The organism is Trinickia sp. (genome assembly GCF_051954495.1).
Classification (GTDB): Bacteria; Pseudomonadota; Gammaproteobacteria; order Burkholderiales; family Burkholderiaceae; genus Trinickia.
In genome coordinates, this window is the sequence record NZ_JBQCHR010000035.1 from 1 (window position 1) to 47465 (window position 47465).

Annotated in this window: 45 protein-coding genes, 1 tRNA gene and 1 pseudogene; 28 read left to right on the plus strand and 19 right to left on the minus strand. The window is 62.4% G+C overall.

The window, feature by feature from the left end:
- From rsmH to lpxC, 15 genes are all read left to right on the plus strand, one after another.
- Positions 1–505 (plus strand): 16S rRNA (cytosine(1402)-N(4))-methyltransferase RsmH (rsmH, locus tag ACTHNR_RS05665; protein ID WP_440546572.1); only part of this gene is annotated, 505 nt, incomplete at its 5' end.
- Positions 502–906: a cell division protein FtsL gene (gene ftsL, locus ACTHNR_RS05670; RefSeq protein WP_440546573.1), complete on the plus strand. Its 405-nt coding sequence runs from the start codon at positions 502–504 to the stop codon at positions 904–906. The genes rsmH and ftsL, both read left to right, overlap by 4 nt.
- A complete protein-coding gene (locus tag ACTHNR_RS05675) occupies positions 903–2774 on the plus strand; it encodes a peptidoglycan D,D-transpeptidase FtsI family protein (RefSeq protein ID WP_440546574.1) in 1872 nt (623 codons plus the stop codon). The genes ftsL and ACTHNR_RS05675 overlap by 4 nt, the downstream gene beginning before the upstream one ends.
- Positions 2771–4312: a UDP-N-acetylmuramoyl-L-alanyl-D-glutamate--2,6-diaminopimelate ligase gene (locus tag ACTHNR_RS05680; protein ID WP_440546575.1), complete on the plus strand. Its 1542-nt coding sequence runs from the start codon at positions 2771–2773 to the stop codon at positions 4310–4312. The genes ACTHNR_RS05675 and ACTHNR_RS05680 overlap by 4 nt, the downstream gene beginning before the upstream one ends.
- On the plus strand, positions 4309–5766 hold the full coding sequence (locus ACTHNR_RS05685) for a UDP-N-acetylmuramoyl-tripeptide--D-alanyl-D-alanine ligase (protein ID WP_440546576.1): 1458 nt from the start codon (positions 4309–4311) through the stop codon (positions 5764–5766). Before ACTHNR_RS05680 ends, ACTHNR_RS05685 begins: the two co-directional genes overlap by 4 nt.
- 15 nt (positions 5767–5781) lie before the next feature.
- Positions 5782–6951, plus strand: a complete 1170-nt coding sequence (mraY, locus tag ACTHNR_RS05690) for a phospho-N-acetylmuramoyl-pentapeptide-transferase (RefSeq protein WP_440546577.1) — start codon at positions 5782–5784, stop codon at positions 6949–6951.
- 39 nt (positions 6952–6990) lie between these two features.
- Complete coding sequence (gene murD, locus ACTHNR_RS05695; protein ID WP_440546578.1) at positions 6991–8520, plus strand: UDP-N-acetylmuramoyl-L-alanine--D-glutamate ligase; 1530 nt, start codon at positions 6991–6993, stop codon at positions 8518–8520.
- On the plus strand, positions 8517–9806 hold the full coding sequence (gene ftsW, locus ACTHNR_RS05700) for a putative lipid II flippase FtsW (RefSeq protein WP_440546579.1): 1290 nt from the start codon (positions 8517–8519) through the stop codon (positions 9804–9806). Before murD ends, ftsW begins: the two co-directional genes overlap by 4 nt.
- Positions 9803–10909, plus strand: a complete 1107-nt coding sequence (murG, locus tag ACTHNR_RS05705; RefSeq protein WP_440546581.1) for an undecaprenyldiphospho-muramoylpentapeptide beta-N-acetylglucosaminyltransferase — start codon at positions 9803–9805, stop codon at positions 10907–10909. The genes ftsW and murG overlap by 4 nt, the downstream gene beginning before the upstream one ends.
- Positions 10906–12297 (plus strand): UDP-N-acetylmuramate--L-alanine ligase, encoded by a 1392-nt coding sequence (gene murC / locus ACTHNR_RS05710; RefSeq protein ID WP_440546582.1) that lies wholly within the window; start codon positions 10906–10908, stop codon positions 12295–12297. The genes murG and murC overlap by 4 nt, the downstream gene beginning before the upstream one ends.
- Positions 12298–12384: 87 nt before the next feature.
- The gene (locus tag ACTHNR_RS05715) at positions 12385–13329 is read left to right on the plus strand and encodes a D-alanine--D-alanine ligase (RefSeq protein ID WP_440546583.1); all 945 of its coding nucleotides are present in this window, start codon (positions 12385–12387) and stop codon (positions 13327–13329) included.
- 9 nt (positions 13330–13338) lie between these two features.
- The gene (locus ACTHNR_RS05720; protein ID WP_440546584.1) at positions 13339–14100 is read left to right on the plus strand and encodes a cell division protein FtsQ/DivIB; all 762 of its coding nucleotides are present in this window, start codon (positions 13339–13341) and stop codon (positions 14098–14100) included.
- A 27-nt stretch (positions 14101–14127) separates the two neighbouring features.
- Positions 14128–15360, plus strand: a complete 1233-nt coding sequence (gene ftsA / locus ACTHNR_RS05725) for a cell division protein FtsA (RefSeq protein WP_102643969.1) — start codon at positions 14128–14130, stop codon at positions 15358–15360.
- 149 nt (positions 15361–15509) lie between these two features.
- Positions 15510–16712, plus strand: a complete 1203-nt coding sequence (gene ftsZ / locus ACTHNR_RS05730) for a cell division protein FtsZ (protein ID WP_440546586.1) — start codon at positions 15510–15512, stop codon at positions 16710–16712.
- Between the two features lie 698 nt (positions 16713–17410).
- Positions 17411–18328 carry a UDP-3-O-acyl-N-acetylglucosamine deacetylase gene (gene lpxC, locus ACTHNR_RS05735; protein WP_440546587.1) on the plus strand — a complete coding sequence of 306 codons (918 nt, stop codon included), beginning with the start codon at positions 17411–17413 and terminating at the stop codon, positions 18326–18328.
- A gap of 69 nt (positions 18329–18397) precedes the next feature.
- Here lpxC and ACTHNR_RS05740 read toward each other — a convergent pair whose 3' ends face one another.
- Positions 18398–18883 (minus strand): DciA family protein, encoded by a 486-nt coding sequence (locus ACTHNR_RS05740; RefSeq protein ID WP_440546588.1) that lies wholly within the window; start codon positions 18881–18883, stop codon positions 18398–18400.
- A 224-nt stretch (positions 18884–19107) separates the two neighbouring features.
- Between ACTHNR_RS05740 and secA the strand changes: the two genes are divergently transcribed.
- The 4 genes from secA (at position 19108) to ACTHNR_RS05760 (ending at position 24586) form a co-directional block, all read left to right on the plus strand.
- Entirely contained in the window at positions 19108–21933 is a 2826-nt protein-coding gene (gene secA / locus ACTHNR_RS05745; RefSeq protein WP_440546589.1) for a preprotein translocase subunit SecA, read from the plus strand.
- Positions 21934–21947: 14 nt separating this feature from the next.
- Positions 21948–23189 carry a bifunctional glutamate N-acetyltransferase/amino-acid acetyltransferase ArgJ gene (gene argJ, locus ACTHNR_RS05750; RefSeq protein ID WP_440546590.1) on the plus strand — a complete coding sequence of 414 codons (1242 nt, stop codon included), beginning with the start codon at positions 21948–21950 and terminating at the stop codon, positions 23187–23189.
- Positions 23190–23267: 78 nt separating this feature from the next.
- Positions 23268–24137, plus strand: a complete 870-nt coding sequence (locus ACTHNR_RS05755; RefSeq protein ID WP_440546591.1) for an ATP-binding protein — start codon at positions 23268–23270, stop codon at positions 24135–24137.
- Positions 24134–24586, plus strand: coding sequence for an NUDIX domain-containing protein (locus ACTHNR_RS05760; RefSeq protein WP_440546592.1), 453 nt, complete (start codon positions 24134–24136; stop codon positions 24584–24586). Before ACTHNR_RS05755 ends, ACTHNR_RS05760 begins: the two co-directional genes overlap by 4 nt.
- Positions 24587–24674: 88 nt before the next feature.
- Here the strand turns inward: ACTHNR_RS05760 and yacG are convergent, their stop codons facing one another.
- From yacG to ACTHNR_RS05795, 7 genes are all read right to left on the minus strand, one after another.
- Positions 24675–24866 carry a DNA gyrase inhibitor YacG gene (gene yacG / locus ACTHNR_RS05765; protein ID WP_325338602.1) on the minus strand — a complete coding sequence of 64 codons (192 nt, stop codon included), beginning with the start codon at positions 24864–24866 and terminating at the stop codon, positions 24675–24677.
- Positions 24867–24963: 97 nt separating this feature from the next.
- Positions 24964–25719 carry a cell division protein ZapD gene (gene zapD, locus ACTHNR_RS05770; protein ID WP_102609571.1) on the minus strand — a complete coding sequence of 252 codons (756 nt, stop codon included), beginning with the start codon at positions 25717–25719 and terminating at the stop codon, positions 24964–24966.
- A 194-nt stretch (positions 25720–25913) separates the two neighbouring features.
- Complete coding sequence (gene coaE / locus ACTHNR_RS05775) at positions 25914–26525, minus strand: dephospho-CoA kinase (RefSeq protein WP_440546593.1); 612 nt, start codon at positions 26523–26525, stop codon at positions 25914–25916.
- 4 nt (positions 26526–26529) lie between these two features.
- The gene (locus tag ACTHNR_RS05780) at positions 26530–27480 is read right to left on the minus strand and encodes a prepilin peptidase (protein ID WP_440546594.1); all 951 of its coding nucleotides are present in this window, start codon (positions 27478–27480) and stop codon (positions 26530–26532) included.
- A 1-nt stretch (position 27481) separates the two neighbouring features.
- Positions 27482–28528 (minus strand): type II secretion system F family protein, encoded by a 1047-nt coding sequence (locus tag ACTHNR_RS05785; protein ID WP_440546595.1) that lies wholly within the window; start codon positions 28526–28528, stop codon positions 27482–27484.
- Positions 28525–29742, minus strand: coding sequence for a GspE/PulE family protein (locus ACTHNR_RS05790; protein WP_440546596.1), 1218 nt, complete (start codon positions 29740–29742; stop codon positions 28525–28527). The genes ACTHNR_RS05785 and ACTHNR_RS05790 overlap by 4 nt, the downstream gene beginning before the upstream one ends.
- 107 nt (positions 29743–29849) lie before the next feature.
- On the minus strand, positions 29850–31148 hold the full coding sequence (locus ACTHNR_RS05795) for an HlyC/CorC family transporter (protein WP_440546597.1): 1299 nt from the start codon (positions 31146–31148) through the stop codon (positions 29850–29852).
- On the opposite strand from ACTHNR_RS05795, the gene ACTHNR_RS05800 reads away from it, so the two are divergent.
- The 3 genes from ACTHNR_RS05800 to ACTHNR_RS05810 all read left to right on the plus strand — a co-directional run bounded on the left by ACTHNR_RS05800 (position 31060) and on the right by ACTHNR_RS05810 (position 32140).
- Positions 31060–31305 carry a hypothetical protein gene (locus ACTHNR_RS05800; protein WP_440546616.1) on the plus strand — a complete coding sequence of 82 codons (246 nt, stop codon included), beginning with the start codon at positions 31060–31062 and terminating at the stop codon, positions 31303–31305. The genes ACTHNR_RS05795 and ACTHNR_RS05800 overlap by 89 nt on opposite strands.
- A gap of 122 nt (positions 31306–31427) precedes the next feature.
- A complete protein-coding gene (locus tag ACTHNR_RS05805; RefSeq protein WP_440546598.1) occupies positions 31428–31814 on the plus strand; it encodes a DUF1778 domain-containing protein in 387 nt (128 codons plus the stop codon).
- A 47-nt stretch (positions 31815–31861) separates the two neighbouring features.
- A complete protein-coding gene (locus ACTHNR_RS05810; RefSeq protein WP_440546599.1) occupies positions 31862–32140 on the plus strand; it encodes a hypothetical protein in 279 nt (92 codons plus the stop codon).
- A 252-nt stretch (positions 32141–32392) separates the two neighbouring features.
- On the opposite strand, the gene ACTHNR_RS05815 is transcribed toward ACTHNR_RS05810, so the two are convergent.
- Positions 32393–33259, minus strand: a complete 867-nt coding sequence (locus tag ACTHNR_RS05815; RefSeq protein ID WP_440546600.1) for a hypothetical protein — start codon at positions 33257–33259, stop codon at positions 32393–32395.
- A gap of 1082 nt (positions 33260–34341) precedes the next feature.
- On the opposite strand from ACTHNR_RS05815, the gene ACTHNR_RS05820 reads away from it, so the two are divergent.
- The 4 genes and pseudogenes from ACTHNR_RS05820 to ACTHNR_RS05835 all read left to right on the plus strand — a co-directional run.
- A complete protein-coding gene (locus ACTHNR_RS05820; RefSeq protein ID WP_440546601.1) occupies positions 34342–35823 on the plus strand; it encodes an amidase family protein in 1482 nt (493 codons plus the stop codon).
- A gap of 60 nt (positions 35824–35883) precedes the next feature.
- Complete coding sequence (locus ACTHNR_RS05825; protein ID WP_440546602.1) at positions 35884–36375, plus strand: DUF302 domain-containing protein; 492 nt, start codon at positions 35884–35886, stop codon at positions 36373–36375.
- A 73-nt stretch (positions 36376–36448) separates the two neighbouring features.
- Entirely contained in the window at positions 36449–37021 is a 573-nt protein-coding gene (locus ACTHNR_RS05830) for a TetR/AcrR family transcriptional regulator (protein WP_427480456.1), read from the plus strand.
- Positions 37022–37130: 109 nt separating this feature from the next.
- A pseudogene (locus ACTHNR_RS05835) lies at positions 37131–37296 on the plus strand (disulfide bond formation protein B); the annotation flags it as partial.
- 492 nt (positions 37297–37788) lie between these two features.
- Here the strand turns inward: ACTHNR_RS05835 and ACTHNR_RS05840 are convergent.
- From ACTHNR_RS05840 to ACTHNR_RS05870, 7 genes are all read right to left on the minus strand, one after another.
- Entirely contained in the window at positions 37789–38811 is a 1023-nt protein-coding gene (locus tag ACTHNR_RS05840) for an RES family NAD+ phosphorylase (RefSeq protein WP_440546604.1), read from the minus strand.
- Between the two features lie 5 nt (positions 38812–38816).
- Complete coding sequence (locus tag ACTHNR_RS05845) at positions 38817–39752, minus strand: sce7725 family protein (protein ID WP_440546605.1); 936 nt, start codon at positions 39750–39752, stop codon at positions 38817–38819.
- A gap of 7 nt (positions 39753–39759) precedes the next feature.
- The gene (locus tag ACTHNR_RS05850; RefSeq protein ID WP_440546606.1) at positions 39760–40650 is read right to left on the minus strand and encodes a sce7726 family protein; all 891 of its coding nucleotides are present in this window, start codon (positions 40648–40650) and stop codon (positions 39760–39762) included.
- A gap of 44 nt (positions 40651–40694) precedes the next feature.
- Entirely contained in the window at positions 40695–41264 is a 570-nt protein-coding gene (locus ACTHNR_RS05855) for a recombinase family protein (RefSeq protein WP_440546607.1), read from the minus strand.
- A 410-nt stretch (positions 41265–41674) separates the two neighbouring features.
- On the minus strand, positions 41675–41986 hold the full coding sequence (locus tag ACTHNR_RS05860) for a helix-turn-helix domain-containing protein (RefSeq protein WP_440546609.1): 312 nt from the start codon (positions 41984–41986) through the stop codon (positions 41675–41677).
- Positions 41987–42119: 133 nt separating this feature from the next.
- Positions 42120–42296: a hypothetical protein gene (locus tag ACTHNR_RS05865; protein WP_440546610.1), complete on the minus strand. Its 177-nt coding sequence runs from the start codon at positions 42294–42296 to the stop codon at positions 42120–42122.
- 47 nt (positions 42297–42343) lie between these two features.
- Positions 42344–42727 (minus strand): hypothetical protein, encoded by a 384-nt coding sequence (locus ACTHNR_RS05870; protein ID WP_440546611.1) that lies wholly within the window; start codon positions 42725–42727, stop codon positions 42344–42346.
- Between the two features lie 334 nt (positions 42728–43061).
- On the opposite strand from ACTHNR_RS05870, the gene ACTHNR_RS05875 reads away from it, so the two are divergent.
- Positions 43062–43877, plus strand: a complete 816-nt coding sequence (locus ACTHNR_RS05875) for a hypothetical protein (protein WP_440546612.1) — start codon at positions 43062–43064, stop codon at positions 43875–43877.
- Positions 43878–44066: 189 nt separating this feature from the next.
- On the opposite strand, the gene ACTHNR_RS05880 is transcribed toward ACTHNR_RS05875, so the two are convergent.
- The 3 genes from ACTHNR_RS05880 to ACTHNR_RS05890 form a co-directional block, all read right to left on the minus strand.
- Positions 44067–45767, minus strand: coding sequence for a DUF6538 domain-containing protein (locus ACTHNR_RS05880; protein ID WP_440546613.1), 1701 nt, complete (start codon positions 45765–45767; stop codon positions 44067–44069).
- A 130-nt stretch (positions 45768–45897) separates the two neighbouring features.
- Positions 45898–45974 (minus strand) — tRNA-Pro (locus tag ACTHNR_RS05885).
- 39 nt (positions 45975–46013) lie between these two features.
- Positions 46014–47006 carry a polyprenyl synthetase family protein gene (locus ACTHNR_RS05890; RefSeq protein ID WP_440546614.1) on the minus strand — a complete coding sequence of 331 codons (993 nt, stop codon included), beginning with the start codon at positions 47004–47006 and terminating at the stop codon, positions 46014–46016.
- Between the two features lie 320 nt (positions 47007–47326).
- On the opposite strand from ACTHNR_RS05890, the gene ACTHNR_RS05895 reads away from it, so the two are divergent.
- Positions 47327–47465, plus strand: a 139-nt coding sequence (locus tag ACTHNR_RS05895) for a bL21 family ribosomal protein (protein ID WP_440546615.1), incomplete at its 3' end; no start/stop codon positions are given.

Consider the following 47465-nt stretch of genomic DNA (forward strand, 5'->3'; position numbering starts at 1 on the left):
ACTGACGGAGGTCATTCGAGATTATGGGGAAGAACGGTTTGCTGTTCAGATTGCAAAGGCGCTTGTTGCTCGCCGGGCAGAGTCCGACCGTCTTGGGCCTCTCTCAAGCACGGGCGAGCTTGCCGAAATCGTGGCTCGCGCAGTCAAGACCCGTGAGAAGGGCAAGGATCCGGCCACCCGCACCTTTCAGGCTATACGGATTCACGTCAATCAAGAGCTTGCGGAGCTGCAAGTCGTTTTAGAGGCGGCATTGTCGTCGTTGGAGCAAGGGGGGCGGCTGGTGGTCATCAGCTTTCATTCGCTCGAGGATCGAATCGTGAAGCGATTCATGCAGAAGCACGCGAGTGCGCCTGCGGTGGATCGTCGCTTGCCGATTCGCGCCGTCGATCTACCCGCCGCGCCCATGAAGATCATCGGGCGATTCTTCGCCGGCGCCGCCGAGGTCGAGGCCAATCCGCGCGCTCGCTCGGCGGTCATGCGCGTCGCGGAGCGCGTCGCGCCATGAACCGCCTGAACATCTTCCTGGTGATCGTCGTTCTCGGTTGCGCGCTTTCCGTCGTCAATGCCACGAATCAGCAACGACAGCTGTTCGTGCAGCTCGAGCGCGCGCAATCGGAAGAGCGCCAACTGCAGCAGGATTACGCGCAACTGCAGTATCAGCAAAGTGCGCTCTCCAAGACTTCCCGCATCGAGCAGCTCGCCACCGATACGCTCAAAATGCAGCCCGCGTCGACGGGCGAAACGCAGTTCTTGACACTGGCTCCGGGGGCGAGCGTCGCCGAGAATGCGCCGATCCCCACTATGCCGGCAAGCGCGCCGGCCGCTGTCGTTCGCGCGGGCAAAAACGCGGCGCACACGGCGGCCAAACCCGCTAGCCGCTCCGCCAATCGCGGAGGCGCACGATGAAGCAAGCGCCGAAAAACAAGAGCGTGACGTTCTCGTCGAGCCCGGTGTTGTCCGTGCGATTGCCGATGTGGCGCTCGAAATTCGTCGTGTTCCTGCTGTTCATGGCGTTCGTGGCGCTCGCCGGGCGTGCGTTTTGGATCCAGGGCCCCGGCAACGCCTTCTATCAGAAGCAAGGCGAAAGCCGCTACGAGCGCACGATCGAGTTGCCCGCCACGCGAGGCAAGGTGCTCGATCGCAACGGCCTGGTTCTGGCGACGAGCCTGCCGGTGCGCGCCATCTGGGCCATTCCCGAATCGGTGCCCGAGGATGTCGATCCGGCGAAGATCGCCTCGCTCGGCAAGCTGCTCGGTATGACGCAAAAGGAACTGCACCTGAAGCTTTCCGGAGACAAGACGTTCGTCTATGTGAAGCGCCAAGTGCCGATCGACGTCGCCGAGAAAGTGGCTGCGCTCAACATCCCCGGCATTTACCAGCGCGAGGAATACAAGCGCTTCTACCCGGAAGGCGAAATCACCGCGCATCTGGTGGGTTTCACCAACATCGAGGACGAGGGGCAGGAAGGCGTCGAACTCAGCGACCAGAAAATCCTCTCGGGCACGCCCGGCATGCGCCGGGTGATCAAGGACCGCATGGGGCGCATCATCGAGGATGTGGACGAGCAGGTCGTCCCCCACAATGGCAAGGACGTCGAGCTCTCGATCGACAGTAAGATTCAATACATCGCCTATTCGAACCTGAAGGCCGCCGTCGAAAAGTCGAAGGCCAAGGCCGGCGCGGCGATGGTCGTCGACGTGCGCACCGGCAACGTCCTGGCCCTCGTCAATTATCCGACGTACAACCCGAACGATCGCTCGCACCTGACGGGCGAGCAATTGCGCAACCGCATCCTGACGGACGTCTTCGAGCCAGGCTCGATCATGAAGCCGTTCACGGTGTCGCTCGCGCTCGACCTGCATCGCGTCACGCCCAATACGCTGGTCGATACGGGCAATGGACATTTCACGCTCGACGGCGCGACGATCACCGACGACAGCGGATTCGGCGTGCTCACCGTCGGCGGCGTGATTCAAAAGTCGAGCAATATCGGCGCGACGAAGATCGCGATGACGCTCAAGCCGGAAGAGATGTGGAATATGTATACGAGCATCGGGCTCGGGCAGGCGCCGAAAGTAGGTTTCCCCGGTGCGGCCGCGGGCCGGCTGCGGCCCTGGAAGAGTTGGCGCCGCATCGAGCAGGCGACGATGTCGTACGGTTACGGTTTGTCCGTCTCGCTGTTCCAGCTCGCGCGCGCGTATACGGCCATCGCGCATGACGGCCAGCTGATGCCCGTCTCGATCTTCAAAACCGACTCGAGTCAGCCGGTGACGGGCCCGCAGATCTTCTCGCCCACGACGGCTCGCGAAGTGCGCACGATGCTCGAATCGGTCGTGTCGTCGGCCGGTACGTCGCCCGAGGCGGCCGTTCCGGGCTATCGCGTCGGCGGCAAGAGCGGCACGGCGTACAAGCACTCGGGACGCGGCTACGATCATTCGAAGTATCGCGCGTCGTTCGTCGGCATGGCGCCGATGCCGAACCCGCGCATCGTCGTCGCCGTGTCGATCGACGAGCCGACCGTCGGCAGCCACTTCGGCGGATATGTGTCAGGCCCGGTGTTCTCGGGCATCGTCGGCGATACGCTGCGCTCGCTCAACGTGCCGCCCGATATGCCGGTCAAACAACTCGTCGTGTCCGACGACACAGCGAAGGCGGCAAACGTGGCCGCCGCGGCAACGCCGTCGGGCGAGAAGACGCGCACCCCCTCGTCCTCGACCGTCCAAAAGATCGCCGTCTCGGCCAACGCGCGCGCGCGTGCGGGGGTGGTCCGATGAACATGCCGAACTACGACGACGCGATGCGCAAGCAAGTGGCCGAGGCGCTGGATTGGTTACGCCGCCAAGCGGCGCCCGGCGCGCACCTGCATAGCGATTCGCGCACGCTTGCGGCCGGCGACGTGTATTTGGCGTATGCCGTCGACGGCGCGGATAACCGTGCGTACATGGCCGCTGCCATCGAGCGCGGTGCGAGTGCGGTGCTCTATCAGCCCGAGGGTTTGACGGGCAGCGTCGACGCCGCTTGCTCGCTGGCCGTGCCGGGGCTCGATCAGCTTGCGGGCGAAATCGCCAGCGGCTGGTACGGCAATCCGAGCGAAACGATGTGCACGATCGGCGTAACGGGCACGAACGGGAAGACGTCCTGCTCGCAATGGTTGGCCGCGGCGCTGACGGCACTCGGGCAGCCGTGCGCGGTGATCGGCACGCTCGGCACGGGAATGTGGGGTCATCTGGTTCACACGGGTTTCACGACGCCCGACGCGCCCCAAACCCAGCGCTCGCTTGCGCAGCTGGCAAACGCCGGCGCGCGCGCCGTTGCAATGGAGGTTTCTTCTCACGCCCTGCATCAAGGGCGCGTGAACGGGACGGCGTTCGATATCGCCGTATTTACGAATCTCACTCAAGATCACCTGGACTATCACCGGACATTCGAGGCGTACGAGGCCGCGAAAGCCAAGCTGTTCGATTGGCCGACGCTCAAAGCGGCCGTCATCAACCGAGACGACGCGGCCGGCCGGCGACTGATCGCGCGCACGCAGCCACGTCTGCCGACGATCGCGTACGGTATCGGCGCCGCCGGCAATGCGCCGAGCGCCCATGCGGCGCTTGTCGCGACGAACGTGCGGGCGACGGCGACGGGGACTGCGTTCCACTTGTCCTCCGATTGGGGCGTCGTCGACGTCGAAGTCGGCACGCTCGGAGAATTCAATGTCAGCAACCTGCTCGGCGTGCTCGGCGCGTTGCTCGCGGCCGATGTCCCATTGACCGATGCGCTCGCGCAGCTCGCGAAGCTCGAGCCGGTCAGCGGCCGAATGCAGCGGCTCGGGGGGCGCTTGGCGAGCGACGAGCCCCTCGTCGTCGTCGACTACGCCCACACGCCCGATGCGCTCGAGAAGACCCTGTCGGCGCTGCGCCCGATCGCGCAAGCGCGCGGCGGCCAGCTCGTCTGCATGTTCGGGTGCGGCGGCGATCGCGATGCAACCAAACGTCCACTCATGGGCGAGATCGCCGAGCGGCTGGCCGACGCCGTCGTCGTCACGAGCGATAACCCGCGCAGCGAAGAGCCGCGCGCGATCATCGAGCAGATCGCCGCCGGCATGACCCACCCCGAGAAGGCGCGTCGTATCGAGGATCGCGCGAATGCGATCTTGCAGGCGGTGCGCGGCGCGGCCCGCGAAGACGTCGTCGTGCTGGCCGGCAAAGGGCACGAGGCCACACAGGAAATCATGGGTAAAAAGCGCGTGTTCTCCGATCAAGATCACGCTCGCCTCGCGCTAGCCGCGCGGGCGACGCACCCGCGTGGAGGCGAGCAATGACGCCGCTCTCGCTCGCCCAAGCCGCTAACACGATTGCCGGCGCCGCCGTGCGCGGCGAGTCCGCCGTCACATTCGAGCGCATCAGCACCGATAGCCGCACGGCAGGCCCGGGCGACTTGTTCGTCGCGCTCAAAGGCGATCGTTTCGATGCGCACGACTTCCTTGCCGATGTCGCCGCTCGCGGTGTAAGCGCCGTGATGGCCAGCCGGTTGCCTGACGGTTGGGCCGTGCCCGCGCTCGTCGTACGCGACACGCGAGAAGGGCTGGGCGCGCTCGCCCGGGGTTGGCGTCGCCGTTTCGAGATTCCGGTCGTCGCCGTCACGGGCAGCAATGGGAAGACGACGGTCAAGGAGATGATCGCGACGATTTTCGCGCAAGCGGTCGGTGAATCGGCGAGGCTCTCGACGGCCGGCAACTTCAACAACGACGTCGGACTGCCGCTGACACTGCTGCGCTTGAACGAAACGCATCGGCTCGCCGTCGTCGAACTCGGCATGAACCATCCGGGCGAAACGGACGTTCTCGCGAAAATCGCCTTGCCGACGATCGCGCTCGTCAACAACGCGCAGCGCGAGCACCAAGAGTTCATGGCGACCGTCGAAGCGGTCGCGCTGGAACATGCGAGCGTGATTCATGCGCTGCCGGCCGACGGCGTCGCGGTGTTTCCCGCGGACGACCCGTTCGCCGGCATCTGGCGCACGGCGGCGACAGGGAACCGCATCGTCGATTTCGCACTCGAAGACGCTTCGCTCGCGGGCAAGACGATGAGCGCGGCCGTGACCGGTGCGCTCGAAGGCAACCGTTTGCGCGCTCGCACGAGCGCCGGTGAATTCGAAGCGACGCTGCAAGTGCTCGGCGAACACAACGCCCGCAACGCGCTGGCCGCAACGGCCGCGGCCATCGCCGCGAACGTGCCGCTCGATGCGATCGTGCGCGGTTTGGAAGCGTTCTCTCCGGTGAAAGGACGGTTGCAAACGAAGCGAGCGTCCGTCGGCGGGCTTGCGGGCGCGACCGTTATAGACGACACGTATAACGCGAACCCGGATTCGATGCGCGCGGCGATCGACGTGCTTGCCGCCCGCGGCGCTCCCCGCGTACTCGTGATGGGCGATATGGGCGAAGTGGGCGACAACGGCCCCGAATTCCATCGCGAAGTCGGCGCTTACGCGCGCGAACGCGGGATCGACGCGCTTCTTGCGCTCGGCGATGCGACGCGGGACTCGTGCACCGCATTCGACGCGTTCGCGGCCCCCGGAGGCCATGCGAACGTCGCCGTCGCACGCCATTTCGACGATGTTTCGACGCTGGTCGCGCATCTGCTGCAAGCGAGTTACGGATCGAGCGCGACGCTGCTCGTGAAAGGCTCGCGTTTCATGCGAATGGAGCGCGTCGTCGACGCGTTGACCGTTTCGCAACCACCCCACGTGCCGGGCGGCTCGCCCGACACGCATTGAAAGAGAAGGACGAGCATGCTGCTGGTGCTGGCGCAATGGCTGCAGAACGACGCAAGCTTTTTGCGTGTATTCAGCTATCTGACGTTTCGCGCGGTGATGGCCACCATCACCGCGCTCGTGATCGGGCTCGTTTGCGGGCCGTGGGTGATTCGCAAGCTGACCCAGATGAAGGTCGGCCAAGCCGTGCGCACCGACGGGCCGAAGACGCACCTCGTCAAATCGGGCACGCCGACGATGGGCGGCGTGCTGATCCTCATCGGCATCGCCGTGTCGACGCTGCTGTGGGCCGATCTGACGAATCGCTTTATTTGGATCGTCATGCTCGTGACGTTCGGCTTCGGCGTGATCGGTTGGGTCGACGACTACCGCAAGGTGGTCTACAAGGATCCGCGCGGCATGTCGTCGCGAGAAAAGTATTTTTGGCAGTCGGTCATCGGCCTTTTCGCGGCGGTGTACCTCGCCTTCAGCGTGTCCGAGGCGAGCAACGTGCGCGTCTTCGACCTGTTCATGGCTTGGGTGCGCAGCGGGCTGTCGATGGGACTGCCGGCGCGTGCCGACTTGATGTTGCCGTTCCTGAAGTCGATCAGCTATCCGCTGGGCGTGTGGGGCTTCATCGCGCTGACCTACTTCGTCATCGTCGGCGCGAGCAATGCCGTGAACCTGACCGACGGTCTCGACGGCCTCGTGATCATGCCCGTCGTGCTCGTGGGCGCGTCGCTCGGTGTGTTCGCCTATGTCATGGGCAGTTCGGTGTATTCGAAGTATCTGTTGTTCCCGCATATTCCGGGGGCGGGCGAGTTGCTGATTTTCTGCTCGGCCATGGGCGGGGCGGGACTCGCGTTCCTCTGGTACAACACGCATCCGGCGCAGGTGTTCATGGGCGATGTCGGCGCGCTGGCGCTCGGCGGGGCGTTAGGCACGATCGCCGTCATCGTCCGGCAAGAGATCGTGCTGTTCATCATGGGTGGGATTTTCGTGGCCGAAACGCTTTCGGTCATGTTGCAGGTCGTCTGGTTCAAGTACACCAAGCGGCGCTACGGCGAAGGGCGGCGAATCTTCAAGATGGCCCCGCTGCATCATCACTTCGAGCTTTCCGGATGGAAGGAAACTCAAGTGGTCGTGCGCTTTTGGATCATTACGTTGATGCTCTGTCTGTTCGGGCTGTCGACGTTGAAGTTGCGCTGATGCGCAAGGCAAATACAAGGGAATAAGGGAAAGCAAGCGATGTTCGGCGAGACGTTCGTGGATCGGCAAAAGCCGATGGTGCTCGTGCTGGGGCTCGGTGAGTCGGGCCTTGCGATGGCGCGCTGGTGTGCGCGCCAGGGGTGCCGCTTGCGCGTTGCCGATACGCGCGAGGCGCCGCCGAATCTGCCCGCGGTGGCCGCGCACGGCATCGACGCCGAGTTCGTCGGCGGCGCCTTCTCGCCCGCGCTGCTCGACGGCGGCATCGAACTCGTTGCGCTGAGCCCGGGCCTTTCGCCGCTCGCGCAAGACCTCGTGCCGCTGCTCGCGAGCGCCCAAGAACGAGGCATTCCCGTATGGGGGGAGGTCGAATTCTTCGCGCAGGCGCTCGCGCATCTCGGAGAGAGCGGCTACGCACCGAAAGTGATTGCGATCACGGGCACCAACGGCAAGACCACGACGACGAGCATGACGGGTCAACTGTGCGAGCGGGCCGGCAAGAAAGTCGCCGTCGCGGGGAACATCAGCCCGACAATGCTCGATCGTCTCATGGACGCGATCGACGCCACGGCGCTGCCCGACATTTGGGTGCTCGAACTCTCGAGCTTCCAGCTGGAAACGGCGCGCACGTTCGCGCCCGACGCCGCGACCGTGCTCAACATCACGCAAGATCACCTCGACTGGCACGGCGGCCTCGACGCGTACGCCGCGGCGAAAGGGCGAATTTTCGGACCGGGCACGGTGCGCGTGCTCAATCGCGACGACGCGCGCACGATGGCCCTCGCGCCGAAAGCCGATGTGCCCGGCGAAGCGCCGCCGGCCTACGTGACCTTCGGCATGAACGAGCCGACCCGGTTGGGCGATTACGGGCTCGCCCGCGAAAACGGCATCAACTGGCTCGTCCAGGCACGCGAGCGTGAGCCGTCCGATGAAACGACGAGCCCGCGCCGTCGCCGGCAAGAAGCGGCCGCGCCGGTCGACCTGGCGCTGACTCGCCTGATGCCCGCCGATGCGCTGCGCATCCGCGGTCTGCACAACGCATCCAATGCGCTGGCGGCCTTCGCGCTCGCGCGAGCGATCGGGTTGCCGGCGGCGCCGTTGCTGCACGGCTTGCGCGACTATCGCGGCGAGCCGCACCGCGTCGAGCTCATCGCATCGATCGACGGCATCGACTACGTCGACGACAGCAAGGGGACGAACGTCGGTGCAACCGTCGCGGCGCTCGACGGGCTTGCTCAGCGCGTCGTGCTGATCGCGGGTGGCGACGGCAAGGGACAGGATTTTTCGCCGCTTGCGCGGCCCGCGGGACGCTGGTGCCGCGCCGTGATGCTGATTGGACGCGACGCGCCGCTGATCCGCGAGGCGCTCGCCGAGACCGGCGTCCCGCTCGTCGATCATCCGACACTTGAAGCGGCGACGCGCGCTGCCTCCGCCCTCGCCCAGCCGGGCGACGCCGTGTTGCTCTCGCCGGCCTGCGCCAGCCTCGACATGTTCGACAACTACGCGCATCGCGCGGCCGTGTTCCGTAGCGCCGTCGAAGACATCGCGGCCGAGAAGGGGACGATGCTATGAGTTGGACCGACCGTCTGGGCTCCCGACTGATGCCGCAACGCGAATCGTCGGCAGGCCGAAAGGCGTCGAAAACCGCCGGCGCGGCTTCGACCGGCGCCGGTGTGGGCGGGCTCGCAAGCGCCGTCAGCGGCCTGCGGCCTATGCGCTCGCGCATGCTCGACTACGATCACTCGCTGCTTTGGGTCGTGATCGCGTTGCTCGGGCTCGGTGTCGTCATGGTCTATTCGGCGTCGATCGCCATGCCGGACTCGCCGAAATACGCGGCGTACCACACGTACGCGTTCCTGCTGCGCCACGTTATTTCGCTCGCCGTCGCGATGGTGGCGGCCATCATCACGTTCAAGATTCCCATCTCGGTTTGGGACAAGTACGCGCCCAAGCTCTTCCTGCTCGCTCTCGCCGCACTCGTGGTCGTGCTGATTCCTCATATCGGCAAGGGCGTGAACGGCGCACGCCGCTGGATCCCGCTCGGTCTCATGAACATGCAGCCGTCGGAAATCATGAAGCTCGCCGTCACGATCTACGCGGCGAACTACACCGTGCGCAAGCAAGAGCACATGCATAGTTTCGGCAAGGGGTTTTTGCCGATGGGGTTCGCGGTCGGCGTCGTCGGGGCGCTGCTGCTGCTCGAGCCCGATATGGGCGCGTTCATGGTCGTCGCGGCCATCGCGATGGGCGTGCTCTTTCTGGGCGGCGTCAACGGCAAGCTGTTCGGCGGCCTAGTCGCGACTGCCGTAGGCACGTTCACCCTGCTCGTTTGGGCGTCGCCTTGGCGGCGCGAGCGCATTTTCGCCTATCTGGACCCGTGGGACGATCGCTATGCGCAGGGCAAGGCTTACCAGCTCACCCACTCGCTGATCGCTTTCGGGCGCGGCGAGTGGTTTGGCGTGGGGCTTGGGGGCAGCGTCGAAAAGCTCAATTACCTGCCCGAGGCCCATACCGACTTCATCCTTGCCGTCATCGGCGAGGAATTCGGTTTCGTGGGCGTGCTCATCGTCATCCTGCTGTTCTACTGGATCGTGCGCCGCTCGTTCGAAATCGGCCGCCAGGCGCTTGCACTCGATCGGACGTTCGCGGGTTTGATGGCCAAAGGCATCGGCCTGTGGTTCGGCGCGCAAACCTTCATCAACATGGGCGTGAACCTCGGCCTGCTGCCGACGAAAGGCTTGACGCTGCCGCTCGTCAGCTATGGCGGCTCGGGCATCGTGCTCAACTGCGTCGCACTCGCCGTGCTGATGCGCGTGGACTACGAGAATCGCGTGTTGATGCGGGGAGGGAAGATATGAGCACGACCCCCCAGCGCACGCTGATGGTCATGGCCGGCGGCACCGGAGGGCATGTCTTTCCGGGGCTCGCGGTCGCGCATCGCATGCGCGCATGGGGCTGGCGCGTCGTATGGCTCGGCAATCCGTCCGGCATGGAGGCCTCGCTCGTGCCGAAGCACGGTGTGCCGATCGAGTTCGTCCGGTTCGGGGGGCTGCGCGGAAAAGGACTGAAGACGAAGCTCGCGCTTCCTCTCAATTTGCTGCGCGCGTGTCTGGAAAGCCTGCGCGTGCTGCGGCGCGTAAAGCCGGACGTGGTGTTGGGGATGGGCGGCTACATCACGTTTCCGGCCGGCGTCGTCACGGCGCTGAGCGGGCGCCCGCTCGTGCTGCACGAACAAAATTCCATCGCGGGATTGGCCAACAAAGTGCTCGCCAAGCTTGCGCGGCGCGTGCTGGTCGCGTTTCCCGACACCCTGCCGGGCGCCGAATGGACCGGCAATCCGCTGCGCGACGAAATCTGTCACGCGGCCGAGCCGAAGGTGCGCTATTCGAGCCGCACGGGAGCGCTGCGCGTGCTCGTCGTCGGCGGCAGCTTGGGCGCCGCGGCGCTGAACGAGTGCGTGCCGCGCGCCCTCGCGCTGCTTGCGCCGAACGAGCGACCGCACGTGATACACCAGGCTGGCGCGAAGCACATCGACGCACTGCGCGCGAATTACGCCCAAGCAGGGTTCGAGCCGGGCGAAGCGCTGCGGCTCGTGCCTTTCATCGACGACATGGCGGCGGCCTATGGCGAAGCCGATCTCGTGATCTGCCGCTCGGGGGCGATGACGGTGGCCGAAGTGGCGGCGGTCGGCGTTGCTGCGCTATTCGTGCCGTTCCCGTACGCCGTCGACGATCATCAAACCACCAACGCCGAGTTCCTGGCTGCGCAGAACGCCGCCGTACTCGTGCAGCAGCGCGACTTGTCGCCGGAAAACCTCGCTGACTGGCTGCGTACGCAGACGCGCGAAACGCTCGCCGACATGGCCGAGCGCGCGCGGCTGCTCGCCAAGCCGGAAGCCACCGATCGCGTCGCGCAAGTATGGGCGGCCGTGGCGCTCGCGCGCCCGGGAGGAAAGCAATGAAACATATCGTCAAACACGTTCACTTCGTCGGCGTCGGCGGCGCCGGCATGAGCGGCATCGCCGAGGTGCTCGTCACGCTTGGCTACCGCGTGAGCGGCTCCGACCTCTCGCGCAGCGCATCCACCGATCGGCTCGCCTCGCTCGGCGCGCACATTTCGATCGGGCACGATGCGGCCAACATCGAAGGCGCCGATGCCGTCGTCGTCTCGACAGCCGTGCGCAGCGACAATCCGGAAGTGCTGGCCGCGCGCCGCAAGCGCGTACCGATCGTGCCGCGCGCGGTGATGCTGGCCGAGCTCATGCGCTTGAAGCAAGGCATCGCAATCGCCGGCACGCACGGCAAGACCACGACGACGAGCCTCGTTGCGAGCGTGCTCGCGGCCGGCGGCCTCGATCCGACCTTCGTCATCGGCGGACGTCTGACGAGCGCGGGAGCCAACGCGCGCCTGGGCACCGGCGATTTCATCGTCGCGGAAGCCGACGAATCGGATGCCTCGTTCCTGAATTTGCTGCCCGTGATCGAAGTCGTCACGAACATCGACGAAGATCACATGGACACTTACGGGCACGACTTCGCGCGCCTGAAGCAGGCGTTCATCGAGTTCACGCACCGGCTGCCCTTTTACGGCATCGCCGTGCTTTGCGTCGATTGCGCAAACGTGCGCGAGATCTTGCCGTTCGTCTCGAAGCCCGTGATTCGCTATGGATTCGCCCCCGATGCTCAGGTGCGGGCCGTCAATGTGTTCGCGCGCGAGGGGAAGATGCATTTCACGGCGTTGCGCGAGGGCGCGGCGCCGATCGACATCGTGCTGAACATGCCGGGCACGCATAACGTCCAGAACGCGCTGGCGGCGATCGCGATCGCGACCGAACTCGAGATTGCCGATGCCGACATCCAGCGCGCGCTGGCCGAGTTCACGGGCGTGGGCCGGCGTTTTCAACGCTATGGCGAGATGCGCGTGGCGAGCGGCGGCGCCTACACGCTGATCGACGACTACGGCCACCACCCCGTCGAAATGGCGGCGACGATCGCCGCCGCGCGCGGCGCATTTCCGGGCAAGCGCCTGGTGCTCGCGTTCCAGCCGCATCGCTACACGCGCACGCGCGACTGCTTCGAAGATTTCGTCGGCGTGCTCTCGAGCGTCGACGCGCTCGTGTTGACGGAGATCTACGCGGCCGGCGAAGCGCCGATCGTCGCGGCCAACGGGCAGGCGCTCGCGCGGGCCATCCGCGCCGCGGGCAAGGTGGACCCTGCGTTCGTCGAGACGGTCGACGAAGTGCCGCAGGCGTTGTCGGCGCTCGTGCGCGACGGCGACGTGGTGATCACGATGGGCGCGGGCTCGATCGGCGCGGTGCCGGGTCGCCTCGCTCAAGAATTGAAGGTATGAAATGAAACACACGCAACGTTCGCTAGCGTTCGCCTCCCTCCGAGAAGACGCGAGTCTGCCTCGGCAGCATGTCGTCGGGAGCCTGAAATGAGCGGTGAAATCGATCCGAAACGCTTCGGCAAGGTCGCCGTCCTGCTCGGCGGAGAATCGGCCGAACGCGAGGTGTCGCTCAAGTCGGGCGCGTTGGTGTTGAAGGCGCTTCGCGACGCCGGCGTCGACGCGCATGCGTTCGATCCGGCCGAGCGGCCGCTTTCCGCGCTCAAGGACGAAGGCTTCGTGCGCGCATTCAACGCGCTGCACGGCGGCTATGGCGAGAACGGCCAAATTCAGGGCGCGCTCGATTTCTACGGCATTCGCTATACGGGCAGCGGCGTGCTCGGCTCGGCGCTCGGCCTCGACAAATTCCGCTCGAAGCTCGTCTGGCAGCAGCTCGGCGTGCCGACGCCGCCGTTCGAAGCCGTGCTGCGCGGCGACGACTACGCCGCACGTTCGGCGGAAATCGTCGCGAAACTCGGTCTGCCGCTATTCGTGAAGCCCGCGAGCGAAGGCTCGAGCGTGGCCGTCATCAAGGTCAAGAGCGCCGACGCACTGCCGGCCGCACTCGAAGAAGCCGCCAAATTCGACAAGATCGTCATCGTCGAAAAGAGCATCGAGGGCGGGGGCGAGTACACGGCCTGCATCGCGGGCGAGCTGGACTTGCCGATCATCCGCATCGTGCCGAAGGGCGAGTTCTACGACTACCACGCGAAATACATCGCCGAAGACACCGAGTACCTGATTCCCTGCGGCTTGCCGGCCGATGAAGAAGCGCGGCTGAAGGCGCTCTCGCGCCGTGCGTTCGACGTGCTTGGCTGCACCGACTGGGGGCGGGCCGATTTCATGTTGGATGCGAGCGGCAACGCCTACTTCCTCGAAGTGAACACGGCGCCCGGCATGACCGATCACTCGCTGCCGCCGAAGGCCGCGCGCGCGGTGGGCATCGCCTATCAGGAACTCGTCGTCGGCGTGCTGGCGCTGACGCTTACGGATTGACGACACGCCATGTGGAACAACGTACGCCAACTGAACCTTGCCGCCAACGCGCTTTACGCGCTGTTGGCGCTCGCGTTGTTGGCTGCGGGCGGGTACTGGTTGACGCAGCGTCCGGCGTTCGCCTTGCGCGCGATCGCGATCGGCGGCGACACCGAGCACATCAACGCACCCACCGTGCGCGCGAGCGTCGTCGGCCACTTGAAGGGCAACTTTTTTACGGTCGATCTGGACAGCGCGCGGCAGGCGTTCGAGCAAATGCCATGGGTGCGGCGCGCGAGCGTGCGCCGGGTGTGGCCGAATGCGCTTGCCGTCACGCTCGAGGAGTACCGGCCGCTCGGCACCTGGGGCAGCGATCAACTCGTCAGCGTCGACGGAGAACTCTTCACGGCGAATCAAGGCGAGCTCGACGAAGACCTCCCAGCGTTCGACGGGCCGAACGGAACGGAGAAGGAAGTCGTCGCACGCTACTTCGATTTCAGGAAATGGCTTGCGCCGCTCGGCGCGGCGCCGGATGAGGTCACGCTGTCGCCGCGCTATGCGTGGACGGTGAAACTGTCGAACGGCACGCAGATCGAATACGGCCGCGAACGCAATCCGCAAACGCTCGCCGAGCGCAGCCAGCGGCTGACGGCGGCATGGAAGGCGGTGACGGCGCGCTGGGGCGACGACATCGAATACGCCGATTTGCGCTACCCGAACGGCTTCGCGATTCGCGCGGCGGGGATGCGCTTCATCGGTAACGCGACCGCGGGCAAACCCGCGGCGAAGTAACAAGACAACACACGCAATGAGCACGCTATGAGTAAAGACTACAAGGATCTGCTGGTTGCTCTGGACATCGGCACGGCCAAGGTCGTGGCGGTCGTCGCCGAGTTGCGCGGCGAGGGCCACTACGAGGTGATCGGGCTTGGGCAAAGCGAATCGAAGGGTCTGAAAAAAGGCGTCGTGGTGAACATCGAGGCCACGGTGCAGTCCATTCAGCGGGCGCTCGAAGAAGCCGAACTGATGGCCGACTGCAAGATCACCAACGTATTTACGGGGATCGCCGGCAGCCACATCCGCAGCTTCAATTCGAGCGGGATGGTCGCCATCAAGGACAAGGAAGTGACGCAGGCCGACGTTGCGCGCGTGATCGAGACAGCGAAGGCGATCAACATTCCGACCGATCAACAGGTGCTGCATATCCTCACGCAGGAATTCATCATCGACGGACAGGAAGATGTTCGCGAGCCGATCGGCATGAGCGGCATCCGTCTCGAGGTGAAGGTGCACATCGTGACGGGCGCCGTGTCGGCCGCGCAAAACATCGTCAAGTGCGTGCGCCGCTGCGGGTTGGAGGTGAACGATTTGATCCTCCAGCCGCTGGCGTCGTCGCTTGCGGTGCTCACCGAGGACGAGAAGGAACTGGGCGTCGTGCTGGTCGACATCGGCGGCGGGACGACGGACATCGCGATTTTCAGCGAGGGCGCGATTCGTCACACGGCCGTGATTCCGATCGCGGGCGATCAGATCACGAGCGACATCGCGATGGCGCTGCGCACGCCCACGCCGGATGCCGAGGACATCAAGGTGAGCTACGGCATCGCGAAACAGGCGCTCGCCGATCCCGACGAAATGATCGAAGTGCCGGGCCTTGGCGAGCGCGGGCCGCGCACGCTGTCGCGTCAAGCGCTCGCGGCCGTCATCGAGCCGCGCGTTGAAGAACTGTTCTCGCTCGTGCATCAAGTCGTCCGCGAATCGGGTTATGAGGAACTCTTGAGCTCCGGCATCGTTCTGACGGGCGGTGCTTCGATGATGCCGGGCATGGTCGAGCTCGGCGAAGACATTTTCTTGAAGCCGGTGCGCATCGGCGTGCCGGAATACGCGGGAGGCCTAGCCGATGTCGTGCGCAATCCGCGCTATTCGACGGCGATGGGGCTGCTCGTCGAAGGGTCGTCGCAGCGCATGCGCGGCCGCAAGGTCGCCGTGCAGGCGGGTTCGATGGGGCAGGTCTTCTCGCGCATGAAGGACTGGTTCTTAGGCAATTTTTGATTTTGAGTAAGCCGGGGCGCGCATCGATGAGATGCGCATTCGGCAGGCGGTGAAAGCGCGGGTGTCGGCGGCTCGCGCGCGACGAAGGGTTGCCCGGCCCTTCGCCGAATAACGCCGATGAGCGGGATTTTTTTCTTTGCGGAGGCAATATGGAATTCCAGATGTTGGAAACGGAAACCAACGGCACCATCATCAAGGTGGTGGGCGTTGGCGGTGCAGGCGGCAATGCCGTCGCGCACATGATCAGCAAAGGGGTGCAGGGCGTCGATTTCGTCGTCATGAACACCGATGCGCAGGCGCTCTCGCGTTCGCGCGCGCCGAACGTGATTCAGCTCGGCAGCACCGGGCTCGGCGCGGGCGCGAAGCCCGAGATGGGACGTGCGGCGGCCGAAGAAGCGCGCGAGCGGATCGCCGATGCATTGCGTGGCGCGCACATGGTCTTCATCACGGCCGGCATGGGCGGCGGCACGGGCACGGGCGCGGCGCCGGTGGTCGCGCAAATCGCCAAGGAGATGGGCATTCTGACCGTGGGCGTCGTGAGCAAGCCTTTCGAATTCGAAGGCGGCAAGCGCATGCGCGTGGCTGAAGCTGGTTCGCAGCAACTGGAGGATCACGTCGACTCGCTGATCGTCGTTCTGAACGACAAGCTGTTCGAGGTGATGGGCGATGACGCCGAGATGGATAAGTGCTTCCAGTGCGCGGACGATGTGCTCAACAACGCGGTTGCCGGCATCGCCGAAATCATCAACGTCGACGGTCTGGTGAACGTCGACTTCGAAGACGTGAAGACGGTGATGGGCGAGCAGGGCAAGGCGATGATGGGCACGGCCACCGTGGCCGGCGTCGATCGCGCCCGCCTCGCGGCCGAACAAGCCGTGGCGAGCCCGCTGCTGGAAGGCGTCGATTTGTCGGGTGCGCGCGGCGTGCTCGTGAACATCACGTCGAGCCGTTCGCTGCGTTTGTCGGAAACGCGCGAAGTGATGAACACGATCAAGAGCTACGCGGCGGAAGACGCCACGGTGATCTTCGGCGCGGTCTACGACGATGCGATGGGCGACGCGCTGCGCGTGACGGTCGTCGCAACGGGCCTCGGCCGCACCGCTGCCGGCGTGGCGAAGAAGCAGCAACCGGCGCCGATGACGCTGCTGCGCACGGGCACGGACAACCAGCCGGTCATGCAGCACGGCTATGCGCCGGCCTCGCAAGCGAACACGGCCGATTACGGCGCGTTCGACACCCCGGCCGTCTGGCGCAATTCGCGCGAGACGGCTGCGTCGCACGTTCAGGCGCTGCAGGAAAAGGGCGTCGATACGTACGACATTCCGGCGTTCCTGCGCAAGCAGGCCGACTGAGTGCGGTGAATTTCGTCGCGCGCGTGCACGAGCCTCACCGCGCCGCGCCGGCGAAGGACGGCAACATGAACGGCAACGGCGTCAGACGGCTTCGTTCTGTCGGACGAGCGGTCGCAGCCGGTTCCCGCGGCGCGCAGGCTGGGCGCGTGGATCGGCTGTCGGCGCGTCCCAGACCGGGCGGCGCGGCGCGTGCGAGGGCGGCAGCACGCGTGCACGCGATCGCGTTGGTCTGCGACAGGCGAATTTGGCAGCGAGCGAGCCGATAAGCGCCATGCGGGGCGTTCGATCGGGCCGATCGGCAACTGCGCATCGGCACTGATTTTCGAACGCGGCGGCGCGCTGGCAAACGATCTCCGGGGCATCGCGGGCAAGATGCCGCGGGGGAAGGCGACGCTCGAAAACCGGGCAAGCGATATGCGTCGCTTGCGGGTGAGCTGTTGCGACGCGGCGGCGCTCGCGCAATCGAGCGAAGCGGCGTTGCGTGCCGGCAACGTGGGCGCGCGTGTCTTTTGTGACCGTCCGTTACGGCCGGCGGCTTGGAATGCCTCCGTTCCAAGCCGCCGGCCTCGCTTCATCATTTGCGGTAATTGGAGGAAACAGATTGATACGTCCGCTGAAACGACCGGTTTCGTCGGATGGAGTATAATGCGGGCTATGAACTGAAAAAGGCCGATTGAGAAAAGCAATCGAACGGAACCATGTTGAAGCAACGCACCATTAAATCGATCGTTAAAACCGTCGGTATCGGCTTGCACTCCGGGCGCAAGGTCGAACTGACGTTGCGCCCCGCTGCCGCGAATACCGGCATCGTGTTTTCGCGCGTCGATTTGGCGACGCCCGTGGACATTCCGGCTTCGGCGCTGTCGATCGGCGACACGCGGCTTGCTTCCGTGCTGCAAAAGGATGGCGCGCGGGTGTCGACGGTCGAGCATTTGATGTCGGCCTGCGCCGGATTGGGGATCGATAACTTGTACGTCGACGTGACGGCAGAGGAAATCCCGATCATGGACGGCAGCGCGGCATCGTTCGTGTTTCTGATGCAATCGGCCGGCATCGAAGAGCAAAACGCGCTCAAGAAATTCATCAAAGTGAAGAAGCCGGTGGAAGTGCGCGACGGCGATAAATTCGCCCGCCTCGATCCGTATTTCGGTTTCAAGCTGAAATTCACGATCGATTTTAGCCATCCGGCCGTCGACAAGACCGGCCAGGCGCTGGAAGTCGATTTCGCAACGACGTCCTACGTGCGGGAAATCGCCCGCGCGCGCACGTTCGGTTTCGCGCATGAGGTCGAGATGATGCGTGAGCTGGGATTGGCGCGCGGCGGCAGCATGGACAACGCGATCGTGCTCGACGAATACCGCATTCTGAACAACGACGGCCTGCGCTACGACGACGAATTCGTGAAGCACAAGATGCTCGATGCGATCGGCGATCTCTACGTGGTCGGGCACCCGCTGCTCGCCTCGTACACGGCATACAAGTCGGGGCATGGTCTGAACAATGCGCTGCTGCGCGAGTTGCTCGCGCACGAGGACGCGTACGACGTGGTGACGTTCGACGAGATCGAGCACGCGCCGCGCGGTTTCGGCTACGACGCGCAGACGGCTTTCGCCTGACCGGCCGATCGCGCGCCCATCGTTTGGGCGCGGTTGGCGACTATCGACAGTGAGCGGCCTTCGGGCCGCTCATTCTTTTTCGTCGACCGGTTTTCCGTGCCGTGCCGCCATCCGCGCCAAGGCCGCTTGAAGCGGCGAGGGGGACAAGGAGCGGCTCAGCGCTTGCAGGGCCGCCGCGCCGGTCGGCGTCATGCGGGCCTGCTTTGGTGCGGGCGGCTCCTCGAGCGCGCGCGGCCGCACCTTGATCGCTAGCGTTCGGACCGCCCAGCCGCGCTGCTGCAGCTCCGAGAGCAGACGGGGCTCCAGATGCCGCAGCCGGGCCGCGAGCGCGCTATGTGCCGCGAACAGCGTCAGCGTGCCGTCCTTGATGAAGCCCGGCTCGACGTTCGTCGCCAGATAGCCGGGCAGAAGCTGCGCCAAATCGCCCTCGAGCGCGGCGATCTGCTCGACGCCGGCCCGAAGGGCGGCGAAAGCGTCGGTACGGCCGAGCACCTCCGACACGGCTTGGGGCCGGCGTGGGGCGGCGAACTTCGAAAAAGACGAAAAGCGGCTCATGGCGCGATTGTACCCGGCGTAGTACCCGGCGTGCGCCGGTGCGGCTGCCGCCGGGGGCTGCGCGGCCAGGCTGCCGACACGGGACTTTAAGGCTCGCGTGCTAAAATGCGCGATTCGAATTCACACATGGAATAAGCCGCCGAGGCCCTCCGAACCCGGGCATCCGCCGTGGCCGAACAGGCCGCACGGGCGCCCGACCGAAGCCGCGACGCATACTCGACCCGATGACCACCGGTTTTCTACAAAAGATCTTTGGCAGCCGCAATCAGCGTCTCGTCAAGCAGTATCAAAAGACCGTCGCGGTGATCAATGCGCTCGAGCCGCAAATCGAGCAATTGACGGACGACCAACTGCGCGCGAAAACGGACGAATTCCGCCAGCGCGTAGCCAGCGGGGAATCGCTCGACAAGCTGCTGCCCGAAGCATTCGCCGTTTGCCGCGAGGCGAGCCGCCGTGTGCTCAAGATGCGCCACTTCGACGTCCAGCTGATCGGCGGGATGGTGCTGCACTACGGCAAGATCGCGGAAATGCGCACCGGTGAGGGCAAGACGCTCGTCGCGACGCTCGCGGCCTACCTGAACGCGTTGTCGGGGCGCGGCGTTCACGTCGTGACGGTGAACGACTACCTCGCCCAGCGCGACGCCGAATGGATGGGGCGGCTCTATAACTTCCTGGGCTTGTCGGTCGGCATCAATCTGTCTCAGATGGATCACGAGTCGAAGCAGCAGGCGTATTCGGCCGATATCACATACGGTACGAACAACGAGTTCGGCTTCGATTACCTGCGCGACAACATGGTCTACGAGACCGGCGCGCGCGTGCAGCGTTCGTTGAATTTCGCCGTCGTCGACGAAGTCGATTCGATCCTCATCGACGAAGCGCGTACCCCGCTCATCATCTCGGGTCAGGCCGAAGATCACACCGAACTCTACGTCCGCATGAACGCACTGCCGCCGCTGCTCGAGCGGCAGATCGGCGAAGAGCGCGCGGACGGCACCGGCGTCGAAAAGCCGGGCGATTACACGCTCGACGAAAAGGCGCGCCAGGTGTTCCTCACCGAATCGGGCCACGAGAAGGCCGAGCGGCTGCTTGCCGAGTGGGGCCTCATCGCCGAGGGCGAAAGCCTGTACGCGCCGCAGAACATCACGTTGATGCACCACGTGTATGCCGCGCTGCGGGCGCACACGCTGTTTTTCCGCGATCAGCACTACGTCGTGCAAAACGGCGAAGTCGTCATCGTCGACGAATTCACGGGCCGCCTCATGGCTGGCCGACGCTGGTCCGACGGTCTGCATCAGGCCGTCGAGGCGAAGGAACATGCCAAGATTCAGAGCGAGAATCAAACGCTCGCCTCGATCACGTTCCAGAACTACTTCCGGATGTACGCGAAGCTGTCCGGCATGACGGGCACGGCGGATACCGAAGCGTACGAATTCAACGAAATCTACGGTCTCGAAACGGTCGTCATTCCGACGAACCGCCCGCCGAAGCGGATCGACAAGCAAGACCAGATCTACAAGACGGCGAAGGAGCGTTACGACGCGGTCATCCGCGACATTCGCGAATGCTACGAGCGCGGCCAGCCCGTGCTCGTCGGGACGACGTCGATCGAAAACTCCGAACTGCTTTCGAATCTGCTGACCCAGGCCGGCCTGCCGCACGAGGTGCTTAACGCGAAGCAGCACGCGCGCGAAGCAGGGATCGTCGCCGAGGCCGGGCGGCCCAAGCGCATCACGATCGCAACGAACATGGCCGGCCGGGGCACCGACATCGTACTCGGCGGCAATGCCGAAAAGCAGGCTTCGCTGCTCGAGCTCGACGAATCCATCTCGGCCGAAGACAAGGCGCGCCGCATTCAAGCGCTGCATGACGAATGGCAGACGCTGCACGATCAGGTGAAGGCCGCCGGCGGGTTGCATATCATCGGCACCGAGCGCCACGAATCGCGTCGTATCGACAACCAGCTGCGCGGCCGTGCGGGCCGCCAAGGCGATCCGGGCTCGTCGCGCTTTTATCTGTCGCTGGAAGATCCGCTGCTGCGTATCTTTGCGGGCGACCGGGTGCGCGCGATCATGGATCGCCTGCGCATGCCCGAGGGTGAGGCCATCGAAGCGGGCATCGTCACGCGGTCGATCGAATCGGCTCAGCGCAAGGTCGAGGCACGCAACTTCGATATCCGTAAGCAACTGCTCGAATACGACGACGTCGCCAACGATCAGCGCAAGGTGATCTACCAGCAGCGCAACGACTTGCTCGAAGCGCAAGACATCACCGAGACGATCACGGCGATGCGCCACGCGGTCATCAGTGACGTCGTGCACGAATTCATCCCCGCCGGCAGCATCGAGGAGCAATGGAACGCGCCGGAACTCGAGGAAGCGCTGCGCAAGGATTGGCAGCTCGATCTCGCCGTTCAGGAAATGATCAACGAGTCGCAGTCCCTCGATTCAGACGATATTCTCGAGGCCGTGCTCGGCGCGGCGGACGAAGCGTACGAAGCGAAGGTTGCCCTCGTGGGCCGCGAGTCCTTCAGCGCGTTCGAGCGTTCGGTGATGCTGCAGACGCTCGATCGGTGCTGGCGCGAGCATCTCGCCGCGCTCGATCACTTGCGTCAGGGGATTCACCTGCGCGGCTACGCGCAGCAAAATCCGAAGCAAGAGTACAAGCGCGAGGCGTTCGAACTGTTCGAGACGCTGCTCAACATCGTGAAGACGGAAGTGACGCGCATCGTCATGAACGTGCAGATTCAGTCGCCGGAACAACTGGAAGAGGCGGCCGAACAGTACGAGGAGCAAGGCAGTCACCTTGAAAACGTCGAATTCCGTCACGCCGAATTCGCCGAGGCCGCCGCTGCGGCGGCGCCGGCGGCGGTGATGGCGGCCGAAGCGACCGCCGATATGGTGGGCCAAGCGATGAGCCATGGTTCGCATGGCAATGCGGCCACGGTCGTTTCGGCGTCCGCGGGCGGCATGCCGAAGGTCGGCCGCAACGACCCCTGCCCGTGCGGCAGCGGCAAGAAGTACAAACAATGTCACGGTAAGCTGGCTTAAACGGATTCGCGACCATGGCCGTCAATTTCCCTTCGATCGATCCCTCGCAACTTCATCCCGTCGCCGGCGTGGCGCTGGGCTATGCCGAGGCGAACATTCGCAAGCCGAACCGCAAGGACGTGCTCGTCATCTCGCTCGACGAGGGCGCGACGGTGGCCGGCGTATTTACGTCGAACCGCTTTTGCGCGGCTCCTGTCACGGTTTGCCGAGCACACCTTTCGCAAGTGCGTGAAGGCGGCAAGGGCATCCGTGCACTCGTCGTGAACACGGGTAATGCGAACGCCGGGACCGGCGAGCCGGGCCTTGCTCACGCGCGCGAGACGTGTGTCGAACTCGCCCGTTTGGCGGGCATTGCTCCGGAGCAGGTCCTGCCGTTTTCGACCGGCGTGATTCTCGAGCCGCTGCCGATCGATCGGCTCACGGCGGGGCTGCCGGCGGCCCTCGAAAGTCGCGCGGCCGCGCACTGGTACGAGGCCGCCCAGGCGATCATGACGACCGATACGTTGCCGAAGGCGGCGTCCGCGCAGGTGACGATCGAAGGCCACACGGTCACGCTGACGGGTATCAGCAAGGGCGCGGGCATGATCAAGCCGAACATGGCCACCATGCTGGGCTTTCTCGCGCTCGACGCTGCCGTCGAGCAGAGCGTGCTGGACACGCTCGTCAAGGATGTCGCCGATCGCTCGTTCAACTGCATCACGATCGACGGCGATACTTCGACGAACGACTCGTTCATCCTGATGGCAACGGGCAAGTCGAGCTTGCCTGCGATTACGTCGACCGCAGGCCCTGCCTATGCGGCGCTTCGCGATGCCGTGGTGCGTCTTGCGCAAACGCTCGCTCAATTGATCGTGCGGGACGGAGAAGGCGCGACGAAGTTCATGACGGTGCAGGTCGAGGGTGGGGCGAGCGAAGCGGAGTGCCGTCGGATCGCCTATGCGATCGGCCATTCACCGCTGGTGAAGACCGCCTTCTATGCGTCGGACCCGAATCTCGGCCGGATCTTGGCGGCGATCGGGTATGCCGGCGTGGACGATCTCGACGTATCGACGATCGATCTTTACCTCGGGGACGTTCATGTCGCGACCGCGGGCGGTCGCCATCCGCAATACCGCGAAGAGGACGGTCAGCGCGTGATGAAGGAAAGCGAGATACTCATCCGCGTGCTATTGGGCCGCGGGTCGGCGCAGGCCACGATTTGGACTTGCGATCTATCGCACGACTACGTCTCGATCAACGCCGACTACCGTTCTTGACGTTCGGCTGCCCGGCCGCACGGTCACGCACCTCGCATTTTCACTGCGCCGCCCTCTGCGGCGCTCGCCCTACCGCTCATGGACAAACTCGAACAGTTTTTGATCCGCGCCGAGTCGCTGCTCGGCCGTCTCGAGGCTATGCTGCCTCCAGCGGCGCCCAGCATCGATTGGTCGGCCTCCGTGGCATTTCGCTGGCGCAAGCGTCAAGGTCGCGGCTATCTGCAGCCGGTGCCCGCGGTGTCGTCCATCACTTTGGCGGACTTGCGGAACATCGATCGCCAAAAGAGCTTGATCGAACAAAATACGCGCCAGTTCGTCGGCAAGCAGCCCGCGAACAACGTGCTGCTCACAGGCGCACGAGGCACGGGCAAGTCCTCGTTGATCAAGGCGTGCCTGAACGCCTACGCGAAGGATGGGTTGCGTCTGATCGAAGTCGACAAGGACGACCTGCATGATCTCGGCGACATCACGGAGCTCATCGCGCCGCGGCCCGAGCGGTTCATCGTCTTTTGCGACGACCTGTCGTTCGAGGAAGGCGAATCGGGCTACAAAGCCTTGAAAGTGGCGCTCGACGGATCGATCTCGGCGCAATCCGACAACGTGCTGATCTACGCAACGTCGAACCGGCGCCACCTGTTGCCAGAGTACATGAGCGACAACGAAACGTACAAGCATACGTCCGACGGCGAAATTCACCCCGGCGAAGTCGTCGAGGAAAAAATCTCGTTGTCCGAGCGCTTCGGGCTGTGGGTGAGCTTTTATCCGTTCAAGCAGGACGACTACTTATCGATCGTCGGCCACTGGCTGCGGCATTTCGGCTGCAGCGACGACGACGTCGAGAACGCACGCGGCGACGCGCTCGTTTGGGCACTGGAGCGCGGATCGCGCTCGGGCCGCGTGGCTTGGCAGTTCGCTCGCGACTGGTCGGGGCGAAGGGCGCAAGCATGAGCCAGCCGCATGATGCGACGATAGTCGAGCGTTCGCCGTCGGGACGTCCTGTGACGGCTGTCGCGGTGGGCGTGCTCGTCCAGCCGGACGGCCGCTACCTGCTTGCGCAGCGGCCCGCGGGTAAGCCGTACGAAGGGTACTGGGAATTTCCGGGGGGGAAGCTCGAGCCGGGCGAAACGGTCGAGGCAGCGCTCGCCCGAGAATTGCACGAGGAACTCGGCATCGTCGTGACGGCATGCCATCAATGGCACACGTTGGAGCACGACTATCCGCATGCCTACGTGCGGTTGCATTTCTGCAAGGTGACGGGTTGGACGGGCGAACCGCATGGCCGTGAAGGCCAAGCCTTCAGCTGGCAGCGGCTACCTGTCGACGTGGCGCCGTTGCTGCCCGCGGCCATTCCCGTGCTGGAATTGCTTGCGGCCGACGAGCGAAACACGGGCCGCTGAGCGGCAGCGACGGCAGGGGCGACCGACACCGCCGTGAGTGGGGCGTGCATTCGACGTGAATCCGACGCTACGGACCGAGATTCGCCCCTCAATTCAAATCGCCGTGCTTGTCCTCGTCCGAAGGCGGTTCCTCGTCGGTGCCGCCGATCCGATACTTTTCATTGGCCCATGCGCCGAGGTCGATCTGCTTGCACCGTTCCGAGCAGAACGGGCGAAAGCGGTTCTCGGGCGTCCAGCGCACGTCTTTCCCGCAAGTCGGGCATTTGACAACGGTAACCATACTGTCGATCGATTGTCTTGAAGCCGGCCCAGGCGGCTCCGGCGAGGCGCCGAGCCGGTGGCGAACGTTCATGCGCCGGTCTGAGCCGAACGCCGTGTCACAGGCTGCAAAGCGTTAATTGGAACGGTACGTCGACGTCGACGGCCCGCGGGCGCAGATCGCCGTCTTGCACCGTGAAACGTACCCAGAGCATGTACTTGTTCGCGCTCGCCTCGGGAATCACGCGCAGCTCGGGCGAGATCCGCACCTGCATCAGCTGATAGGTGCGGCCCGACAGCATTTGCTGGTAGCTGCCTTGCATCGCCATCACCTTCGATGCTTGGCCCGATTCGCGAGCGAGCCTCAGCACGATCGATGCGGCGTCGCGCAGCGGCAGCAGCGGCGTGATCCACTTGGCGATGTCCTGCCGGCGTTGATCCGGATGCAATTGCTGCCAGGCATAGTACGAGGGCAGGTCGAATTCGCAGGTACCGCCGGGGATGATCGCGCGGCTGCGAATGCTCGCGAGCCACTCGTTGTCCGAGAGATGCTGACCCGTCTTGCCTTGCATTTGGGCCAGCCCCGCCAGCGTTTGCTCGATTTCGCCGAGCACGGCTTCCAGGGCATTTTGCTCGATGCCCGGATTGCCGCGGAACGGCGCGAGCGTTTGGCGCTGCCGCTCGAGCTCCTTCATCAGATCCGACTTCAGATCGGCGCGGCCGGTGACTTCCGCGATTTCGAACAGCGTCGTCAGCGCGACGTGATGCTCTCTCGCGTCGTCTTGATTCAAAAAGAACGTGAAGCGCTCGAACAAATCTTCGAGGCGCAGCAGCGTGCGAATTCGCTCGTTGAACGGATACTCGTAAAGAATCAAGCGCACTCGCCCCTGGCGTTGTCGGTGATGGGATTGCAGGACATTCTAATGCTGTGGATTGCCCCCCGCAATCGATGAATCGGGCACTTTTTACTGCATTTTGACGAAAGCGAGCGTTTGCGGAAGGTATACGCGCGACTTAGCCGACACTTTCGGCAACTGGGTATTCGGTACGCTTTCACGCGGGCTCGCATTCAGCGCGATGCCGCGCGAGCGAGCCCGACATAACGCCGGTGCAAACGCCGTACCTCCGAGGACAACTGCTCCATCGGCGTGGCGTCGTTGACGACGACATCGTCCGCGGCCGCGAGCCGCGCTTCGCGTGTCGCCTGCCGCGCGATGATCGCGAGCACTTGTTCTCGCGAAAACGCGTTGCGTCGCATGACGCGTGCGATTTGCGTCTCGATGCCGCAGTCGACGACCAGGACGCGATCGACGCGAGTCTTCCACGCACCCGATTCGACGAGCAAAGGTACGACGATGACGACGTAGGGGCCGGTAGCCGCCTCGCGTTCGCGTTCCGTTTCGGCGCGGATGAGCGGGTGCGTGATGGCCTCGAGTTTCGCTTTCGCCTCGTTGTCCGAAAACACGAGTGCGCGCATCTTGGCGCGATCGAGCGAGCCGTCGGGCGCGACGAACGTCGCACCGAATGCGTGCACGATGAGCGGCATGGCGGCGCCGCCCGGCGCAGTGATTCGATGCGCGATGACATCGGTGTCGACGACGGCGACGCCGTGCTTTGCGAAAAGGTCGGCGACAGTCGTCTTGCCGCTGCCTATGCCGCCTGTGAGCCCCACGGCGAACATGTCGTCAGCTCCCCAGCCAATGAAAGATCGGTGTGCCGGCGAACAGCGTCACGAGGCCGCCGAGCGCGAGAAACGGACCGAACGGCAGCGGTTCTTCGAACCGAAGCCGCCCTGACCACATCGCGACGAGGCCCGCCACCGCGCCGGTGACCGCCGCGATCAACACGATCTGCGGCAATGCCGCCCATCCGAGCCAAGCGCCCAGCGCCGCGAGCAGTTTGAAGTCGCCGTAGCCCATGCCCTCGATGCCGCGCGCGAACCGGAACAGCCAGTAGATGCACCATAGAAAGACGTAGCCGGCGATGGCGCCCGCCACGGCCGCCCGCAGGCTCGCGAACGTATCGCCGAAGTTGACGATAAGGCCGGCCCAAAGCAGCGGCAGCGTCAGCGAATCCGGCAGCAGGCGCGTCTCGGCATCGATGGCGCTCATGGCGATCAAAGCCGCCGTGAGCCCGAAAGCGGCGAAGCCTGTGCCTGTCGGACCGAAAGCCGCCAGCGCCCCAGCCGCCGCGGCGGCGCCTGCGATCTCCACGAGCGGATAGCGTGCGCCGATCGGCGCGTGGCACGCCGAGCAACGCCCGCGCAGCAACACGTAGCTGAGCAAGGGGATATTTTCGTGGGCGCGCAGGACGTGACCGCAGTGCGGACAGGCGCTGCGCGGTACACAGAGGTTGTAGCGCGACGGAAGCGTGTCCCCGTTGGCCGCGACGCCGGTCGCTTCGCTGATCTCGAGGCGCCACGCGCGTTCCAGCATGACGGGCAGCCGGTGCGCCACGACGTTCAGGAAGCTGCCGACGACAAGCCCGAATACGATGGCGAACGCGAACTGCCAGACGGGCGGCAGCGTGCCGAAGGCAGCCCCGATACCGATGGTAAGGCGCGAGAAGGGATCGCTGACGAACGAAGCGTACACGGATGGGGTCGTGATCATGGCCGAATGGCGAATGGGGGGCATGCTACACCACGTTGCCCAATTCAATGACGGGCAAATAGAGCGCGACGACGAGCGCGCCGACTGCAAGCCCGAGAACGATGACGATGAGCGGCTCGGCGCACGCGGAGGCGAGGGCGAGTTTTTCGTCGACCTCGCGTTCGGCCAGCGCCGCGCAATCGAGCAGCATGGTGTCGAGCGTGCCCGTTTCCTCGGCCACCGCCAGGGGCTCGACGAGGGCCTCGGGGAAGCAGCCGATGGCGCGCAGCGCTTGCGCCAACCGTTGGCCGCGCCGCAGGCGTGCTTGGATATGGAAGTTCGCTGCGTCGAACGCGGCATTGCCCGTGACGTGCGAGAGCGCGTTGAGCGCATCGGCGAGCGGTGTGCCCGCGGCGAGCAGTGTGCCGAGGGAGCGCGACCAGCGCGCCGCGGCCACGGCTCGCGCGAGCGGGCCTATGACCGGCGCGGCCAGCAGCAACCGGTCGCGGGCCGCCCTGCACGCCGGCACGTGGCGAACGAGGCGCGCGCCCGCGAGCGCCGATGCGCCGCAGACGGCCAAGCAAAGTGGCCCCCAGCGACGGACGGCGTTCGATGACGCCATCACTGCGCGCGTTGGGGCGGGCAGCGCGGCGCCGAAGCTGTCGAAAACGTGTTCGAACGTGGGCACCACAAGCGCCAGCAACGCGGCCGTCACGGCGGCCGACAGCAACAGCACGGCGCACGGATAGGCGAGTGCGGCACGGAGTTTCGCGCGCTGGGCCGCCGCGCGCTCGCGGTGCTCGGCCAGCCGAGCCAGCACGTGCGCCAGGGTGCCCGAGGCTTCGCCGATCATCGTCAGCTCGCGGTAGAGCCGGTCGAACTGACTCGGATAGGCGCTGAGCGCTTGCGCGAACCGCTCACCGCTCGATACGCGGCGAGCCAGCCCGCCCGCCACGCTCGATAGCGCGCCGCGACTCGACGTGCGGCTCAATAGCTCGAGCGCCTGCACCAGCGGCAAACCCGCGCTCAGCAGGCTTGCCATCTGCCGCGTCAACGCCGTGACCTCACGCGCACTCGTCTTTTTGAAAATCATGCCGTATCCGTGACCGCCACCGCCTCGACAAGGCTCGTGACCCCTTCGATGACGCGGGCGAGCGCCGCCTGGCGCAAACACCCGCTCCCGTCGGCCTTTGCTTGCCGCGCGATGGTTTGGGTGTTCGCGCCGGCGCTCACGAGATCGCAGAGGGCGCGCGACGCCGGCATGATTTGGTGTAGGCCGATGCGCCCGCGGTAACCCGTGCCATGGCAAGCCGCGCAGCCGCGCGGCCCATACGGCGCCCAGGCGGCAGACGGTTCGCGGGTGAGCCCGGCGGCAACGAGGGCCGCGCGCGGAACGGGCGCCGGCGCACGGCAATGCGCACACAGACGTCGCGCGAGCCGCTGCGCCGTGACGAGCTTGAGCGTCTCGGCCAGGGTGTACGGGGCGACGCCCAGATCGAGCAGGCGGCCGATGGCGCCGGGCGCGTCGTTCGTATGCAGCGTCGCCAGGACGAGATGCCCGGTTTGCGCGGCTTTGAGCGCGACGTCGGCCGTCTCGGCGTCGCGAATCTCACCGACCATGATGACGTCCGGATCTTGCCGAAGCAGGGCTCGCAATGCCGCGGCGAACGTGAGCCCGGTCTTCTCGCGCACACTGACTTGGTTGACGCCGCCAAGCTCGATCTCGACCGGATCCTCGACGGTGCACACGTTGCGCGAGCGGTGGTTGAGCAACTGCAAGAACGCGTACAGCGAGAGCGTCTTGCCGCTGCCGGTGGGGCCTGTGACAAGGATGAGCCCGTGCGGCGCGCGGATAGCCTTTTCGATACGGGGCCGTTGCCATGCGTCGAAGCCGAGCGCCTCGAGCGACAAATCGGTGGGGAGCGCTTCGAGGCGGCGCAGCGCGAGCTTTTCGCCGTGCACGGTCGGCAACGTGCTCACGCGATAGTCTTCGATTTTGCCCGGCGCGACGGCGAGCCGCAGCCGACCGTCCTGCGGAATCCGCCGCTCGGCGATGTCCAGACGCGCGAGCACCTTCACACGCGTCACGAACGCGTCGCGCAGGTGGCCAGGCGGCTCCGGCAGCTCGTGCAGCACGCCGTCGACGCGCAACCGGATGCGCCAGCCGGCCTCGCCGGGTTCGACGTGAATATCCGAGGCCCCGCGCCGAACCGCGTGTTCGAGCGTGTGCGCGAAAAGGTGAGCTGCGGGCCCTTCATCGGCGACGCCGAACTCGGCGTGCGGGTAAAGCGATAAGGAGGTGGACATCGAAGCGCGGCATGCCGCCGCCGTCAAGTGCGAAGCGGCGATGATCGCCCGCGCGGACGGTTCGGCGCCACTAGGCCGAACGGTCGGCGCGGCCCGATGTGCCGCCGCTACGATTGCGACGCTTTAGCGACGGCGGCGCGCGCACGCGGCTTGAACACTTTGACCGTGCGCACCGCTTGATCGTCGCTCTGCAGCACTTCGAGCTGCACGTCGCCGATTTGCAGACACACGTCGCCCTCGGGAATTTCCTCGAGCGTTTCGAGAATCAGCCCGTTCAGCGTTTTGGGGCCGTCGGTGGGAAGGGTCAACTGCAGCCAGCGGTTCAATTCGCGCAGGGGCATGCTGCCCGCGACGATGCAATCGCCGTTTTCCGTCCAACCGGTGCGCGTGGCGGCGCTGCGCGGGATCGACGTGGTGAACTCGCCGATCAGCTCCTCGATGATGTCCTCCGGCGTCACGAGGCCCTCCAGCTCGCCGTATTCGTTGACGACGAGCGCCGAGCGGTGGCGCGTCTCCTGAAAGTACTGCAACTGCTGAAACACGGGCGTGCCGGATGGGACGAAGTAGGGCTCGGTCAACAGCTCGCGCAGCGTTTCGCGCGTGAGTTCCTGGTTGTGCAGAGCGGCCAGCGTCTTGCGCACGTGCAGCACGCCGAGCACCTGATCGATATCGCCCTGATAGACGATCAGCTTATTGTGATAGCAGGTTTCCAGCTGATGCAGGATTTCCTCGAAGGGGGCATCGAAATCGAGCGATTCGATGCGACGGCGCGGGATCATCACATCATCGACCGAAATGTTTTCGAGATCGAAGAGGTTGAGCAGGATGCTGCGGTGCTTGGTCGGCATGAAGCTACCCGATTCGAGCACGATCGCGCGCAACTCTTCCGTGCTGAGCCGATGCTCCCGGCCGCCCTTAGTGTTGATGTGCAGCGCAAGCAGGATCGTGTTCGAAAAAAGGTTCACGAACCAGACCACGGGCTTGAGTGCGCGCATGAGCGGCCCGATGATCACGCTGGCGGGCAACGCGATTTTCTCGGGATATGTCGCGCCGACGATTTTCGGCGTGATTTCGGCAAAGACGATGATCAGAAAGGCGACGATCCCGGTGGCGATCGACAGCACGAGGTTGTCGCGGCCGAACGTATGCAGCGCGATGGACGTCGTCAGCACGGGGATGATCGTGTTCAGCAGGTTGTTGCCGATGAGCACCACGCCGAGCAGTTGATCGGGCCGTGCCAGCAGGCTTTGCGTGCTTTTCGCGCCGAATGCGCCTTTGCCGGCGAGATATTTCAGGCGATGGCGATTGAGCGCCATCATGGCCGTTTCCGAAATCGAGAAGAAGCCGGAGCAGAGCAGCAGGAGGAAGACGGCGCCGATTTGCGCCCACAAGGGAAGTTGTTCCACGCGTTATGCCGATGCGGCGATGAAAGGGGATGGCAAGAATATAGCAGAGCGGTTCAATCGCTCTGGGGCGGGCAAAAATGCCGCGGGGCAGGCGCGCGGTTTTTCGATGAGCGAGGTGCAGAGCGCCGCCTGGGCCTTCGGCCTTTCTTTAGTCTGATTTTTTGCTTCATTTGTGAATGCGCCGCCGGTTTCCGCTAAGGTGCGGCTCGGCGCTCGCAACTATGCTTGGAAGCAGGATATGCGGATTCAGTAGGCGAGCCCGATTTCCGTGGAGCCACCATGAGCGTATCGACACTGTGGGTACAGGAGCGGATATTCGACTGCATGTCGAAAGACCGCTCGCCCCCCTCGAAGAAATTGCAGCCTGCGCTTGATGCAACCGAGCGCGCCCGGTCTGTTTCAGAAACCAAAGACAGCATCAATCTGCGCATCGACACACGTTCTCGCGAACTGATCGACGAAGCCGCGGCCGTCCTCGGCAAGACTCGAACGGAGTTCATGCTCGAGTGCGCGCGGCAGCAGGCGATCGACGTTCTGCTCGATCAGCGTCTTTTCATGCTCGATGCCGATCGCTTCGATGCGTTTGTCCGCGTGATAGATGACCCGCCTGCGCCAGGGCCAAAGCTGCGCTCGTTATTGCGCCGAGTTCCCGCATGGGAGAAGTAGCCGGCGCGCCCCCGCGCGCATCGACTCGGCTCTCGGCGCCTGTCCCGTTGTCGGGCGACCATGATGTGTCGGCGTTCGACTGCGGTGAGCCGATGCTCAATCATTGGCTGCGGCACCGCGCCGCAAAGAATGAAAGTCGGTTTTCCCGCACTTACGTGGTCGGTGAAGGACGTCGCGTGGTGGGCTATTACTGCATCGCGGCTGGTGGCGTTGAGCGAGCGGCGGCGCCGGCAGCGATGCGGCGCAACGCGCCCAATGCGATCCCGGTTTCCGTGATCGGTCGTCTTGCTGTCACTCGCGAGCATGCGGGAGTCGACTTGCGCTGAACGTATGCGAGACGCCGCAAATCGAACCAAAGCCCAAAAACAAAAAACCGCCCAGCAAGCTGGACGGTTTCGGTCTTGATTCGCACGGAAGCGAAGCTCAAGGAAATTCTGGTCGGGGTGAGAGGATTCGAACCTCTCTGTATCGACCATGGAATAAGGCTTTCCGGGCACTTCGTCAATGTCAAACGCGCGTCGAATTGACAAGGTAACTGGCCGTCAGCTTACCACGGAAGGCGCCGGTTTTCCTCCAGGTTAGTCGAGAAGTTGGTACGAGATTTTGCCACCGATGTCGCGCGGGATTTTCCAGCCGCTTGGCCGGGAAACCCAGCGGCCTGCTTCATTTTTTACCGGTTGCCGGGTCTCCAGACCCGGCGCAAACGCTGCCTGATAGCGTTTGAGGATGCCTTGGCTGGTACTTGCGATGATCAACCTTGTGAACAGCGGCGCGTGGCCCGTTTGGGCTTCGTCCATATACAGCTGCATGGTGGAGTCGTCGACGAACTTGAGCAGGTCATGGCCATGCTTTTCGGTCAACTCGACCTCAACCCCTGTGACTTCTCCACTTGGCAGGTGCCACAGCACGTCGGGGCGTTTCTCGTTTTTCTCCGATTTTTCGTTGAATTCGGCCTCGGTCTGGAAGTCGATAATCTCGCCGTTTGAGACGGCGTTCAGTGTCATCAACTGGGCATAAAAATAATGCCTCAGATGGAGCAGATTTATGCTGCTAAAGCTGCCCTTGTACTTGACCAAGTTGGTGGCTTTTTCCACTGCAAAACTGAGGCCCAGGTCGGTCAGGGTAAGTATCTTTTTGGGCCGGTTTTTGGTGCCGTCCCAGCCCGTTTCTGTGGTCTTCAGAAGGCCCTTTTTCACCAGGTTTGTGGACGTGTTTCTATTCGCCGCGCCGCACCACAAATCAATAATTCCTGGCGTCGACCAGCCCCATCTGTACACCCAATTTAAAGCTTTTTCCTCTTTGATTCTTCCGCGAGCACGCATATTGCCCCCGGTCGTTTCAACGATTTCCGCCAGCCGAGCCCGCGCGGCCTGAGTCTGCTCTCGGCGCTCTTTGTCTTTTGCCATGGCCTCGCGAAACGCGGCCTGTCTGTCGATATTATCCATACGCGTTATGTGCTCGATCTTGTGTGAAGCATGTACTGGATCATACACAATAATACAGACAATACTGCGGGGCCGATGCCGGCCCCTGCGCCCTCCGGGAATCGACCACAAAGGCGCCTTCGGCGTCCGGCCCGAGAGGGCCGGATACCCGTTTCTGGCGGGGTGGACGCCCGCCTCGAATACCGGCAGGTGGCGTCACAGCCGCGCTCGTTGGCGCGGCTTCCAGCGGTCCGCTTCGCGACCCTCGGGGGAGCGCCGGTCAAAGCCCGGCTACCTGCTTGTTTTTGAGGTCTGGACGACCTCACCGGTACCCACAAGTGGGCACCTAAAACAAGCAGGTAGCCGGGCTTCGCCCAGCGCTCGGGCTCCGCCCCCACCAGACTGCCGGCCGCTAGGGCGGCCTCTGGGCGCTGGGGCGCCCAGCGTCTGGCGGCTCCCCCATCTGCCCGCGAGGCGGGCAGAGCTTCGGGCCGCCTGGCCCTGCGCCCCGCTTCGCGGGTCCCCGGTAAACCACCGGTATGCAAACGTGTACCGAAGAGATAGCGCAATCGAGTCGTCGGCACGAGCGCACGGTTTGTTCTTGCTTTGAATCGTACGTCCCTGTGTTTGCTCGTCCAGAATGGCAACGATTTAGGGCGGTCGTGCGGCCGTCTCTCTTGGCCGGCTACCGCCTGACAGGCTTCGCATTAAGATGGTATCGAAGTAGGGTGACCGGCTGAGTGCGACCCGAAGCCGCCGTACAGTCTATCGGTCGGTAATGGCTCCTTTCGGTGCACAAAGCGTCACTGGATCTGGCGTCGCTGTGCCGTTCATTCCCGGTTGGCTTCCGTGTGGGGCCACGGCCTGTCAAAGCTACTGCGCGCGGAGCAGTTGATCAGTTGAGAACCGCATATCCGCTGATCCTACTTCAACACGGCCACCGCCCAACCCTCCTCCATTCCTGCGTGCTGCGACTTGGCGCCCCGCAAGAACTTGCGTGGGGCAAGCCGACACTTGCGACCATCGCTCCGTTGAATTATGATCGTAATGTACAATTACGATTGTAATTCAATACCGACCGGGGCCTAAAAACTTCGGAGGCGGTGGATACCCTGAAAAGTGAGGATGCGATGCAGGAAACTATCGAAGCAAACAAAGAGACCCCGACGAAGACACTTGCATCGCTGGGCGTCGCAGCAGCAGCCGAGGCCATTCGCAAGGGCGAAATCTCGTCGGAGTCGTATGCGAGCGCACTCTTGCAGCAGGCTCGTGACCATGTCGACCTAAACTCCTTCATCACTATTGACGATGGGACCGTGCTGGAGGCTGCAAGGAACGCTGACAAAGCAATCGCCTCCGGATCGACCGCGCCGCTTCTTGGTGTGCCGATTGCGATCAAAGATAGTTACCTTACCAAGGGGCTTCGTACAACCATTGGTCTATCTGCGCTGGGTAGTTTTGTGCCCGAGCACGATGCCGACGCCGTACAGGCTATCAAAGACGGTGGCGGTATCGTCTTCGGAAAAAACAATCTAGTCGAAATGTCTTTTGGCTTGACCGGTCACAATCAAGCCTACGGCCAAGCGAAGAACCCTCACAACACAAGTCATGTCTCTGGTGGCTCCTCTGGCGGAGGCGGCGCCTCAGTTGCCGCTTGCCTCGTGCCGGCGTCCTTAGGCGGTGACACGATCGGGTCGATCCGTGTTCCCGCATCGCTTTGTGGAGTCGTCGGATTCAAGCCCACGACCGGCCGTTGGCCGCGCAGTGGTGTGGCTCCAATCTCCCACACTCTTGATACCACCGGGGTGTTCGCCCGGAGCGTCGACGATTGCATCTTGATAGATCGCGTGGTGACGCGAGACGAAACGCCTGACAACAATGCGCATGCGGGCCTGAAGGGCATTACCCTGGCCTATGCCCCGCGTCAGTATCTGGAGCTGGTTGCGCCTGAGGTCGCCACGCAGTTCGAGCGAACCCTCCGTCAACTTCGCGATGCTGGTGCGAAGGTGATGGAAGTTGACCTCGGGCAAGATTTCACGGGCCGCGCTTTAAGCGCAACGTGGAACATCTTCTTTCGCGAGACGAAAGCAGCGGTCGAAGGTTTCATTAGGCAAAACAATGTGCCCATCTCGTTCGATGAGATCGTAGATAGCCTCAAGCCCGGACTCAAGGATGTATGGACCCGACTTGTACTGCCTACCGGTCAAGGCTATATCTCGGACGAGGTCTACCACCGTGCGCTGGGAGCCGAACGAAAGGAAATCAAGCGTCGGTACGCCGAAGCTTTTCTGAGTACTGGCGCGGAGGCACTGCTGTTGCCAACTACGCCGTCCACTGCACCGATGATCGGGCAAGAAGACAGAATCATACTGGGTGGCCAAGAGACGAGCCAACTCGTCCTCGCAAATAACACAATCCCCGCCAGTGCCGCAGGTCTTCCGGGTATCAGCCTCCCGATCGGGTTGTCCGACAAGGGCTTGCCGGTCGGACTAGAGATGGACGGTCCCTTCGGCCGAGACAGAGCGCTTCTCTATGTCGCCCGCCGCGTGGAAAACGTCCTAGGTACGTTGCAAGCAACGGTCTGATCAGCCTGAAAAGCCCTCGCTGCACAGACTTCATTGGTTGCACTACTTTGAGGAATTGAAATGTCCCAGCCTGATTATTTGTCGGAAACGATTTCCGTTGAGCATGTCACGATCCGTTCGCATCATTCATTCGCCTCCGTGAAGGCGAAGCTGGAAACATTGGTAAGTCGTATAGATGATGGGATTTTCACGTTGCTGCGTTACGGCGAAACTGCCCGTGCGCTGAAAGAACTGGAGGCACTGCCCACCCTGTCGGTCTTTGGTTTTCGAGACCACGGGGCGTTGCTCGGAATCATAGGTCCGCGTCGGCACGCAATCCAATACGACATCGGCAATCCGCTCACAGCATCTAAAATGACGCGACATAAAATCGCTGCGGGGCTGTACGCCCCCATTCGTGTGCTTCTTAGTGAGGATGCGGATGGCGCTGTGTCTATCGAGTACGATCGTCCCGTGTCAACGTTTGGACAGTTCAATAGCCCGGACATCGATACGGTTGCCCAGCAACTAGACAAGGACCTTCGCGCGGTACTCGAAGAAGCAGCGTCGTGATCTAACACAGGGCGCAGAAGCAGGTATCCAGACCGTTCTGCGCCCGCCTTAAACTGATTTGGTAAAACTACTCATGCGTTTCGAAAAAGGCCACAAGGAAAACACGCGCAGACGCATCATAGACGTCGCTGCGAAGCGTTTCCGACGGGACGGCATTTCGGCGTCAGGGCTGGCCGGGATCATGTCAGAGTGTGGGCTGACCAACGGTGCGTTCTATCCCCACTTCGACTCAAAGGAAACCTTGGTCAAGGAGGCGCTTTCGAGTGCATTGCACGAACAGTATTGTGCATTGACCAACGATCAGACAGGGGCGCGCACTATCGAAGAGGCTATTCGACGTTACCTCAACACATCTCACCTCTCCGGGGGCGCTGACGGCTGTCCTTCCGCGGCGTTGCTGCCGGAGATCGGCCGCCAGTCCGACTCCACAAGAAAGATGTATGAGGCAGCCTATCTCTCTTATGGCGAGGGTCTGGCAGCGCTGCTTCCCGACCCTGGGTCGGCCAAAGCCCGACGGCAGGCGGCCGCGATTTTCGGCCTGATGGTCGGTACGATGCAAATCGCTCGGGCTGTGTCAGATCCAGAACTTGCAGAAGAAATATTAGAGGGCGGTGTGCAGGCAGCGCTGACGTTATCGCATGGATGACATGATGTCAGGCAGCAAAAATTGTAGCCATCCACTGAACAACCGCCCCGACCGCGACACGACGCCAGAAGATGAACGCCTCCTGCAACGCGAGCGAAGGCTTCTGGCGATGCTTGGCCTCATGTGCCTTGGGCTCCTTGGCGGTGCGCTGGATCTACAGTTCTGACCCCTGCCCGCTGTGCATCATGCGGCGGTACTTCTTTCTGCTTGTGGCCTCCTTCGCATTTGTCGGCGCTGGCCTCAATCGCTGGCGCGGCATTGCGGTGGTTCATTTAACCTTGAACTAGGGCCATCGACGCAAGATAGATCGGTATGATCGAACGGCGGTTCACGAAGGCGAAGCGGTCGCACGAGCGTCCGGGAGACGGCTACGTCAACGTCCCTTCGTGGCCGACTGTACGCATTCGTCGCTTGTCCCAATCCGGGCCGACAGGCGAACGAATGCACCAAACCGACCCTTTGCGGCCTCTCGACATTCTCCAATTCAGACGTTCGCCAACGAATCAAGCCGATGTCATGGCGTCGTCACCAGAAGCAGCATCGCCTGCGCCGTTCATAGTCGCGTCGATCCAAGCTTTGGGGATTTCTCGCCCCCACGCAGCATAAATCGGAGCAAAAGCAATTTGCGCCTCATCCGAAAACCTCTCTGTATCCCCGAGGTTCACGCTGTCACCCTCGCGCGTAATCAGCGCATTCAGTGAAACTGGAACTCCGGTTTGGGTTACGAGGATAACCAGCGTCAACCATGTGCTTATGCGCAGAGATTCTCAGGCGGTGGCCACTTGGACCGACACCTTGGTCACGTTGTAGAGCGCCACGCTCCCACCAACCGCCTTTGCTGGATTGAACAACGCGAGATTGATGCCGTCGCTAACGGAACTGCGATAAACGACGCCGTCAAAGCCGCTCTTCTTAATGAATTCGCAAAGATACTGGCTTGGAATATAGTCGATCGCCGCCCCCGCCGGCTGAACCGGTCGCGTCAACTCCTCACCTAGACGTTCAAGAAAAGGTAAGTCGGCACGCAGCTGGCCGATCTCGCTCGCGTCCGTAAGGATGAAAGGTGACACGAGCTTACGCGGATTGCGCAAGTCCACAGCCTTGATCTCGGGGACTATGAAATCCGCGACACAAGCAGACTCGCCAGTATGGGGCCTTATCTCGGCAACAGCCGTATCCGGAAGCGATCCCAGATAAAGGTAAGGAATACCCGCCGGATTGGCCCTGCCATGTGACGAGCGCCGCTTCGGCGGTGCGCCCATCTCCTCGACCGGGAAAACCCGATCCTCGCTACGAATTCGCGCGCGATACCACTGTTGGGGCAATTTCGGTGCAAGGAGCATGTCAAGCAGTTGGCGGAGACGATCTAGGTCGATGGCGACATCGAGAAACCAGCGATTTGCATACATCATCTCGTCGCGCAGTTTGTCCCACTGCGCAAGGCCTTCGCTGATATAGCTTGCCGACGGGGCAAAGCTGTTCCGGACGATCTCTCCGTCATCGAGAATCTCACCGAGAAGCTCTTTAGCGTGGGCAATGTCCATGCGTTGATGGCTGAAGAGCTGCCAGTCATCCTTCATCCATTCGACCAGCGACTTCCCTTCCGCACTCGGCTCATAGACATTCACTAGAAGCTCGAAATAGTTGGCGAGCTTGCTTGGCTCAACGAGCTGGGTATCCGTGGTCCCGCAAAAATCGCATGTCCCATGACCAGGATCGAGCGAAGGGAAAAGCTGATCGCGCAGGGCGCGATCATCAAAGCATTCCGGGCAGCAAAAACGCGTTGCCATGTAGCTCAGCTAAGATAGTCGGCAAGCGTCTCGATGTGATGTTTCATCGAAAGCTTTTTGACGTAGCCAAGACCCGGGAAATGACCCTTAGCGTGAAACTCACGGAACTCCTTAATCGCATCAGTCTCAAGAATATGCGAGGTTCCGCTGTCCAACTTCGCTATCAACTTGGCCAACGCCTGGGCGAATTTGCCAGCGGGGTCAGTCGGCGTGTCCTTCGTGTCCGAGACGAAGTGATAGATGTACATGACATCGTCCTTGTCAGGATCTATGAAGGTCAGGTGGATTGCTACGGCATAGGCCGGACCGCCACCCTCGCTGTAGACGTCGCCGACGATCAGGAAATCGCCAAAACCCGTCATGCCGAGATCGCCGTAGGTAACATGGAGATCGGAGAACTCCTCCATCGCCGGATAATCGGCATTGCGCAGCCGCTTAAATCCGTCACGCACGAGAATGCGTGTGCTCTGATCGAAATGTTTCCGATAGAGCAGCTTGGCATGGTCTTCGATGAAGACGTTGGTGAGACCGGGCATGTCGACTTCCAACTTGGCCGCCAACGCCTTGGGCTCAGTGAAGCCCGCATGGATTAGAACAGGATGATGAGCAGCGTGTTGACCATAGCAGGCCATCACTTCGTCGACCGTCGTGTCGCTACGCAACAGGATGCCAGCGGAGATCTTGTCCACGCCCTTAAAGTCTTCTTGTAGGAGGCCAGTGATGCTCGCCCCGTCTTCCTGATGGTCGCCGTGATAGGGGTTCACGATAACAATTGCGTGTCCGCCTGCGTCGCATACCGTACTCAAGGTCTTCTTAAGGCCACCGAGCGACTCGCGTACCGGCTCAATCACAGGTATGAAGTTCTTTTGAGCGAGCAACTTCGCCATCTCGCGGATCGTGATGAGTTCAAATTGTTTTCCGCGGAAATAGGGATGGTACATACGTCGATCAGCTCCAAGTCGTGGCCGCGCGCAGCGGAGTCGCTATAGCATCAATCAGTCTCGAATGATCAGAACGGCGCACCGATACCGATAACGCCGCAGCCTGCAAGGACCTAGGCAAACGATCGACAAGGCCGCCGAGCGGCGCAAGATCACGCGTCCGCTTAAGCGTCCGTACCATCTCTACATGTAGCGCAACAGGGTCGAGCTTGGCGAAGAGGTCACGCACCGCGGCATGCTTCTGCGTATTGGGAAGCTCAGGTACTGTCACGCCCATCGCCTGCAAGATTGCGATCCCTTCGGCCATGCGCAGAGATTCGAACACAGTCACAGGACAAATCCGCGCCGGACAGTCTACCGCTTCGCGCACCGGCGTAATCTGATAGCGCTTGGAAAGGCACATCACCCCCACATCGTCGGGAATCGTGTCTAGAACGCCTTCGATATGGCCTTCGCTCGCGATCACATTTACTTTGGCGAAAACTCGCTTGTAGTTCTCGATCTGATTAGCAAGCCGCGCAAGCGAATCCCGCTCCGACTTGATCTCATAGACGGTCGCAGTGCCATTCAAGATGACGAGGTCAGCCTTGCAGCTTCCGACACGAAACTCATTGAGCATTGAGGCAGTACGGAGCGAGTGTGTTCCCATCAACACTTTCTGACTGATCGCTGCTCGATAGATGTATTCGTCACGGTGCCCCGCGATTTTCAAAATATCGAACGCGGAATCGAAGGTGTCGCCAACAGTCGCGTACGGGCCAACGTGCTCGATCAGATCGGTTTGCTCCAACAGTCGACGGAACAATCCGGATCGGCCTTTCGTCGCCATTTCACGGAAAACCGCGGCGGAAAACAGCCGAGTCAAGGCAGAAAGTTGCGCTGTGCTGTGGATTTTCATTCCCCCACCTGAGCCGGGCGTTTCTTTGTGGGCATCCTGTGTCTTCATTGCCTTGGCGCTACGACACCGACGTGCTTATACAAGGTTGTTCGAGACACGCCATAACGACGAGCGACATCGGCTACCTGAATACTTGGATCGCGCAACAGCGCCTTGATTTCACGCACCTGCTGCTCGTCCAGTTTCGGCTTCCTGCCTCCGGACCGGCCTCTCGCACGAGCAGCCGCTAGTCCGGCCTGCGTGCGCTCCCGGATCAAGCCACGCTCGAACTCAGCCAGCGCCGAGAACACGTGGAAAACCAACCTGCCCGCCGCGCTGCTTGTCTCGATTTTCTCCGTCAAGCTCTCAAAGCCCACACCTTGCCGCTCAAGATCGGCGACGATCTGTACCAAGTCGGGCAAACTGCGGCCAAGTCGATCTAGCCGCCAGACGACAAGCGTATCCCCAGCCCGCAGCGCCTTTCGGCATTGCTCTAACTCCGGACGGGTCGCACTTTTACCGCTGGCTGCTTCCTCGTAGATCGTCGCGCACCCAGCCTGCATGAGGGCATCGCGCTGCAAATCTACGTGCTGGTCACCGGTCGATACGCGGGCGTACCCAATGCGTTGATTCATTGACGCGATCAGGACACTGAAAAGTTGACGCGTATATTAACACTCATCAACGGCTTCGGCGCCCCCAAAAGGACACTATGGGTGTTCAGAAAACCACCGTTTGACGGACACTGCGAGAAACTCGGGGGACTGGCCCACTATATTGCCGTAAGGTCCGATTCGGGATTCGCGTCGTCGAACACCTTTCTCTCGGCAGAAGGGCATTCACTTCTTAGGCATCGATCGAATTCATCGGCTTGGCGACCCCCGCGACACTGCTTTCCGCTGAGCACAGACGCCTGAGTGTCCAACCTGCAATTTTCGACCGTCGCACGATGGCCGGTTCTGAGAGATCTGGCAGTCCTGCCATTCCCGTAGAATTGTTGCGCCGCACAATAGCGAACCGACCGCGAAATGCAGATATCCATAATCTACAATTCGCGAGCAATAGTCAGCAATATCGATCGTGCTTTCGTAGTGGCCTGCCCATAAAGCAAAATCAATTCGGCAAGCTGATCGTCCTCAGCATAGAAGTAGGCGGTGGGCACTGATAGAGCGACGGCAAGCTGACAGGCAAACACATAGTCCACCTTGTGGAGACCCAGTTCGTAGCGATTGATGCGGGTGCTAGCGACCGAGGGATCGAGGCCGGCGACGATGCCGAGCTTTTTCTGCGACAGGCCCGCGCGCAGGCGGGCTTCCTTGAGCCTGCCTCCGAAAACGGTACGTCCTGCTGCGGCCATTGCGTAACCCTGTGAGCGGAGTTACGAATGTCGTAGCTAAGTGTCCTTTTGCATACTGCAAATATCGTAGCGTTTTAGGGGCTGGTGGCCGTAAAATTGGCGCAAACTGGCACATGCGCGTCTGAAATTCGCTTCAGCGCTGATCGTCGGTGGTCGAGCGGGAACTGGTGGTCCCTGGTTCGCGCAGGTTGCCGCCACTTAGATGATCCATCTCGCGACGGATGGCCTTAATGGCACCGACCAACGGTGCAAAAAACAGCTTTGGGCTTTCCTTCGCTGCCTCGACGATTTCTCGCATGAGGGCATTCATGGCTGATCCTTTTTTGGTGAGAGGCGGTCCACATCGTGTCGCAAGCGTCATGAGTCGTCATGGTGAAGATTTCCCGGAATCCATGAATACGTTGGATTGTCATGATCTTTATATAAATCCAATATTTCGTCGTCATCCCACCTGCTGAAGTGATCATATTGCCAGCTTGGCTGTTGCCCGACTGATCGCTCTCCGTCAAAGAACTGGGCGAGGAAAGACAGCATGGGCGCAATCATCAGGCCTACGACGGGCGCGGCTATCGCCTGCACGAAGCGGTCAGCGATAGCGGGGTTGATGTGGAAATGCGTCCAGACAACATCAAGAAAAACCTCGATCAGAACCGCTGCTGCAAACGTCAGCAGGCCCACCAGCGCACGCGCCATGAATGGAGCCTGGGTCAATCGGCCATAGGAAAGTATCAGCGACTTCATATTGTTCCTCGCATGCTTTGGGTCTCTGGGTCGTCTTGCGGGAAGCTGGCTTGTCACAGACATCGACTGATCTGGACGGTGTCCACAGGCATCGCCGTGCCGCCGGTTGACAAGCTACGAATATCGTAGCAATCTATCTTAATAAGAGCTACAAATAACGGAATTTTCCGATGAGAATTTGCACCGGAAGAACTAGACAGCACCTCGGGGCTAAACAAATTGAGAAGTCAAAGTCGAAATACTTCGCCGTGACGCACTGCTCACGCGCCTGAACTGAATCGCGCGTCAGACTCAAGCTCCCTATCCATTTGTTGTCATCCATGCCGCGGACAGGATGCTGTCCGCCGCTGCGCATCGTTTTTTATTTCGGGGATCAACAATGAAGAAGCTTCTGCTTGCCGCGTCGCTCACGGGCGTCATTGCGCTGTCGGGCTGCGCAGTCAATACGACACCTCTCACTCGGGAACAAGTCGCCGCGAAGGTCGCGGTCAAGACGGGGTATCCCGGCTGCTACGGCTGCAACATGGTTCGGAAGTATGCGGCACCACGGTTTTACCGACAGCAGTTCATCAATGAACCGGATTTCCACGGCTGGCTCGATCTGAATCTACAATTGGTCTCGACGAACTACAACACGGCCGGGCATGCACAGGCATACCGGATCGTCGCTGGCGTGATCGTGAACGGTGGTTTCGTGAATGCATGGCGCACGAACCATCCGGAGGAGCGCTGCCCGACCGACAACGAGGTCGAGCACGGCTATCACGGCTTCCATGCGGGCCAGGGCATTGAGTTCTGGCTGGTGACGGACGATGGCACCTACGAGTCGCTAGACCACGTGTCCGACATGAACGGTGAAACGATCAAAAACCTAGAATGCTTCAACAGCACCGGTAGCGGGGCCTCGTGGACCCAGATGATTGCCTTGCCCGTTCAGGAGGTCGAGGCAGCCTATAGCCAGAATCGCCCGATCCGGATTTTCGCCGGCCGTGCGCTGACGAAATACGAATCGACGAGCGACGGCTACAAGCCGGTGACGGTCGGGCAGGAGGTCCGCAAAGGTTTGATATTCGAATTCAGCCCGGATTACGTGGGCGGTTTCGTCGACGGCCTGAAGCGCCTTGGCGCCGACACGGCTGTCGCTCGTTAAGACGGATTCGTCCGGTTTTTACAACCATTAAATGATGCCGGGTTCGGCCAACGCAGCGTGGCCGAACCATTTTTTCAGGGATGGCGATGCGAGCCGGCGTGTTGAGTGCCGCCGTATCGGCCGGGCCTGATGCGCACTGACACACGCCGACGCGGGCGCTTACGTGGTAAAGGGGTGCTTAGGCATGGGTTAAGGTCGAGGTGTTGCCGTGATCCTGGGCCATTCAAGACTGTCTAGTGCCTCGCGCATGGTCTTGGGGCTTGCTGCCTTGGTGTAGTCCACTCGACCGCTAGAGCCGTGCGCGGCGTGGCCCGTGATTGAGTCAGCCGTTTCGGTGCCGATTCCCTTATCGGCCAGCGCCCCGCGTATCCAATGACGAAATTTGTGCGATCCGTGAAGGCGACCAGTCGGCAACCCGAGGGAGCGCCTAAGCTCTAGGAACCATCTGCCCAAGGTGTCACCCTGTGCGGTTGCTCGGCCGCTCAATGACGGGAACGCACCGCCCGCACTACCCGCGATCCTCTCATGCCACGCGGAGAACCATGGGTCCGCGAGCAGGTGAGAAGCTAGCGCGACGATACGCTCCGATTCGTCGGTCTTGACAGTCCCGGCCTCAGCGGTGATACGAACGGTTTTGATACCGTGGCGAGTTTGGAAGTCCTCGCGACGCAATTGCGCTATCTCACCTATGCGAGCCCCGGTATGCAGAAGCAGCAGCACGGCAGCTCGACCATCTTCGGGGGTTACATTTTCCCAGTGGTGCACCTGCTCCATCCGGTCGGAGAACAGAGGCGCTCCGAACAATAGCTCCAGTTCGTTATCGGTCCATCCTTCGCGTTTCTTCGCGCCCTTGGTCTTATCGAACGAAACCGTGAACTGGTTGCGGTCGAGGATGCCATCCTTTACGGCGGTGTTCACTAAAGCATTGACAGCGGTGTAATGATTGTGAGCCGTCTTGGCCCCAAAGCCCCGCGCCTTGCTGTCTAACAGGAACTTGACGAAGGCTGCTCCGGTCGCTCGCGTCAGATCGCTCAAGGGGACTGTGCCGCACGCTTCCTCGAATAACTCTAGCGCCTTCCGGGTGCGCTTTACAGGGTTGTCTGTCTCGGCATACCCGTTCCACTGCTGCCAGGACGGCACCATGTCCCAAACGGTTTTGGGTGCTTCCCGAGTCTTCTTTGCGGGCTCGTCGTCGGGAGTGAGCCCCTTGGGGATAACGGGGGCAGGCGGCGTATCTACGGGTTCACCATGGCTTCTTTGTGCCACTGCATCCATGGCCCTAACCAAAGTCCGCGTGATGCGCTGAAGTGCCAGCCGACCGTCGGTCGTGTCCCATTCCACGCGAATAGACAGAGGGTCACAAACGAAGTCTACGTACTCACGGGTGGCCGAGAAGTCTCCCCGAGCTAATGCTGCCTTCCAAGCCCAGGCCTGTTCCTGGTCAAACCGTTGCGCTGCTACAGCCTGCTCTTGGGTCAGGAAGTCCCCCGTTTGATCCCATGTCGCCACAGCGGTATTAGAGCGTTGGCCTCTGTAGGCGCCAACCAATAGCGGAGTGACACGGGTTTGTTCATCCAGCGCCAAGACCAGGTTTTGTACGGCCTGGGCGATATAAGCCTCTAGCTCTTCTGACAGCGGGACGAATGGCGCGGGGCGCGTACTGTCCTCCAGCGCCTGAAACCGGACTCGGTGTTCGGCTATCAGCCGGTGTGCGATTGTGATCGCTTCAGCGCGGTTGCGAGTCTTGAGGCTGGCTCTATAAGCATCGGTCGCCAGCTTGCCGCTACGCGTGCGAGGAAACAGGTGTCGAAGATGCTTGGGGATGCCGATACGGAGTTGATAGATACCGCTTTGGGGATGCGGTTCTAGTCCAGGAGGCAGCGTCGTCATGTCGTCCATCCGCACATTTTGACACGCGAATTGACAAGGTAGATTGACGATGCCGGAAAAGACAAAGGCCCGTAAGTCCTTGACCGGCTTGGTTTCCCAATTCAATCAGTGACTTACGAGCCTTAAAATCTGGTCGGGGTGAGAGGATTCGAACCTCCGGCCTCTACGTCCCGAACGTAGCGCTCTACCAGGCTAAGCTACACCCCGAATTCTACTGCTTAGACTCTTACGGCGTTTCAGTCTCGTTCAAGACTGGCGGGCCGTCGAGTAAAAACATAATTCTAGCAGGCTTTCTTTGTAAATGGAATCGGGAAACGAAGAAATTGCCTGGGCCGCCGCGTTGGCTTCGCGTTTGGCGCACTCGAGCGTGTGGTCGAGCGCGCCTGAGCGTGTGATGGCCTCGAAGATCGTATCGAAACGGTCGGTGCCGCCCTGTTCGATCGCCTCGCGGGCGAGCGCCGATTGTTCCGGCGTGCCACGCTCGATGAGATAAATGAGCGGCAGCGTCGGCTTGCCTTCGCGCAAGTCGTCGCCGGCGTTCTTGCCCATCGATTCGGCCGTTCCCGTGTAGTCGAGCCAGTCGTCCATGATCTGGAACGCCGTGCCGATCCGGCGGCCGAACTCCGCGGCGGCGGCTTCCGTCGGCGCGTCGGCGCCCGAGATCACGGCGCCGAGCTGCGCGGCCGCCTCGAACAGCTTCGCCGTCTTGTAACGGATCACCTGCATGTAGCGCGCTTCATCGACGTCGGCATCGTGCATGTTCAACAGCTGCAGCACCTCGCCCTCGGAGATGATGTTCGTCGCTTCCGCCAGAATTTCCATGACGCGCATCTTGCCGATGCCGACCATCATTTGAAACGAACGCGAGTAGAGAAAATCGCCCACCAGCACGCTTGCCGCGTTGCCGAACAGTGCATTAGCCGTCTGACGGCCGCGGCGCAGGTCGGACTCGTCCACGACGTCGTCGTGCAGCAGCGTGGCGGTATGGATGAATTCGACGATCGCCGCGAGTTCGTGCCGATGCCCGGTCGTATCGCCGAGCGCCCCGGCGACGAGCAGCAGCAGCGCGGGACGCAACCGCTTTCCGCCGGCGCCGATGATGTATTCCGAGATCTGGTTGATGAGCATCACCTCGGAGGCCAAACGTTGCCGAATGACGCGATTGACCTGCTCCATGTCCTCCGAGATCGGGGCGAGCAGGTTGGCGGCGCTGGGGGGGGAGGTGGCGGTCGACGACATGATCAAAAAAATGTGTGGTGCCGCGGATTATAAAGGGTTATGCGGCGGTCCGAGGGGGCCGGCGGCGGCTGGATTTCGCGCGGCGCGAGCGCGCGTCGCCCGGCGGGCCGCACCAGCCTTTGACCGCGGGCCTAACTCTATGTATAATCACGCGTTTTCGCGCACGGTGCGTGGAAAGAAGCAGTAGGCCGGTTTGACGAAGCAGTCTGAGAAGCAGCAGTACAGGCAGCAGTCTTAGACGCAGTCGAAGAGCCGGCTGGCTATGAGCAGGTTTGAAAAAGGCGTCCGCGCAAGCGGCGCACACAGAGTGAGGTTCTCCAATGTACGCGGTCATAAAAACCGGCGGCAAGCAGTATAAGGTTGCTGTCGGCGAAAAATTGAAAGTAGAACAGATACCGGCAGACATTGACGCTGAAATCACGCTCGACCAGGTTCTCGCGGTAGGCGAAGGCGAATCGA

What these genes read in the sequence shown, in the direction of transcription:
- ftsL (WP_440546573.1), top strand. Translation starts at nt 502, where the DNA reads ATGAACCGCCTGAACATCTTCCTGGTGATCGTCGTTCTCGGTTGCGCG.
- ACTHNR_RS05675 (WP_440546574.1), top strand. Translation starts at nt 903, where the DNA reads ATGAAGCAAGCGCCGAAAAACAAGAGCGTGACGTTCTCGTCGAGCCCG.
- ACTHNR_RS05680 (WP_440546575.1), top strand. Translation starts at nt 2,771, where the DNA reads ATGAACATGCCGAACTACGACGACGCGATGCGCAAGCAAGTGGCCGAG.
- ACTHNR_RS05685 (WP_440546576.1), top strand. Translation starts at nt 4,309, where the DNA reads ATGACGCCGCTCTCGCTCGCCCAAGCCGCTAACACGATTGCCGGCGCC.
- mraY (WP_440546577.1), top strand. Translation starts at nt 5,782, where the DNA reads ATGCTGCTGGTGCTGGCGCAATGGCTGCAGAACGACGCAAGCTTTTTG.
- murD (WP_440546578.1), top strand. Translation starts at nt 6,991, where the DNA reads ATGTTCGGCGAGACGTTCGTGGATCGGCAAAAGCCGATGGTGCTCGTG.
- ftsW (WP_440546579.1), top strand. Translation starts at nt 8,517, where the DNA reads ATGAGTTGGACCGACCGTCTGGGCTCCCGACTGATGCCGCAACGCGAA.
- murG (WP_440546581.1), top strand. Translation starts at nt 9,803, where the DNA reads ATGAGCACGACCCCCCAGCGCACGCTGATGGTCATGGCCGGCGGCACC.
- murC (WP_440546582.1), top strand. Translation starts at nt 10,906, where the DNA reads ATGAAACATATCGTCAAACACGTTCACTTCGTCGGCGTCGGCGGCGCC.
- ACTHNR_RS05715 (WP_440546583.1), top strand. Translation starts at nt 12,385, where the DNA reads ATGAGCGGTGAAATCGATCCGAAACGCTTCGGCAAGGTCGCCGTCCTG.
- ACTHNR_RS05720 (WP_440546584.1), top strand. Translation starts at nt 13,339, where the DNA reads ATGTGGAACAACGTACGCCAACTGAACCTTGCCGCCAACGCGCTTTAC.
- ftsA (WP_102643969.1), top strand. Translation starts at nt 14,128, where the DNA reads ATGAGTAAAGACTACAAGGATCTGCTGGTTGCTCTGGACATCGGCACG.
- ftsZ (WP_440546586.1), top strand. Translation starts at nt 15,510, where the DNA reads ATGGAATTCCAGATGTTGGAAACGGAAACCAACGGCACCATCATCAAG.
- lpxC (WP_440546587.1), top strand. Translation starts at nt 17,411, where the DNA reads ATGTTGAAGCAACGCACCATTAAATCGATCGTTAAAACCGTCGGTATC.
- ACTHNR_RS05740 (WP_440546588.1), bottom strand. Translation starts at nt 18,883, where the DNA reads ATGAGCCGCTTTTCGTCTTTTTCGAAGTTCGCCGCCCCACGCCGGCCC.
- secA (WP_440546589.1), top strand. Translation starts at nt 19,108, where the DNA reads ATGACCACCGGTTTTCTACAAAAGATCTTTGGCAGCCGCAATCAGCGT.
- argJ (WP_440546590.1), top strand. Translation starts at nt 21,948, where the DNA reads ATGGCCGTCAATTTCCCTTCGATCGATCCCTCGCAACTTCATCCCGTC.
- ACTHNR_RS05755 (WP_440546591.1), top strand. Translation starts at nt 23,268, where the DNA reads ATGGACAAACTCGAACAGTTTTTGATCCGCGCCGAGTCGCTGCTCGGC.
- ACTHNR_RS05760 (WP_440546592.1), top strand. Translation starts at nt 24,134, where the DNA reads ATGAGCCAGCCGCATGATGCGACGATAGTCGAGCGTTCGCCGTCGGGA.
- yacG (WP_325338602.1), bottom strand. Translation starts at nt 24,866, where the DNA reads ATGGTTACCGTTGTCAAATGCCCGACTTGCGGGAAAGACGTGCGCTGG.
- coaE (WP_440546593.1), bottom strand. Translation starts at nt 26,525, where the DNA reads ATGTTCGCCGTGGGGCTCACAGGCGGCATAGGCAGCGGCAAGACGACT.
- ACTHNR_RS05780 (WP_440546594.1), bottom strand. Translation starts at nt 27,480, where the DNA reads ATGCCCCCCATTCGCCATTCGGCCATGATCACGACCCCATCCGTGTAC.
- ACTHNR_RS05785 (WP_440546595.1), bottom strand. Translation starts at nt 28,528, where the DNA reads ATGATTTTCAAAAAGACGAGTGCGCGTGAGGTCACGGCGTTGACGCGG.
- ACTHNR_RS05790 (WP_440546596.1), bottom strand. Translation starts at nt 29,742, where the DNA reads ATGTCCACCTCCTTATCGCTTTACCCGCACGCCGAGTTCGGCGTCGCC.
- ACTHNR_RS05800 (WP_440546616.1), top strand. Translation starts at nt 31,060, where the DNA reads ATGGCCGTTTCCGAAATCGAGAAGAAGCCGGAGCAGAGCAGCAGGAGG.
- ACTHNR_RS05805 (WP_440546598.1), top strand. Translation starts at nt 31,428, where the DNA reads ATGAGCGTATCGACACTGTGGGTACAGGAGCGGATATTCGACTGCATG.
- ACTHNR_RS05815 (WP_440546600.1), bottom strand. Translation starts at nt 33,259, where the DNA reads ATGGATAATATCGACAGACAGGCCGCGTTTCGCGAGGCCATGGCAAAA.
- ACTHNR_RS05825 (WP_440546602.1), top strand. Translation starts at nt 35,884, where the DNA reads ATGTCCCAGCCTGATTATTTGTCGGAAACGATTTCCGTTGAGCATGTC.
- ACTHNR_RS05830 (WP_427480456.1), top strand. Translation starts at nt 36,449, where the DNA reads ATGCGTTTCGAAAAAGGCCACAAGGAAAACACGCGCAGACGCATCATA.
- ACTHNR_RS05840 (WP_440546604.1), bottom strand. Translation starts at nt 38,811, where the DNA reads ATGGCAACGCGTTTTTGCTGCCCGGAATGCTTTGATGATCGCGCCCTG.
- ACTHNR_RS05845 (WP_440546605.1), bottom strand. Translation starts at nt 39,752, where the DNA reads ATGTACCATCCCTATTTCCGCGGAAAACAATTTGAACTCATCACGATC.
- ACTHNR_RS05850 (WP_440546606.1), bottom strand. Translation starts at nt 40,650, where the DNA reads ATGAAAATCCACAGCACAGCGCAACTTTCTGCCTTGACTCGGCTGTTT.
- ACTHNR_RS05855 (WP_440546607.1), bottom strand. Translation starts at nt 41,264, where the DNA reads ATGAATCAACGCATTGGGTACGCCCGCGTATCGACCGGTGACCAGCAC.
- ACTHNR_RS05860 (WP_440546609.1), bottom strand. Translation starts at nt 41,986, where the DNA reads ATGGCCGCAGCAGGACGTACCGTTTTCGGAGGCAGGCTCAAGGAAGCC.
- ACTHNR_RS05865 (WP_440546610.1), bottom strand. Translation starts at nt 42,296, where the DNA reads ATGAATGCCCTCATGCGAGAAATCGTCGAGGCAGCGAAGGAAAGCCCA.
- ACTHNR_RS05870 (WP_440546611.1), bottom strand. Translation starts at nt 42,727, where the DNA reads ATGAAGTCGCTGATACTTTCCTATGGCCGATTGACCCAGGCTCCATTC.
- ACTHNR_RS05875 (WP_440546612.1), top strand. Translation starts at nt 43,062, where the DNA reads ATGCTGTCCGCCGCTGCGCATCGTTTTTTATTTCGGGGATCAACAATG.
- ACTHNR_RS05880 (WP_440546613.1), bottom strand. Translation starts at nt 45,767, where the DNA reads ATGACGACGCTGCCTCCTGGACTAGAACCGCATCCCCAAAGCGGTATC.
- ACTHNR_RS05890 (WP_440546614.1), bottom strand. Translation starts at nt 47,006, where the DNA reads ATGTCGTCGACCGCCACCTCCCCCCCCAGCGCCGCCAACCTGCTCGCC.